52 protein-coding genes, 1 tRNA gene and 4 pseudogenes (2 of these 57 only partly in view) are annotated in these 56,123 nt (G+C 67.5%); 16 read left to right on the top strand and 41 right to left on the bottom strand.

Annotated features, from left to right (window positions below; translation table 11 throughout):
- The 13 genes and pseudogenes from ACFQE0_RS11040 to ACFQE0_RS10980 all read right to left on the bottom strand — a co-directional run.
- Nucleotides 1–286 carry the start of an ABC transporter substrate-binding protein gene (locus tag ACFQE0_RS11040; protein ID WP_378975422.1) on the bottom strand. 1,139 nt of this gene lie to the left of the window's left edge, so the window shows 286 of its 1,425 coding nt (coding positions 1–286); it begins with the start codon at nucleotides 284–286; its stop codon lies off the left edge, out of view.
- Between the two features lie 164 nt (nucleotides 287–450).
- Nucleotides 451–1,221: a Crp/Fnr family transcriptional regulator gene (locus ACFQE0_RS11035; RefSeq protein WP_378969496.1), complete on the bottom strand. Its 771-nt coding sequence runs from the start codon at nucleotides 1,219–1,221 to the stop codon at nucleotides 451–453.
- A gap of 251 nt (nucleotides 1,222–1,472) precedes the next feature.
- Entirely contained in the window at nucleotides 1,473–2,438 is a 966-nt protein-coding gene (locus ACFQE0_RS11030; protein WP_378969494.1) for a HEAT repeat domain-containing protein, read from the bottom strand.
- Nucleotides 2,439–2,446: 8 nt separating this feature from the next.
- The gene (locus ACFQE0_RS11025; RefSeq protein WP_378969491.1) at nucleotides 2,447–2,680 is read right to left on the bottom strand and encodes a 4Fe-4S dicluster domain-containing protein; all 234 of its coding nucleotides are present in this window, start codon (nucleotides 2,678–2,680) and stop codon (nucleotides 2,447–2,449) included.
- Nucleotides 2,681–2,706: 26 nt separating this feature from the next.
- Nucleotides 2,707–4,457: pseudogene (locus ACFQE0_RS11020) on the bottom strand (fumarate reductase/succinate dehydrogenase flavoprotein subunit).
- A gap of 65 nt (nucleotides 4,458–4,522) precedes the next feature.
- Complete coding sequence (locus tag ACFQE0_RS11015; RefSeq protein ID WP_378969489.1) at nucleotides 4,523–4,885, bottom strand: DUF971 domain-containing protein; 363 nt, start codon at nucleotides 4,883–4,885, stop codon at nucleotides 4,523–4,525.
- Nucleotides 4,886–4,991: 106 nt separating this feature from the next.
- A complete protein-coding gene (locus tag ACFQE0_RS11010) occupies nucleotides 4,992–5,663 on the bottom strand; it encodes a class I SAM-dependent methyltransferase (RefSeq protein WP_378969487.1) in 672 nt (223 codons plus the stop codon).
- On the bottom strand, nucleotides 5,660–6,196 hold the full coding sequence (locus ACFQE0_RS11005; RefSeq protein ID WP_378969484.1) for a glycosyltransferase: 537 nt from the start codon (nucleotides 6,194–6,196) through the stop codon (nucleotides 5,660–5,662). The genes ACFQE0_RS11010 and ACFQE0_RS11005 overlap by 4 nt, the downstream gene beginning before the upstream one ends.
- Nucleotides 6,197–6,258: 62 nt before the next feature.
- Nucleotides 6,259–6,723: pseudogene (locus ACFQE0_RS11000) on the bottom strand (glycosyltransferase); the annotation flags it as partial.
- Nucleotides 6,720–7,646 carry a glycosyltransferase family 2 protein gene (locus tag ACFQE0_RS10995; protein WP_378969482.1) on the bottom strand — a complete coding sequence of 309 codons (927 nt, stop codon included), beginning with the start codon at nucleotides 7,644–7,646 and terminating at the stop codon, nucleotides 6,720–6,722. The pseudogene ACFQE0_RS11000 and the gene ACFQE0_RS10995, both read right to left, overlap by 4 nt.
- Before the next feature lie 39 nt (nucleotides 7,647–7,685).
- The gene (locus ACFQE0_RS10990; protein WP_378975420.1) at nucleotides 7,686–8,795 is read right to left on the bottom strand and encodes a glycosyltransferase; all 1,110 of its coding nucleotides are present in this window, start codon (nucleotides 8,793–8,795) and stop codon (nucleotides 7,686–7,688) included.
- Nucleotides 8,796–8,817: 22 nt separating this feature from the next.
- On the bottom strand, nucleotides 8,818–9,681 hold the full coding sequence (locus tag ACFQE0_RS10985; protein WP_378969480.1) for a glycosyltransferase family 2 protein: 864 nt from the start codon (nucleotides 9,679–9,681) through the stop codon (nucleotides 8,818–8,820).
- Complete coding sequence (locus ACFQE0_RS10980) at nucleotides 9,671–11,722, bottom strand: HAD-IIB family hydrolase (RefSeq protein WP_378969477.1); 2,052 nt, start codon at nucleotides 11,720–11,722, stop codon at nucleotides 9,671–9,673. The genes ACFQE0_RS10985 and ACFQE0_RS10980 overlap by 11 nt, the downstream gene beginning before the upstream one ends.
- A 60-nt stretch (nucleotides 11,723–11,782) precedes the next feature.
- Here ACFQE0_RS10980 and ACFQE0_RS10975 point away from each other — a divergent pair, with 60 nt between their 5' ends.
- Together ACFQE0_RS10975 and ACFQE0_RS10970 are read left to right on the top strand one after the other, a co-directional pair.
- The gene (locus tag ACFQE0_RS10975; RefSeq protein WP_378969475.1) at nucleotides 11,783–12,823 is read left to right on the top strand and encodes a glycosyltransferase family 4 protein; all 1,041 of its coding nucleotides are present in this window, start codon (nucleotides 11,783–11,785) and stop codon (nucleotides 12,821–12,823) included.
- Nucleotides 12,823–14,073: a glycosyltransferase family 4 protein gene (locus ACFQE0_RS10970; protein ID WP_378969473.1), complete on the top strand. Its 1,251-nt coding sequence runs from the start codon at nucleotides 12,823–12,825 to the stop codon at nucleotides 14,071–14,073. The genes ACFQE0_RS10975 and ACFQE0_RS10970 overlap by 1 nt, the downstream gene beginning before the upstream one ends.
- Here the strand turns inward: ACFQE0_RS10970 and ACFQE0_RS10965 are convergent.
- Nucleotides 14,001–14,984, bottom strand: coding sequence for a glycosyltransferase family protein (locus ACFQE0_RS10965; protein WP_378969471.1), 984 nt, complete (start codon nucleotides 14,982–14,984; stop codon nucleotides 14,001–14,003). The genes ACFQE0_RS10970 and ACFQE0_RS10965 overlap by 73 nt on opposite strands.
- A gap of 91 nt (nucleotides 14,985–15,075) precedes the next feature.
- Between ACFQE0_RS10965 and ACFQE0_RS10960 the strand changes: the two genes are divergently transcribed.
- Together ACFQE0_RS10960 and ACFQE0_RS10955 are read left to right on the top strand one after the other, a co-directional pair.
- Nucleotides 15,076–15,711 (top strand): hypothetical protein, encoded by a 636-nt coding sequence (locus ACFQE0_RS10960; protein WP_378969469.1) that lies wholly within the window; start codon nucleotides 15,076–15,078, stop codon nucleotides 15,709–15,711.
- 6 nt (nucleotides 15,712–15,717) lie between these two features.
- Entirely contained in the window at nucleotides 15,718–16,392 is a 675-nt protein-coding gene (locus ACFQE0_RS10955; RefSeq protein ID WP_378969466.1) for a hypothetical protein, read from the top strand.
- Here ACFQE0_RS10955 and ACFQE0_RS10950 read toward each other — a convergent pair.
- The 4 genes from ACFQE0_RS10950 to ACFQE0_RS10935 are packed head-to-tail and all read right to left on the bottom strand — an operon-like array spanning nucleotide 16,338 to nucleotide 21,858.
- Complete coding sequence (locus ACFQE0_RS10950) at nucleotides 16,338–18,188, bottom strand: ABC transporter ATP-binding protein (protein WP_378969464.1); 1,851 nt, start codon at nucleotides 18,186–18,188, stop codon at nucleotides 16,338–16,340. The two genes, ACFQE0_RS10955 and ACFQE0_RS10950, sit on opposite strands and share 55 nt — an antisense overlap.
- Before the next feature lie 11 nt (nucleotides 18,189–18,199).
- Nucleotides 18,200–19,126: an ABC transporter permease gene (locus tag ACFQE0_RS10945; RefSeq protein ID WP_378969462.1), complete on the bottom strand. Its 927-nt coding sequence runs from the start codon at nucleotides 19,124–19,126 to the stop codon at nucleotides 18,200–18,202.
- Nucleotides 19,092–20,051 carry an ABC transporter permease gene (locus tag ACFQE0_RS10940; RefSeq protein ID WP_378969459.1) on the bottom strand — a complete coding sequence of 320 codons (960 nt, stop codon included), beginning with the start codon at nucleotides 20,049–20,051 and terminating at the stop codon, nucleotides 19,092–19,094. Before ACFQE0_RS10940 ends, ACFQE0_RS10945 begins: the two co-directional genes overlap by 35 nt.
- Before the next feature lie 16 nt (nucleotides 20,052–20,067).
- Nucleotides 20,068–21,858, bottom strand: coding sequence for a peptide ABC transporter substrate-binding protein (locus ACFQE0_RS10935; RefSeq protein WP_378969457.1), 1,791 nt, complete (start codon nucleotides 21,856–21,858; stop codon nucleotides 20,068–20,070).
- Nucleotides 21,859–21,996: 138 nt separating this feature from the next.
- Here ACFQE0_RS10935 and ACFQE0_RS10930 point away from each other — a divergent pair, with 138 nt between their 5' ends.
- The 4 genes from ACFQE0_RS10930 (at nucleotide 21,997) to ACFQE0_RS10915 (ending at nucleotide 26,951) form a co-directional block, all read left to right on the top strand.
- A complete protein-coding gene (locus ACFQE0_RS10930) occupies nucleotides 21,997–23,415 on the top strand; it encodes a M20 family metallopeptidase (protein WP_378969455.1) in 1,419 nt (472 codons plus the stop codon).
- Between the two features lie 273 nt (nucleotides 23,416–23,688).
- The gene (locus ACFQE0_RS10925) at nucleotides 23,689–24,819 is read left to right on the top strand and encodes an RICIN domain-containing protein (RefSeq protein WP_378969453.1); all 1,131 of its coding nucleotides are present in this window, start codon (nucleotides 23,689–23,691) and stop codon (nucleotides 24,817–24,819) included.
- Nucleotides 24,780–26,636: a galactose oxidase-like domain-containing protein gene (locus ACFQE0_RS10920; RefSeq protein WP_378975418.1), complete on the top strand. Its 1,857-nt coding sequence runs from the start codon at nucleotides 24,780–24,782 to the stop codon at nucleotides 26,634–26,636. The genes ACFQE0_RS10925 and ACFQE0_RS10920 overlap by 40 nt, the downstream gene beginning before the upstream one ends.
- Before the next feature lie 57 nt (nucleotides 26,637–26,693).
- On the top strand, nucleotides 26,694–26,951 hold the full coding sequence (locus tag ACFQE0_RS10915; RefSeq protein WP_378969451.1) for a hypothetical protein: 258 nt from the start codon (nucleotides 26,694–26,696) through the stop codon (nucleotides 26,949–26,951).
- 14 nt (nucleotides 26,952–26,965) lie between these two features.
- On the opposite strand, the gene ACFQE0_RS10910 is transcribed toward ACFQE0_RS10915, so the two are convergent.
- Genes ACFQE0_RS10910 through ACFQE0_RS10885 form a run of 6 tightly spaced genes read right to left on the bottom strand, consistent with a single transcriptional unit; the run spans nucleotide 26,966 to nucleotide 29,909 of the window.
- Nucleotides 26,966–27,532, bottom strand: a complete 567-nt coding sequence (locus ACFQE0_RS10910; RefSeq protein WP_378969449.1) for a hypothetical protein — start codon at nucleotides 27,530–27,532, stop codon at nucleotides 26,966–26,968.
- Complete coding sequence (locus ACFQE0_RS10905) at nucleotides 27,529–27,852, bottom strand: hypothetical protein (protein ID WP_378969447.1); 324 nt, start codon at nucleotides 27,850–27,852, stop codon at nucleotides 27,529–27,531. The genes ACFQE0_RS10910 and ACFQE0_RS10905 overlap by 4 nt, the downstream gene beginning before the upstream one ends.
- Before the next feature lie 22 nt (nucleotides 27,853–27,874).
- Nucleotides 27,875–28,453: a PulJ/GspJ family protein gene (locus ACFQE0_RS10900; RefSeq protein ID WP_378969445.1), complete on the bottom strand. Its 579-nt coding sequence runs from the start codon at nucleotides 28,451–28,453 to the stop codon at nucleotides 27,875–27,877.
- Entirely contained in the window at nucleotides 28,446–28,835 is a 390-nt protein-coding gene (locus ACFQE0_RS10895; RefSeq protein ID WP_378969442.1) for a type II secretion system protein, read from the bottom strand. The genes ACFQE0_RS10900 and ACFQE0_RS10895 overlap by 8 nt, the downstream gene beginning before the upstream one ends.
- Nucleotides 28,836–28,851: 16 nt before the next feature.
- A complete protein-coding gene (locus ACFQE0_RS10890) occupies nucleotides 28,852–29,313 on the bottom strand; it encodes a Tfp pilus assembly protein FimT/FimU (RefSeq protein ID WP_378969440.1) in 462 nt (153 codons plus the stop codon).
- A complete protein-coding gene (locus ACFQE0_RS10885; RefSeq protein ID WP_378969438.1) occupies nucleotides 29,310–29,909 on the bottom strand; it encodes an SCO family protein in 600 nt (199 codons plus the stop codon). The genes ACFQE0_RS10890 and ACFQE0_RS10885 overlap by 4 nt, the downstream gene beginning before the upstream one ends.
- A 475-nt stretch (nucleotides 29,910–30,384) precedes the next feature.
- Here ACFQE0_RS10885 and ACFQE0_RS10880 point away from each other — a divergent pair, with 475 nt between their 5' ends.
- On the top strand, nucleotides 30,385–31,500 hold the full coding sequence (locus tag ACFQE0_RS10880) for an HD-GYP domain-containing protein (protein WP_378969436.1): 1,116 nt from the start codon (nucleotides 30,385–30,387) through the stop codon (nucleotides 31,498–31,500).
- A gap of 66 nt (nucleotides 31,501–31,566) precedes the next feature.
- Here ACFQE0_RS10880 and ACFQE0_RS10875 read toward each other — a convergent pair whose 3' ends face one another.
- The 9 genes and pseudogenes from ACFQE0_RS10875 to ACFQE0_RS10835 form a co-directional block, all read right to left on the bottom strand.
- Complete coding sequence (locus tag ACFQE0_RS10875) at nucleotides 31,567–32,895, bottom strand: amidase (protein ID WP_378969434.1); 1,329 nt, start codon at nucleotides 32,893–32,895, stop codon at nucleotides 31,567–31,569.
- A 63-nt stretch (nucleotides 32,896–32,958) separates the two neighbouring features.
- Entirely contained in the window at nucleotides 32,959–33,843 is an 885-nt protein-coding gene (locus ACFQE0_RS10870) for a DUF1028 domain-containing protein (protein ID WP_378969432.1), read from the bottom strand.
- Between the two features lie 3 nt (nucleotides 33,844–33,846).
- Complete coding sequence (locus tag ACFQE0_RS10865) at nucleotides 33,847–34,578, bottom strand: ABC transporter ATP-binding protein (RefSeq protein ID WP_378969430.1); 732 nt, start codon at nucleotides 34,576–34,578, stop codon at nucleotides 33,847–33,849.
- Nucleotides 34,571–36,370, bottom strand: a complete 1,800-nt coding sequence (locus ACFQE0_RS10860) for a branched-chain amino acid ABC transporter ATP-binding protein/permease (protein WP_378975416.1) — start codon at nucleotides 36,368–36,370, stop codon at nucleotides 34,571–34,573. Before ACFQE0_RS10860 ends, ACFQE0_RS10865 begins: the two co-directional genes overlap by 8 nt.
- A gap of 1 nt (nucleotide 36,371) precedes the next feature.
- Entirely contained in the window at nucleotides 36,372–37,205 is an 834-nt protein-coding gene (locus ACFQE0_RS10855) for a branched-chain amino acid ABC transporter permease (protein WP_378969428.1), read from the bottom strand.
- Nucleotides 37,206–37,211: 6 nt separating this feature from the next.
- A complete protein-coding gene (locus tag ACFQE0_RS10850) occupies nucleotides 37,212–38,366 on the bottom strand; it encodes a substrate-binding protein (protein WP_378969426.1) in 1,155 nt (384 codons plus the stop codon).
- Between the two features lie 39 nt (nucleotides 38,367–38,405).
- Nucleotides 38,406–39,250: pseudogene (locus ACFQE0_RS10845) on the bottom strand (nitrilase family protein).
- 171 nt (nucleotides 39,251–39,421) lie between these two features.
- The gene (locus ACFQE0_RS10840; RefSeq protein ID WP_378969424.1) at nucleotides 39,422–40,048 is read right to left on the bottom strand and encodes an ANTAR domain-containing response regulator; all 627 of its coding nucleotides are present in this window, start codon (nucleotides 40,046–40,048) and stop codon (nucleotides 39,422–39,424) included.
- Nucleotides 40,045–41,199 (bottom strand): transporter substrate-binding domain-containing protein, encoded by a 1,155-nt coding sequence (locus ACFQE0_RS10835; RefSeq protein WP_378969421.1) that lies wholly within the window; start codon nucleotides 41,197–41,199, stop codon nucleotides 40,045–40,047. Before ACFQE0_RS10835 ends, ACFQE0_RS10840 begins: the two co-directional genes overlap by 4 nt.
- 179 nt (nucleotides 41,200–41,378) lie before the next feature.
- Here ACFQE0_RS10835 and ACFQE0_RS10830 point away from each other — a divergent pair, with 179 nt between their 5' ends.
- Nucleotides 41,379–42,518, top strand: a complete 1,140-nt coding sequence (locus ACFQE0_RS10830) for an alpha/beta hydrolase fold domain-containing protein (protein WP_465264072.1) — start codon at nucleotides 41,379–41,381, stop codon at nucleotides 42,516–42,518.
- Here the strand turns inward: ACFQE0_RS10830 and ACFQE0_RS10825 are convergent.
- From ACFQE0_RS10825 to ACFQE0_RS10815, 3 genes and pseudogenes are all read right to left on the bottom strand, one after another.
- A pseudogene (locus ACFQE0_RS10825) lies at nucleotides 42,488–43,477 on the bottom strand (inorganic phosphate transporter). The gene ACFQE0_RS10830 and the pseudogene ACFQE0_RS10825 overlap by 31 nt on opposite strands.
- A 9-nt stretch (nucleotides 43,478–43,486) precedes the next feature.
- A complete protein-coding gene (locus ACFQE0_RS10820; RefSeq protein WP_378969419.1) occupies nucleotides 43,487–44,128 on the bottom strand; it encodes a DUF47 domain-containing protein in 642 nt (213 codons plus the stop codon).
- Nucleotides 44,129–44,251: 123 nt separating this feature from the next.
- A complete protein-coding gene (locus ACFQE0_RS10815; protein ID WP_378969416.1) occupies nucleotides 44,252–44,920 on the bottom strand; it encodes a sigma-70 family RNA polymerase sigma factor in 669 nt (222 codons plus the stop codon).
- 384 nt (nucleotides 44,921–45,304) lie between these two features.
- Here ACFQE0_RS10815 and ACFQE0_RS10810 point away from each other — a divergent pair, with 384 nt between their 5' ends.
- The 3 genes from ACFQE0_RS10810 to ACFQE0_RS10800 all read left to right on the top strand — a co-directional run bounded on the left by ACFQE0_RS10810 (nucleotide 45,305) and on the right by ACFQE0_RS10800 (nucleotide 48,541).
- Nucleotides 45,305–46,984, top strand: coding sequence for a LysM peptidoglycan-binding domain-containing protein (locus tag ACFQE0_RS10810; RefSeq protein ID WP_378969414.1), 1,680 nt, complete (start codon nucleotides 45,305–45,307; stop codon nucleotides 46,982–46,984).
- A gap of 410 nt (nucleotides 46,985–47,394) precedes the next feature.
- Entirely contained in the window at nucleotides 47,395–47,871 is a 477-nt protein-coding gene (locus ACFQE0_RS10805; protein WP_378969412.1) for a hypothetical protein, read from the top strand.
- A 376-nt stretch (nucleotides 47,872–48,247) separates the two neighbouring features.
- Complete coding sequence (locus ACFQE0_RS10800; RefSeq protein WP_378975414.1) at nucleotides 48,248–48,541, top strand: RidA family protein; 294 nt, start codon at nucleotides 48,248–48,250, stop codon at nucleotides 48,539–48,541.
- Nucleotides 48,542–48,649: 108 nt separating this feature from the next.
- Here the strand turns inward: ACFQE0_RS10800 and ACFQE0_RS10795 are convergent, their stop codons facing one another.
- The 3 genes from ACFQE0_RS10795 to ACFQE0_RS10785 all read right to left on the bottom strand — a co-directional run bounded on the left by ACFQE0_RS10795 (nucleotide 48,650) and on the right by ACFQE0_RS10785 (nucleotide 51,508).
- Nucleotides 48,650–49,012: a hypothetical protein gene (locus ACFQE0_RS10795; protein ID WP_378969409.1), complete on the bottom strand. Its 363-nt coding sequence runs from the start codon at nucleotides 49,010–49,012 to the stop codon at nucleotides 48,650–48,652.
- 334 nt (nucleotides 49,013–49,346) lie between these two features.
- Nucleotides 49,347–50,654: a DUF5666 domain-containing protein gene (locus tag ACFQE0_RS10790; RefSeq protein ID WP_378969407.1), complete on the bottom strand. Its 1,308-nt coding sequence runs from the start codon at nucleotides 50,652–50,654 to the stop codon at nucleotides 49,347–49,349.
- Complete coding sequence (locus ACFQE0_RS10785; protein ID WP_378969405.1) at nucleotides 50,651–51,508, bottom strand: DUF6502 family protein; 858 nt, start codon at nucleotides 51,506–51,508, stop codon at nucleotides 50,651–50,653. Before ACFQE0_RS10785 ends, ACFQE0_RS10790 begins: the two co-directional genes overlap by 4 nt.
- Before the next feature lie 559 nt (nucleotides 51,509–52,067).
- Between ACFQE0_RS10785 and ACFQE0_RS10780 the strand changes: the two genes are divergently transcribed.
- The 3 genes from ACFQE0_RS10780 (at nucleotide 52,068) to ACFQE0_RS10770 (ending at nucleotide 54,404) form a co-directional block, all read left to right on the top strand.
- On the top strand, nucleotides 52,068–52,193 hold the full coding sequence (locus ACFQE0_RS10780; protein ID WP_378969402.1) for a hypothetical protein: 126 nt from the start codon (nucleotides 52,068–52,070) through the stop codon (nucleotides 52,191–52,193).
- A gap of 113 nt (nucleotides 52,194–52,306) precedes the next feature.
- The gene (locus ACFQE0_RS10775; RefSeq protein ID WP_378969400.1) at nucleotides 52,307–53,041 is read left to right on the top strand and encodes an outer membrane protein; all 735 of its coding nucleotides are present in this window, start codon (nucleotides 52,307–52,309) and stop codon (nucleotides 53,039–53,041) included.
- A gap of 253 nt (nucleotides 53,042–53,294) precedes the next feature.
- The gene (locus ACFQE0_RS10770; RefSeq protein ID WP_378969397.1) at nucleotides 53,295–54,404 is read left to right on the top strand and encodes a hypothetical protein; all 1,110 of its coding nucleotides are present in this window, start codon (nucleotides 53,295–53,297) and stop codon (nucleotides 54,402–54,404) included.
- A gap of 134 nt (nucleotides 54,405–54,538) precedes the next feature.
- Here ACFQE0_RS10770 and ACFQE0_RS10765 read toward each other — a convergent pair.
- A tRNA-Met gene (locus ACFQE0_RS10765) sits at nucleotides 54,539–54,615 on the bottom strand.
- 93 nt (nucleotides 54,616–54,708) lie between these two features.
- Nucleotides 54,709–56,123, bottom strand: partial view of an OPT family oligopeptide transporter gene (locus ACFQE0_RS10760; RefSeq protein ID WP_378969395.1) — the 3' portion only. It continues 556 nt past the right edge of the window; 1,415 of the gene's 1,971 nt are visible here — the last part of the coding sequence; its start codon lies off the right edge, out of view — the gene reads right to left on this strand; its stop codon occupies nucleotides 54,709–54,711.

The following is a 56,123-nucleotide window of genomic DNA, read 5'->3' as shown; positions in this document are numbered from 1 at the left end:
GCTTGCCCGCCATCATGCCGTTCGTGACCGGCGGACCCGAGGTGAAGTTCTGCCAATCAAGCTGGATGGTCTTATCGGCGTATTTGCCGGTCTTCGGCAGATATTTTTCCAAGAGCTTCAGTTGCCGGATCACGACGCCGACGGTGGCGGTGTTGGTCGTTGTATCCTGCGTGCCGATGCCGACCGTGATGGTCTCGGCACGGGCCGGTGCGGTCGATCCGGCACTGGCCAGCGCGATCAGCGCGAGAGCGGATACTGACCCGAGTCCGGGAAACCGTCTTGCCATCGCCCGCTCCATCGTTTCGATCCGATGCCGCACCGGCATCGAGGGCATGATCGGACTCACTCACACGCTCATTCAATTGAAGACGGGCGGCGCGCGTCGATTAGTTGCGTAAATTGGCCGGGCAGCCCTGGATGTGCTCCCGAATTGGGCGATCAGCTTTCCGATTAGGCGCATTCCTCGCCACCGCGCATCTGAGCGAGGATATCCGGGCGTAGAACGACGATCTGCGTTCGCCGGGTGGCGACGACGCCCTGCTCGGACAGGCGCTTCAGGCTGATCGTCACCCATTGCCGGGTGGCGCCGACCATGTGGGCGAGGTCCGCATGGGTGAAGGTCGCCGCAATGACCGTTCCGTCCTCTTCCGGCACGCCGTAGAGGTCGCTGAGGTGCAGAAGCAGGTGAGCCAGCCGCTCGGTGATGGAGCGGGTGCCGAGCATCTGGGCGAGCGTCGAGTAGCAGCGCCCCTTGAAGGTCAGCCCCTCGATCACGCCGATCGCCAGCGTGGGGATCTGCGTTACGAGTTGCCGAAGCGCCTTACCCGGTAGGTGCAGGACGCTCGAATTGCTCGCGGCCATGCCAGACCATTTGTGCAAGCCCGTGCCGAAGACGTCCGGCCCGCCCACGAAATTCCCGGGATACCAATAGGCCAGGGTGATCTCCCGGCCGGAGGGTGCCGCGTAGAAGACCCGGATGCGCCCGCTCTCCACGAGCCAGATGCCGTCGTTCGGCGTCTCCTGCGTGAACAGGGTCGCCCCGCGATAGAGCACCCTCCTCCGCCCCTTTTCCATGACGAGGGCGATCTCGCGTTCGGTCAGCCCCTCGAGCAGGGGACGCTGACCGCCATTCGATTGCGGTGCCGCCTCGGGGAGCAGCAGGGCGTTGGCCTGTGCGGGCAACCTCGACGGGGATGGGCGAATCGGCGCCATGGTCTGCATAGCCGGCTCCTGCACATCATATGCGGCAGCGCAGCAAACCTTGTACCAGCTCTAAATTCAAGGGCATCCCGCCTATCGGGACGCGTCGGGGAATCTTTGGAAAGACTTTCGCTGCAACGGTTTAACGGGAGACGATCGAACTCTCCCGCCATTAAGCGCAAAGCGAAGCAATCCAGGGTACCAGGACACCTTTCGGCGTTCCGCTGCCCTGAATTGCTTCGCTTGCACCCGTCATGACGGAGGAGAGAGGGTCAGGGCCTCCCCTGACACCGTCCGATCGCCCAGTTGATCAGCTTGCGGACATCGGGGTCAGGGTCGTTCGCCGAGGCCTCCAGGGCGGCGAGGCCCCGGGGATCGGCGATCTCGCCCAGCGCTGCGGCGGCCTCCTTGCGGAGGTTGCTGACATCGGATTCGAGCGCCCGGCCCAGGACATCGACGGCGGCGCTGGCCTTGATCCGGCCGAGCGCATTCGCGGCCTTGGTTTGAACCTGCCAGACGGGATCCTGCATCGTTGCAATGAGCGGAGCCGTCGCCTCGGGCAGGCGGATCTTCGCGCAGGAGACGGCCGTCTCCTCGCGCACCTGCCAATTCTCATCGGAGAGCCCTGCGATCAGCGTCGAGATGCCAGGCCCGCCGGGCCGCAGGAAAACCAGTGCGGCCATGGTCGCGCGACGGACGCTCGGATCGGCATCCCCTGCCGTGGCGATCAGGGCGGGCAGCGCCTCCTCGGCCTTCAGATAACCAATGACGCCGAGTCCCTCGCGGCGGACCTCCGGATTCGGGCTCTGCAACGCCTTCAGCGCGGCGGACAAAGCGTCCGGTAGGACCAGTTCGCGCAGGGCCCGCAGAGCGGAAGCCTGCACGAAGGGGTCGGCATGCTCGGCCCGTTCAATCAGAAGCGGGCCGCAGGCGGGCTCCTTCTTCTCGGCCAACGTGTCGGCGGCGGTGCGGCGGACGGCCTCGTCGGCATCCTCCAGGGAGCGCACCAACCCCTCGACCACATCGGCGCCGTCATGCTCATCGAGCGCCTTAGCGGCGGCGGCGCGGACCGTGGCATCCGCGTCGGCCAGCCCTTTCAGGAGCAGAACCTTTGCCTCGGGGCCGACTGCCTCGGCCAGTTCCATCATGGCGACGCGGCGGACGCCGGCATCGGGGCTGGCGCAACGCTCGGCCAGATCGTCCAGATCGTCGTCGAAGGTGTCGAATACGGGGCTCATGGTCGGCCTCAGCGCAGCAGATACGGGATGTTGACCTTGACCGCGTTCGTCGGGCAGTCGACCTCGCAGGGCATGCAGTACCAGCATTCGTCGTACTTCATGTACGCCTTCTGCCGCTTCTCATCGATCGCGAGGATATCGAGGGGGCAAACATCGACACAAACGCGACATCCTTTCTCCGCGATGCATTTTTCCTCATCGATGACGACTGCTGCGCTGCTGGCATGTGTGATGATCGGCATGGATCGATCTCCGAACTAGTAAAGAATTACTCGGCAGCGGCCGGCGTCTTGATGCGGAGCTGGTGGTAGGCGCTCATCTCCTCGGCGGCGACGGGCACGATGTACGGATCGACCTCGCGCTTGGCGTGGGCCATCCGGCCCTGCTCGTCCTTGAACAGGACGGTGTGGCAGGCCCATTCCGCGTCGTTCGTCTCCGGGTGATCGACGCGTAGGTGGTAGAAGCCCCACCGGCTCTCGGTGCGGTAGAGCGAGGCCGCCGCCGCCATGTCGGCGCAGTCGAGAATCGTCTGCATCTCCAGGGCGCGGTGCAGCTCATGCGGATCGCGAGCGCAGAGGAGGGAGAGATCCTCGCGGATCTCTGCGAAGCGCCGCTGGCCGAGCCCATCTTGGCCGTGACCTTCGGGGGCTCGAGATAGTCGTTGACGAGGCGCCGGGTCTTGAATTCCATCTCATGGGGGGTGAGCCCGTCCGACCGGCGGGTCGGGGCAAGGACACGGGCCTGCTCGGTGGCGAGGTCGGCGTCATCGTACCCAGCGAGGCTGGTGGCGGCGCAATAGGCCGCCGCATCGGCCCCGGCGATGCCGCCATTCACGAAGGCGCCGAGCATGTAGTTGTGCGGCACGCTCGCCATGTCGCCGACCGCGTACAGGCCGGGCACGGTGGTGCGGGCGAACTCGTCCACGAACACGCCCGAGGCCGAGTGGCCGGAGCAGAAGCCGATCTCCGAGATATGCATCTCCACCGGCCGCTTGCGGTAATTGGTGCCCCGGCGCTCGTGGAAGCGCCCGCGGGAGGGCCGCTCGTTCGAGTGCAGGATGGTCTCGATCTCGGAGATGGTCTCCTCGCGCAGGTGGTCCATCTTGAGGAAGACCGGGCCGTTGCCGCCCTGCAACTCGCGCCAGAACTCCAGCATCATTTGGCCTGACCAGTAATCGCACTCGATGAACCGCTCGCCGCGATTGTTGGCGGTGTATCCGCCAAATGGGCCGGTGACATAGGCGCAGGATGGGCCGTTATAGTCCTTGATGAGCGGGTTGATCTGGTAGCATTCGAGGTTCGCGAGCTGCGCCCCCGCGTGGTAGGCCATGGCATAGCCATCACCGCAATTGGCCGCGTTCTCGTAGGTGCCGAACAGGTATCCCGAGGCGGGCAGGCCCAACCGCCCCGCAGCGCCACAGGCGAGGATCACCGCCTTGGCCTTCACCACGAGAAACTCGCTGGTGCGGGTGTTGACGCCGACCGCCCCGGCGATGCGCCCATCCGCGCCCTTGAGCAGGCGGGTCGCCATGTAGCGGTTGGTGACGCCGACCTGCAGGCGGCGCAGTTGCCGGTAGAGAACCTTCTTGACGTTATGGCCTTCGGGCATCGGCAGCACGTAGGTCCCCATGTGGTGGACCTTGCGCATGTTGTATTCGCCCGAACCGTCCTTTTCGAACTTCACCCCGAGCTTGTCGAGGTACTGGATCATCGGGAAGGAGCCCTGGGCATAGGCCATCACCGCCTTCTGATTGACGATGCCGTCATTGGCGACGGTGATCTCCTTCACGTATTGCTCTGGGGTGGCGTAGCCCGGCACGACGGCGTTGTTCAGCCCGTCCATCCCCATGCTGATCGCGCCGGACCGTTTGACGTTGGCCTTCTCCATCAGGACGACGCGCAGCGTCGGATCGGCCTCCTTGGCCTTGATCGCGGCCATCGGACCGCCCGTGCCGCCGCCGATCACCAGGATGTCGGTCTCGATGATCTCGGTCTTCGTCGCGGATTCGAAGGCGCTCATGGCACGGGGTCTCGCATCGATGGAGGGGCTGCGCTCGCGCGTCGGCGGAGCGGGCGGAATAGAGTTCAGGCGGCTTGGAGCGCGGCGGGCGGGGCCTCGGCCGCGAGGGCGCGCAGGTAGGACCAGGGGAAGATCCCGCGGGCATGGCCGTCGCTGAAGCCGATATGGACGGCGTAGCCGCCCATCGGCTCGATCTTCGTCACGACGATGTCGCCGAAGGAGGTCGGGAAGCGGTTCTCGACCCGATCGCGGGTACACCACGCGCAGCGGCAGCGCAGTCTCAGTCGCTCGGCGGGTAGCGTCGCGGCGAGTCCGTCGCGCCATTCAAGGCGCAGGGCGAGCCCGCCGCGCGACAGGGTGGCGGCCTCAGGGATCGCCTCCGGATCGAACGGAGGCGGGTTCGGAAGCCCGGTCGCGTGGTCTGCCATACGCTCCTCCTCTGATGACAGCGTCAGAGAAGCCGAGGAGCGCCCGGTCAGACAGCAATTAGTTGCTCAAAATCACAGTGAGAGTGAACTCACGGTGAGAGCAAAATCATTCCGAGGGCTTCAGGAACTTGCACTTCCCCCTCAGCGACCACGGCGGGGGCAGCCCCATCTCAGCGCAGAAGCCATCGACCGCCCGCGTCACCCCCGGAAAGCGACCGCCGAGCCGGTCGTAATCGTCGGCGATGAAGAGCCCGCCCGGCCGCAGGACCGGCCACCACGCCCGTAGATCCGCCGCGACCGAGGCTTCCTCGTGCCCCGCATCGAGATGGATGACGTCGGCGCTCACGCCGCGAAGGCGCAGCAATTCGGCGGCGTTCACCGAATCGAGCGGCAACGGCAGGACGCGGCCGGTCATGCCCTCGCGCACCACGTTGGCGAGGAAGGTGCGGTAGAGGCTCGGGAAACCGTGTTCGGTGGCAAGCTCCGCGAACAGGGATTCATCCGCCCAGTGATCGACGGCACCGAGCCACGTATCGACCGCGATCACGGTGCCGGGGATATCCCGCTCGGCCATCGTGCGCGCGAGATGAAGTGTGCTCGCCCCCTTCCACGTGCCGATCTCCACGACGATGGCCGGGCGGAACTCGTCCACCGCTTCGTCGAGATAGGGATGCACGCTGCGCCAGCCCTGAAGGTCGAGGGCGCGCAGGTCCGTCGGCGGATCCGCGAAGGGGTCGCGTCCGTGCCACAGGGCGGCGATGAGGTCCTGTCGGGTCATGTCTCACGGGGGTTGGAGGATCGCGCGTAAAGCGCTTCGCAGCGGTCGAGCCACAGGTCGTGGGTGAACAGGCGCAGCACGCGCGCCCGGGGAACAGGGCGCGGGATGGCGAGGGCTGCGCCGATGGCCGCGGCGAGCGCGGTCTCGTCCCCGCAGGGCACGAGGCAACCCGCCTCGCCGACGATTTCGGCAGCCGCGCCCCGGTCGAACCCCGCGACCGGCAGGCCGCAGGCCATCGCCTCGATGGCGGCGAGTCCGAAGGGTTCGTCCCAGCGTGGGGTGAACAGGAAGACGGAGGCGCGGGCGATCTCGGCGGCCAGCGCCGGACCGTCGAGATGGCCGCCATAGCGGATCGAACCGCCGAGCCCGGGGCGATATGCGCGTCCCAGTAATCCGGCTCCTCGATGGGGCCGAACAGGGTCAGCGGCAGACCGGTCGAGCGCGCCGCGGCGATGGCGTGATGCGCGCCCTTCACCGCCGCGATACGCGCGGACCAGACGGCGCTTCCATCGCCGCGCTCGCGGAAGGGCCAAGCAGAGGGATCGATGCCGTTATGAAGCAATTCGGCCTGCGCCGGAGCGCCGTCCGGCCACCAGGCGTGCAACAGGGAGCGCGAGGTCGCCGTGATGCGGTGGCCCGGCACCGCACTCGCCTGCACGAACCAGCACAGGGCATCGTAGGGCGGCACGTGCAACGAGGTGACCGTCGGAACGGCAGCGAGGCGTGCTGCATCCAGCGGAAGGCGGCTGAGGCTGTTGTTGTGCAGGATGTCGAAGCGGCCTGCCCCGATCCGGTCCAGGGCGGCGGCATAGCCGTCATCGAGATGGGCCCTCAGCGCCGTGTCGCCCCGGTGCTCCAGGCCCGGAAAGCGACCCTCCTGATGGACAGGGATCACAGGATCCAGGGTGAAACGCGGGTCGCTGTCGCCCGAGGCGAACAGCACGATCTCGTGCCCCCGGCGGGTCAGCCCGTCGGCGAGGTTCCAGGTATAGGCTTCGAGGCCGCCCGCGAAGGGCGCCGCGATGGGGTGTCGGCAGTGGGCGAGGAGCGCGATCCTCATGCCGTCAGCGGCACGGGCCCGGCGGCCTCGCGCGCTTCGATGGCCCGGATGACCGAGGCCGAGTTGGTATAGGGCTGGTGGCCCTGCTGGCCGGTGAGCGCCAGATCGGCCTCGTCCGGGCGCCGCAGGATGCGGATCGGCTGGTCGGGCGTGTCGTCGATCAAGCCCATCACGCGGAACGCGTAGAGCCAGTGGCCCATGGTGCGGTAGCCCCATTTGGCCTCGAACAATTCGGCGTTGCGCACCACACTGTCGAGATGGTGGACCGGAGGCATGTGGTGCGGATGGTACTGGTGATAGGCGCGGGCGCCCTTCATCCAGGCGATGGGAATGCCGCGCTGATCGAGGAGCTTGCCGAAATCAGTGTCCTCGCCGCCGTAGCCTACGTAACGCTCATCGAAGCCGCCCGTCGCCTCGAAGGTGCTACGCCTGATCGCGAAGTTCAGCGACCAGAAGCAGCGGTAATCCTGGCAGATCTCGATACCGGAAGCCGGGGGGCCACGACGGTCCGAGTGCCGCTCGGCGACCGCGTCGAGGCTTGTGTCGTCCCAGGCCCCCAGGGTGGCGCGCTCGGGCAGGTGCAGCACCTCGCCCATGAGCAGGCCATCGAGTTCGCCGAGCGCCCGCGCGTAATCGGCCACCAGATCGGCACCGGGGATGCAATCGACGTCGAGGAAGACGATGTCGTCGCCGCTCGCCGCTGCGACGCCGCGGTTGCGGGCCGCCGCCAGGGGCAGATCGCGACCCGCCACCAGAATCTGCCGGATGGGGAAGCGCGTCTCCGGCAGGTCGTAGAGTTCGTCCTGCATCACCGCGACGATGAACTCGGCGGGGGGCTGGGTCTGGCGCTCCAGCCCTAGCACCACGTTGCGAAGATGCGCCGGGCGGCCCTTCGCGAGGGTGACGACGGAAACGGTGCGCATGGGCGGCTCGGACTCCGGTGGGGTTTTGTGGGTGCGGGATCAGGCTGCGGCGGGGTGGGACCAGAGTTCGTCGGTCAGACCCTCGAGCCAAGCCGCGGCACGGCTCGCCGCATCCGGGGCGTAGAGGCCGCGCAGGGCGGCGCCGTCGAGGGCGCGGGCCCGGGCGAGGAGATCACGCCAGCCACCGAGATCGCCCGGCCAGGTGGGGGCCTGGACGGCGGCACCGAGGCGGACCAGAGCCTCGGCCTTGCGCGTCTGCTCGGCGAAGTAGCGCCATTCCGGCATGACGATGAGGCGACCACCGACGCGTGCCACCTCATGCACGGTGTTGTCGCCCGCCGAGGCGATGACGATGTCGGCGGCGGCGAGGTAGTCGGTCACGGACGGCACCCAGCCGAGTTCGCGCAGGTTGGCGAAGTCGGTCTCGTGCCCCTCGCGATGGGTCGGCCCGAGGGTGAGCCAGAGGGCGTCGGGCGCGGCACGGGCCGCGACGGTGAGCGGCGCGTAGGGTGTGCCGCTGCCGCCGCCGCCGGTCACCGCGACGATGATCTCGCGCTCGGGATCGAGGCCGAGCCGCGCCCGTGCCTCGGCACGCTCCGGCACGCCATCGACGCTGGTGCACAGACCGCCGCTGTAGAACGTCTTGGCACGAAGCCGTGCTGGGTAATCGTCCTGTTCCAGCCGCTCGTCGAAGGGAGCGAGCATGCCGACGCAGGCTTCGTACGAGCCGACATGGCCGATATCGGAGCGATCGCCGTGCATGCGGATCTGCACGGCGGGCACGCTGGCGATGCGCGCCAGCAGCGCGATCTCCGCCGAGACATCGACCACGAAGAGGCCGACTTCGCGCTCATCGAGATGATCGAGGATGCACCGCATGGTGCGGCGCATCGCGTCGAGCCCCAGCGGAACGCAGTGCATCACCTGCGGCGTGGGCTCGGCGTAGAGGCGCGGCGTCGGGACGGCGGCGCCGATCATGTTCGGCAGGGTCACGATCTCCACGTCGCGGCTGAAACCGTCGAACAGGCTGGGATCGGCGGTGAGCACCGAGACCGGCCGGTCGCGCGCGAATTCGCTCGCCACCGCCATGGTGCGGTTGGCATGTCCTCGGCCCTGGTGATGGACGAAGAACGCGATGGGCTTCTTGATGGTGGACGGCATCGGTCTCAGGTCAGGAGAAGAGGGCATCCGGCCGGAACGCGGCAGCGATCTCGGCCTCGCTCGGGGACCGGATCAGGCGGATCTCGGGGGCGCGCTCGTCCCAGTCGATAAGGCCCGCTGAGCGGAACTGGCCGAGCCAGTAGGTCATGCACCAGCGCCCGTGCCGCGCGCGGAATCGCGCCGCGTTCGCCAGGATCGGCGCGAAGTGCTGGAGCGGGGGCACGTGAACCGGGTGGTGCTGGTGATAGGCGCGGGCCCCGGCGACCCAGTAGGTCGGCAACCCTGTCGCCGCGAGCCGCGCGGCGAAGTCGGTCTCCTCACCGCCATAGCCGGTATAGGTCTCGTCCATGCCGCCGACCGCTCGCCAGTCGGCTGCGGAGAGAGCGAAGGAGAGGCCCCAGAGTTGCCCGGCATCGGGCTCGCGCCGCAAACCGCTGTCCGGTGGGGTCGGTCGGGCCGGATGGGCTTCGGACAGCCGATCGAGAGCGGCGAGGTCGACTGGGCCTTGAGGCAAGTAGCGGACCTCGCCCAGGAACAGCCCACGCGCCGCCGCGGCGGCCTGCGCATAGGCCGCGATGAGCGTCGGCGAGGGGATGCAGTCGACATCGAGGAACACGAGCAAGTCGGCGCTCGCCGCACTCGCAGCCCGGTTTCGCGCCGCCGCCAACGGCATCGCCTCACCCGGCACGAGGATGTGGCGGACGGGACAACCGGCATCGGGCAGGTCCGGGGCGGGCTCGGGCTGCATCCAGGCGATGACAAGTTCGCGTGGGCGTACCGTTTGGGCCGCGAGACCACGCATCAGGTTGCGCAGACGGTCGGCGCGGCCCCGGACCAGGGTGAGGACGCTGGGGCCTCTGCCCTCAGCCGACATGGGCGAGCATCCGGCGGAAGTAGGAAACGCCCTCGATCACGCCCCGCGCATGAGTCCTGCGGGCGACGTAGGAGTGTTTCAGGGTCGCGTTGCTGGCGAGGTCGTCGGAATAGTTCGCGACGATGATCGCCTGGACGCGGGCGCGCAGCATCTCGATGTCGTTGCCGGAATCACCCGCAACGAACACCGCGCGCTCGGGCAATGCATAGAGGGCGCGGACGTGGTCGACCGCCGTGCCCTTCGAGGCTCCGGCGGGCAGGACATCGAGGTAACGGCCGTGGCTGTGGATCACCCGGGCGGGGATCCTCGCCTCCTCGAGCCGAGCGCGAACACGTCGCGCCACCGCCGCATCGCCGAAGAAGCTCAGCTTCAACGTCCGCTGTTCCAGCGGCCCCTGCCGAACGAGCCCCGTGAGCCCGTCGAGGGCATCCTGAACCGCTTGCCGGTCCCAGTCGGCCGCGATGACGCGGCGCCACGCGGCATCGGCCGTGTAGGTCACGCCGTTGGCATCCAGGTGGAAGATCTCCGAGCCCACGGAGGTGATCATCACCTGCGGCCTCGGGCTGTCCTGCTGTTCCAGCACCGCCATGGCGCTGTGGAAGGAGCGGCCCGTGGCGACGCCGAAGGCGAGTCCCGCCTGTCGGCTGCGCCAGCGGCGGAAGATCCCCAAGGCCGCCGCGCAGCCGATCAGCGTGTTGTCGATATCGCAGACGAGGAGTTGGCGTGGCGCGGGCGTCGGCGGCTGCTGTGCCAGCAGGGCGCGGAGAAGCACGTGGTAGCGCGCGGCGTGCCGGTCCCAATCATAGGCGGCCGCCGCCCGCGCCCCGCCCGCGACGCAGCGCGCGTACAGGGCCGGATCGCCGAGGATGCGCAGGCAGGCCGTGGCGATGGCATCCGGATCGCGCGGATCGACCAGAAGACCGTTGCCGCAGGTCTCCACGATGTCGTTGGGCCCACCGCTGTCGGTGGCGACCAGCGGCAATCCGGCGGCGGAAGCTTCCAGCAGCGTCAGGCCGAAGGGCTCGTTGAGCGCGGGGTTGACGAACAAGCCGCCCCTGGCCCGCGCATAGGCATAGATGGCGGGTACATCATCGGGACTATGCGTCTTCGGATAGGCGACACGGCCGTAGAGGTCGTAGCGATCGATCTGGACCAGCAGGTCGCGCATGGTCGCCGCCATGTCGCCGTCGAGGGTGTCGATATCCTGGCGGGTGCCCGCGATGATGACGAGGTTCGCCGCCTCCTGAAGGGCCGGGCTCTCCCCGTAGGCTCGCACCAGCGCGGCGAGGTTCTTGCGCGCGACGGGCCTCGCCAGCGCCAGGAGCGCGGGCTTGCCGGGATCGTGCAGGAAACGGTCGATCGCCGCATCGATGCGCGGATGGGGCATGGCGGCGGCGAAGCGGGCGAGGTCGCTGCCCGGCGGCAGGATGCGTACGCGGCCCGGATCGTAGGCGCCGTATCCGGCATATTGTACCTCGGCCTCGTCGCGCGACGAGGCGATCACCAGCTGGGCACGGGCGAAGGCCGCCTCTTCGGTGGCGATCCGCCGGCCGAGATCGGGACCGGGGGTAGGTTCGCCCAGCATCGCGGCCTTCACGCGTCCGAGGGAATGGGCGGTGAACACGAACGGAATGCCGAGCCTGTCCTCCACCAGGGCCGCCACCGTGGCGGCATCCGCGTAATGGGCGTGGATCAGGTCAGGCGCCCGCTCCTGTGCGGCGATCCACGCAATGAGGCCGTCAGCGAAACCCGCGACCTCCTCGTGCATCTCTTCCTTGGTGCGGTAGCCAGGAGACGCGCTCGCGAGCCGCACGAGCGTCACCTTGTCGGAGATCGCTTCTTCGGGCACGGCGTAAGCGCTGCCGAGCGGGCCGGAGAATAGCCGGGTCGCCACCACGATCCGCGTGACGTCGCGATCCTGCGCCGAAGCGGAGACGAGATCGAGCAGATACCGGATATGCCCCCCGGTATCGGCCGTAAGCCCGTAGACGACTCCGTCGCCGCGCAGGCAGCCCTGCAGGGCGATATGCAACACAAACATCAGGCGGCCGCGTAAATTTCCGGACGCAACCGATGACTTAACCTATGTAAAGAGGTCGCCGTGATGCGCATTGCCCAAATCGCGCCGAACATATTTCCTGTCCCTCCCAACCATCACGGCGGCACAGAGCGGGTTGTGCACGATCTAAGCACGGCGCTGTGTAACTTGGGTGTGCAAGTAACTTTGTTTGCCCCGTCGGACAGTGCGACAGAACTGCCACGCGTGGGAAATTATCCGAGCCTGAGCGCGTTGGAGCGGGCGCACGGGCGCGTGGCGCCGGGCGTGCCCGCGGCGCTCGATGCGCTTCAGCTGGAAGCCCTGCGCATGCGGCTGGGGGAATTCGACATCATCCATTGCCACGGCGAATTCGCGCATGCGGCGCTGCTCGGCGAGCGCCGCCGTCACAGCCTAACGACGGTGCATTGGCGGGTGGACGAACTCGACCGGGCCTTGTTCTTCGCGGGCTTCTCGGACCTGCCTGTGGCCGCCATCTCGGCGGCGCAGGAGGCCGGGATCCCGGCTTCGAACCGGATGGGCGTGGTGCATCACGGCATCGACCGGGACCGCTACGCCGTCACCATCGAGCCCGGGCCCCACGTCGCCTTCATCGGCCGCATGACCGACCAGAAGCGTCCGGACGTGGCCATCCGCGTAGCACGGGCCGCCGGCCTTCCGATCCGCCTCGGTGGGACGATCGATGTCGGCAACCCGGATTACTTCGACCGCGCGGTGCGCCCGCTGCTCGAGCCGGAGGCGGTCTATGAGGGGCCGGTGGACGATGCCGCGAAAGCCGCGTTGCTGGGGAGCGCGCGGGCGCTGCTGTTCCCCATCGACTGGCCCGAACCGTTCGGCCTCGTGATGATCGAGGCCATGGCCTGCGGCACGCCGGTCATCGCCTGGAAGAGGGGCTCGGTCCCCGAGATCGTCGAGGATGGCGTCACCGGTTTCATTGTGTCGAACGAAACCGAGGCGGTCGATGCGCTCGGCCGGATCGGGCAGCTCGACCGCGCCAGGATCCGGCGCCGGTTCGAGGAGCGGTTCACCTCGGAGCGGATGGCCCGCGATTACCTCGCCCTTTACCAACGCCTGCTCGCCGCCTGATGCGCACCGCCCTGCTGACCTGGGACTACCCGCCCGCGCCGAGCGGCCTCTCGACCGCCGCCCGCGAGATCGCCGAAAGCCTCGCGGAGGCGGGGGCTGACGTCACGGTCTTCACGCTGGACCGGACGGGGCGCGCACGGAGCGGCGGGGTGAGCCTCGTCGGCCTGGCCTTGCCGCCGGACGGCGCGTTGGCGCGCCTGCGTCTCTGGGGCTCGGCAGGGCACCTCGCCGCGCCGCTGGCCTTTCGGCGCGCCGTTCTGGATGCCCATGCCGAGGCGCCCTTCGCGGTCGTCGAGGCGACGAACTGGTACGCCCCGGCCGCCCTGCTCGCGGGACGTCCGGGCCTGCCCCTCGTCACGCGCAGTTCGACCCCGGCCTCTCTCTCGCGTGATCCGGCCGGGACGCTCCGCAACCGGCTCGACGGGTGGACGGCCGACTGGCTCGAACGGCGGCAGGTGCGGGGCAGCGCGGGCCTCATCGCCAACACTGCCGGACATGGCGCCGTGATCGCGCGGACCTACGGTTTGACGGGGCGCCAACCCTCGGCGGTGATCGGCCTCAGTCTCCCACCGGAGATCTTGGAGGCCGCCCGTGACGCCACGTATCCGGCCCACGCCGAGCCTCTACGCCTGCTCTTCGTCGGCCGGGCCGAGGCCCGCAAAGGGTTCGATGCACTCATTGGCGCGATCGCCCTCCTCGGTGCCGAACAGGCGCGGGGCGAGGTGCCCCCCTTCCGCCTCGACCTCGTCGGGGTGTCGCCGGGCGATCTCCCAGCCAACCTGTCCGAGGCCGCAAAACGGCGCCTCCACGCCCGGGGCCGCATCGACGCGGCTGCTCTGGCAGAAGCCTATGCCGAGGCCCACGCGGTGGTCGCGCCCTCCCGCTACGAAAGCTTCGGGCTGGTCTATCAGGAGGCCATGGCCTACGGGCGGCCCGTAATCGCCTGCGCAGAGGATGCGAGCGCGCGCGCCTTCGTCGGCCTTCCGGGAGCAGGCCCCCTCGCCGAGGTATCGACCGGAGCGGCGCTGGCGGATGCGTTGCGCCCGCTGCTCAAGGATCCCGCGCGTCGCCTCGCCTACCGAAGCCGTGCGCTCGCGGCGGCGGGCCGCTTCGACCGGGCGAGCCTCGGGCGGGAGACCTTGTCGCTCTACCGCCAGGCGATCGAAGCCTCGGCCTCTCACCCGGCGAAAGGGCGGAGCAAAGCCGCCTCTTCTTCGAGCCGACCACGACCGGGATCGAGCGCTTCGTAGCGGCGCGAGCGCGCCCGGACGTGGGCGGAACTGAGGGTGTGGGTGATGGCCCCATGCAGGGCGATGAAGCTGCGGGGCCATCCGCCATCCAGGATGGGCCGCTCATGGACCAGCCCGGCATAGCGCACTGTCCTGCGGTTCAGCCGGTACTGCACATCCGGGAACATATCGGAGAGCACGCCATCGACCCGGTTCGCACGCGCGAGTCCGACCGACACCACATCACCGGTCTCGGCCAACGCGGCGAGGGCCGGAAGCAACCGCCCGGCGGCAAGCGGAAGGGTCTCGTCGGCATCGAGCTGGAGCATCCACTCATGCCGGGCGAGATCCTGCAACGCGTTTCGCTGAGCGGCGAAATCCCCGTCGAGGGGCCGGGACGCCACGCGCACGGACCCAGCCGGGACGCCATTCAGCGGAACGGCTCGCGGTTCGCTCGTCGGCCCGTCGAGGAGGATCGCGACATCGTCTGTCCAGCCCGCCCATTCCGGCAGCGAGGCCAGCACGGCATCCCGTTCCGCCGCGCGGCAGATCAGGCCCAGCGAAACGGGACGCCTGTCGGCCTCGTCCAGGACGAAGAGGCCCGCTTGCGCGGCTCGCGGATCATGGGGATGCCGGAGTGCCGCTGCGCCCGTCTCACCGAGGGGGCGTATCCCGAGGGCGAGGCGCGTCGCGGCGATCCTCAGGGTGTAAAGGTCGAGACCATAGGGAGCCTCCGCATCGGACTCGAAGACGGGTGCCGCGAGGCGCGCATCGAGCTGTGCGCGGCATGCGGCCGGGTCCGCATCGTCGGCGATCAGGACCCCGCATGAGCCGCAGGCCCACGGAAAGGCGCGGGTCCGGCCATTGGAATAGGTCAGGCTGCGCTCGGTGGGCACAAGCATGTCCGCTGCGCAGATGAAGCAACGGCGCATTTTTATCGTCCCGCCCGATCAGGTTCGCGTGTGCTCTGGTCGTTCCGGGCCCCGGCCTTACTTCGGCTGCTCGACGCGCTCGCGGACCTGAATGCCATCCGACACCGATTCCTCTTGCCCCAGCGGGCCTGATCTGGTCACCAGCGCATCGCTCGCCATCGTCGGCAACGCCCCCGGCATCGGTGATGTAGGGCCCGCGATCGATGCGGCGGCCTGCGTCGTGCGCTTCAACAACGCGCCGGGCTTCGGCGCCGGAACGGGCCGACGCGTCACGCATCTCGCTCTCGTCAATCGCGGCGGGCAGATGCGGGAATGGCTGGAGGACCGGCATTTTCTGATGCGACCGGTGATCCGCGCGGCGGGCGCCTTCATCCTGCCCTTCCCGATGCTTCCGGCCGAGCACAACGTGCCGGAGCCGATCTGCTGGACGCGCGAGATCCTGGCGCGCCTGCGCCCGTTGGGCCGCCCGATCCACATCCTGCCGGAGGCGTTGCACGATCAGGCGCGCGGCCTCCTCGCGGAGGGGACGTCGCACGAACCCAATCCCAGCACCGGCTTCCTCGTGACCCTCGCGTTGCTTCAGGGGCGGGGAGCCCAGGGACCAGCGGCGGAGGTTTACGGGTTCGGGTTCGAGGGCTGGCCCGGCCATCCCTGGAAAGCCGAGCGCGCGTGGTTCTCGGCCGCCGAGGCAGCGGGACGCCTCCACCTGCACCCCCTTCAAGGTTGAGCCATCATGTCCACGCTGGTCACGGTCCTGAAGGGCGGCGGGCGCTACGACGCCACATGGGTCGAACGCCTCGCACTGGGTGTCCGACGCCACGCACCAGCCTTCGAGCGGATCCTCTGCCTCACGGACCTGCCGCTCGCGGTGGCCGGGGTGGAACGGGCCCCTCTCCGGCACGACTGGCCCGCATGGTGGGCCAAAATGGAGGCGTTCCGCCCTGGTTTGACGGACGGACCGACGCTGCTCTGCGACCTCGACACAGTCCTGACCGGGCCAGCCAATGCTCTGGCCGAGCCCGGCCTCGCTGCAATGGAGGATTACTTTCACGCGGGGCGGCTATCGAGCGCCCTGCTCCGCTGGCACGGGGATGAACTCGCCCCGCTCTACGAGGAGTTCGCGGCCGAACCCGAGCGGTGGATGTCACCGGGATCCTGCGGCCCCGTACCCAACGCGGTCCACGGCGATCAGGTCGTCATCGACCATTGGTTCCGCCGGAATGGGCGGTCTCCGGCCTTCATCCAACGGGTCCATCCGGGCCTGCTCGACTTCTACGATCCACGGCGCGACGCCCACGGCCCGGTGGTGATCTTCATCGGCCCGTCGAAGCCCGACACGGCGACGGGCTCCGTTCACGCCGCCTGGACGGGCGCCACGGCGTCCGCCCATTCCTCGCCCCACTCCTGAACGCTGTGGCCGGGTGAGACCTCCCGGTAGAGCCGTGCCGGAGGTTCGTAGTCGGGCGAACGGATCGGACTGCGGATCTCGTCGTCCGGAAGGGCGTGCCGCGCCCGGCGGCGGGCCGGATCGGGGATCGGCACGGCGGCCAGGAGCTTCTTCGTGTAGGGATGCTGCGGGTTGCCGAACACGGCAGCGCGCGGGCCGATCTCCACGATTTCGCCGAGATACATCACGGCGACCCGGTGGCTCACCCGCTCTACCACCGCCATGTCGTGCGAGATGAATAGGTAGGCCAGCCCCATCTCGGCCTGAAGGTCGAGCATCAGGTTCACCACCTGTGCCTTCACCGAAACGTCTAGCGCCGAGACCGCCTCGTCGGCGACGATCAGCCGGGGCCTCAAAGCGAGGGCGCGGGCGATGCAGATGCGCTGGCGCTGGCCGCCTGAGAATTCGTGAGGGAAGCGCCCGGCCATGTCGGGCGACAGCCCCACGCGGGACAGCAGAGTATCCGCCCGCTGCCGGGCTTCCTGCCGCGAGGCGAGACGGTTGATGAGGAGCGGCTCGGCGATCGCCGCGCCAACGCTCATGCGTGGATCGAGGCTGGCGAACGGGTCCTGAAAGATCATCTGCATCCGCTGGCGGCGGCTGCGAAGCGTCGCGGCGTCGAGGCCGGTGATGTCCTCGCCATCGAGCAAGACGGAGCCGGACAGGGGCTCGACGAGCCGCAGAATGGAACGGCCGGTGGTGGATTTCCCACAACCGGATTCTCCCACCAACGCCAGGGTCTCACCCGCCGCGAGGCTGAACGAGACCCGTTCTGCCGCATGGACCCGGCCGGTCACCCGGCTGAACAGGCCGGAGCGGATGTCGAACCGGGTGGTCAGGTCACGCACCTCCAGCACCGGGCGCTCGATCGCCTGCACCGTGTCGGGGGCCTCGGGCGTGGGCTCCGCCGCGCCGGTCGCCCGGTCGATGACGGGGAAGCGCATGGGCCGGGACCGTCCCGCCATGGCACCGAGCCGGGGCACGGAGGCGAGCAGCGCGCGGGTGTAGGGCTCGGCGGGATCGGAGAAGATCCGCGCCGTCGGCCCGGTCTCCACCGCCTTGCCGCGATACATCACCACCGTGCGGTCGGCGATCTCGGCCACCACGCCCATGTCGTGGGTGATGAACAGGACCGACATGCCCTCGTCGTCCTGCAGGCTCTTGATGAGGTCGAGGATCTGCGCCTGAATCGTCACGTCGAGCGCCGTGGTCGGCTCGTCGGCGATGAGGAGCTTCGGGCGGCAGGCCAGCGCCATCGCGATCATCACCCGCTGACGCATGCCGCCGGAGAAGCGGTGCGGGTATTCGTGCAGGCGCGAGCGGGCCGCCGGGATCCGGACCTTGTCGAGAAGGCGCAGAGCCTCAGCCTCGGCGGCAGAGCGCGACAGGCCCCTGTGCCGGATCAGCGCCTCCGAGATCTGGAATCCGATCGTCAGGACCGGATTCAGGGAGGTCATCGGCTCCTGGAAGATCATGGCGATGGAATCGCCGCGCACCCGTCGCATCTCGGCCTCTGAGGCCGTGAGCAGATCCTGTCCCTGAAAGCGCACGCTGCCGCCGATACGGCTCGCGTCGCGCGGCAGGAGGCGCAGGACCGACAGGGCGCTGACGCTCTTGCCCGAGCCGGATTCGCCCACCAACGCCACGGTCTCCCGGGGGCCGATGTCGAAGGAGACGCCGTGCACCACCTCGCGCCACCGCCCATCCGAGCGGAAGGACACGGTGAGGTCGGCGACCGAGAGGATCGGATCCGTCACGGGGCCGCCTCCTAGAGCACCCGGCGCGGGTCGAGCGCATCGCGCAACCCATCGCCGATGAAGTTGATCGACAGCACGGTGAGGAAGATCGCCCCGCCGGGGAACAGCGCCCAATGCGGGGCGACGTCCAAGTGGTCCTTGGCGTCGAACAGCAGCCGCCCCCAGGTGGGGATGTCCGGCGGAAAGCCGAGCCCGAGAAAGGAGAGGGTCGATTCCGCGATGATCGCAGAGGACACCTCGATGGAGGCTGCCACAATCACCGGCCCGAGCGCGTTCGGCAGGATGTGGCGCCGCACGAGGTGCCCGTTGGTGGCGCCCTGCGAGCGGGCCGCCTCCACGAACTCCTTCTCGCGGAGCGTCAGGAATTGCGCCCGCACCAGCCGCGCGACGGGCATCCAGCGCAAACCGCCGATCACCGCGACGATCATCAGGAACACGCCTCCCTGCGATCCGAAGACCGCCTTCAGGCTGTCGCGGAACAGGTAGATCACGAGGAGCAGCAGCGGCAGTTGCGGTAGCGAGAGGAACAGGTCGGTCAGCCACATCAAGGCCGGATCGAGGAAGCGCCGGGACATGCCCGCGAGCGCACCCACCACGACGCCGATCACGCTCGCCACCGCCATGGCGGCGAAGCCCACCGCGAGGGAGATGCGCCCGCCATAGATCATCCGGGCCAGCAGGTCCTGGCCGAGATCGTCCGTGCCGAACGGATGATCCCAGGACGGGCCCTGAAGCTGTGCCGCGAAATCGATGTCATCGATCGCCACCGGCCACAGCAGGCCGCCGAGCAGCACGCCGCCCACCAGCACGGCGAGCACGCCGACGCTCGCGAGCGCCAGCCGGTGCCGCCGGAACCGCCGCCACGTCTCACGGCCGGGCGAGGCCGGAGCGCGGGTGATCGCCTCAGCGGAGGGCGATGCGAGGGTCGAGCCAGCCATAGAGCAGGTCCGCGACAAGGTTGAACAGGATGACGAGGCCCGCGAACACGAAGGTCACGGCCATCACCACCGGCGTGTCGTTGGCGAGCATCGCGTCGATCAGCAGGGAGCCGATGCCGGGGATGCGGAAGATCTGTTCGGTGACGATGGCGCCGCCGAACACCGCCGGGATCTGGAGGGCGACGAGCGTGACCACGGGGATCAACGCATTGCGCGCGATGTGGCGGCGGGTCACCGTACCCTCGGTCAGGCCCTTGGCACGGGCCGTGGTCACGTAGTCGAGCCGGGCGACGTCGAGGGCTGAGGCGCGGACGTAGCGCGTGTACGAGGCGGCCTGGAAGAAGCCGAGCACCGCCACCGGCATGATCGCCTGCCGGATGTTCGCCCAGGCCCAGGCGAACCCGCTGCCGGGCAGGTCGGCCTGATAGACGAAGGGCAGCCAGCCGAGCTTGATCGAGAACAACAGGATGAACAGCAGGCCGGTGAAGAAGGTCGGGAGGGAGAACCCGATGAAGGCCAGCGTGTTGGCGACCTGATCGGCCAGCGAATAGGGCCGCCGCGCCGCGTAGAGACCCACCGGAATCGCGACCAGCAGGGCCAGAACCTGAGACGAGCCGACAACGAACAGCGTCGTCGGCAGCCGTTGTAGGATCAACTGGTCGACGTTCACGCGGCTCGCGAAGGAGAAGCCCCAGTCGCCCTGGAGCATCGCCATGAGCCAGCGCAGGTAGCGCGTCATGATCGGATCATCGAGGCCGAACTTCACGCGCAGGGCTGCCCGCACCTCGGGCGGCACGTTGGGGTTCGCCGCGAGTTCGCCGAACGGGTCGCCGGGTGCGAGCGCCAGGACGACGAACAGGATCAGGCTGATGCCGAGCAGGCTCGGGATCGCGATCAGCAGCCTGCGCAGGATGTAGGCGCCCATGGCGCGCCGCCCCCGCTCAGGTCGTCCGGCTCCATTCGGGCAGGAAGGACAGGTCGTTGTCCCAGCCGCTGCGCGGGGCCGACAGGCTCGCGCCCACCGCCGAGACCTCGGCCCGGTGGATCAGCGGCAGGACGTTCTCCGAGACGGCGAGATCGTTGCACTTGATCAGGAGCGCGGCGCGCTTCACCGGGTCCAGTTCGCTCTGAGCGGCGTTGTAGGCTTCGTCATAGGCGGCGTTGCGCCATCGCACGACGTTGCGGCCCTGCCACTTGTTGGCCTTGGTCGCCACCTCCCAGGATGCATACATGAGCAGCCAGATCGCCGGGTCCGCCTGCGTCATGCTGTAGGCGTACATCTCCATATCGGCGTAGAAATGGGTGCAGGTATCGGGATTGGCGGGATCCGACGAGAAGAAGACCGAGCCGGTGACCGACTTCAACTCCATCTCGATGCCGGCCTTGGCGGCGGCTTGCTTGATGATCGCCTGTGTCTTCTGGCGCGGTGCGTTGATCGAGGTCTGGAAGACCAGCTTCAGCCGCTTGCCGTCCTTGGCCCGGATGCCGTCCGAGCCCTTCTTCCAACCCGCCTCGTCGAGGAGTGCGTTGGCGCGTGCCGGATCGAAGGCGAAGCGCGTATCCTTCGAGACGAACCGCTCCGGGCCGTTGACCGTGTTGGCGGTCGCCTTGCCCGTGCGGCCATAGATGTATTGCTCGATCGACTTGCGATCGATGAGCAGGTTCATCGCCTGGCACACCTTCGGGTCCGAGAAGGCCGGGTGCTTGGTGGTGATGGACGACCGCTCGCCATCGACCTCGACATTCGGGTCAGTGGCGTTGAGCAGCAGGAATTCCAGCTTGCCGCCGTAAACGACGTCCACCCGTCCCTTGCCGCCGGCTTCCAGGCGCTTCAGCACCTCGTCCTCGATGAGCATGTTCCAGGCGTAATCGTATTCGCCGGTCTGGAGCACGGCGCGGGCGGCCGAGACCGCATCGCCCCCGCCCTTCATCTCGATCGTATCGAAATAGGGCCGGTTGGGCAGGTGGTAGTTCGGGTTGCGCTCGCCGCGGACGATGTCGCCGGGCCGGAACTCCACGAACCGGTAGGGCCCGGTGCCGACGGGGGCGAGGTTCTGCGGCGCCTCGCGGGACTTGGCACCACTGTAGGGGCCGAAGAGATGCTTCGGCAGCACCATGCCGACGATGCCGACGAAGGCATCGCACCAATAGGGCGTGGGCTTGTCGAACAGGACGCGCACGCTGAGGTCGTCGATCTTCTCGACCTTGCAGTCCTTGTAGGATCCGCTCGTCACCGCCGCCGTGGCGGGATCGCGGGCATAGTCCCAGGTGAAGACGAGATCGTCGGCGGTGAGCGGCTTGCCGTCGTGCCACGTCACGCCCGGCTTGACCTTCCAGACCACCGAGCGTCCGTCCGGCGCGATCCCGCCATTCTCCTTCGAAGGGATTTCGGCGGCGAGCACCGGCACGAGGTTGCCCTCCGGATCCCAGGCGGCGAGCGGCTCGTAGAAGATCCGCGAGGCGTCCTGGTCCTTGGTGCCGATGGCGAAATGCGGGTTGATGAGCGTCGGCGCCTGCCACCAGAGTAGCTTCAGGGCCCCACCCCCGCCCGCCTTGGCCGGCTTGTAGCCAGAGCGGATGTCGCTCGCCATGGCCACGCCGCTCCCGGCGAGCATGAGCCCCGCCATCGGTGCGCTGAGGCCCACGGCCACCATCCGGCGCACGAAGGCGCGCCGCGAGAGGTCACCGGACCGAACCCGTCCGATGAGGTGGTGCAGATCCCGCTCGTCCATGAAGATCAGCCTGTTCCCAGATCACGGCGCCGTGCGCACAGCATCATCCCGGCCATGCTCTTGGCAAGGGTTGCGCCAGTGACGCTTCCACTCAAGCATGTATTTTCCCCCCGTCGACTTGGCGCCAGTGAGGATCGAATGGACAACCGCAACGCCGTGTGGCGGCATGTCGACGCGCAGGCGGACCGGCTGATCGCCCTGTCCGACCGCGTCTGGGGTACGCCCGAGGTCTGCTACACCGAAGCGCGCTCCTGCGCCGAGCACGCCGCCGAACTGCGGCACCAGGGCTTCCGGATCACCGAGCAGGTTGCAGGAATCCCCACCGCCCTCATGGGCGAGGCGGGTGAAGGCGGCCCGGTCATCGCCTTCCTGGGCGAGTACGATGCGCTGCCCGGCCTCTCGCAGGAGGCGGGCGTGGCCGAGCACCGCCCCGTCGAGGCGGGAGGACATGGGCATGGCTGCGGCCACAACCTCCTCGGATCGGCGGCGCTCCTCGCCGCCACGGCGGTGAAGGACTGGCTTGCCGAGACCGGCACACCGGGCCGCGTGCGCTATTACGGTTGCCCCGCCGAAGAAGGCGGCGCCGCCAAGGCCTTCATGGTGCGGGCGGGCGCCTTCTCCGATGCCGACATCGCCATTTCCTGGCATCCGGCGAGCTTCTGGGAGGTCGCGCCTCCCGTCGCGCTCGCCAACACCCGTGCCGACTTCACCTTCACCGGGCGCACCGCCCATGCGGCGGCGGCGCCGCATCTCGGCCGCTCGGCGCTCGATGCCGTCGAGCTGATGAGCGTCGGCGTGAACTACATGCGCGAGCACATCCCGTCCGACGCGCGGGTGCATTACGCCTATCTCGATGCGGGCGGCATCGCCCCGAACGTCGTCCAGGCAGGGGCCAGGGTGCGCTACTCCATCCGTGCGGGCGACCTGCCCGGCATGCTCGCGCTGGTGGAGCGCGTGCGGAAGATCGCCGAGGGCGCCGCTCTGATGACCGAGACCAGCGTCGAGATGCGGATCGTCAGCGCGGTCTCGAACATCCTCGGGAATACGCCCCTGGAACAGGCGCTCCACGGAGTGATGGAGGAGCTGGGCCCACCGCATTTCGACGAGGCCGACCGCGACTTCGCCCGCGCGATCCGGGGAACGCTCGGCGATGGCGATATCGACGCCGTGTTCCGCGCCGTTGGTCTGCCGCGCACCGAGGCGCCGCTCGCCGATTTCATCGTGCCCCTCGATGCCCCGCGCAAGCCCGCGGTCGGCTCGACCGATGTCGGCGACGTGAGCTGGGTGGTGCCTACGGTGCAGGCGCATGCGCCGACCGTGGCCATCGGCACGCCGTTCCACACGTGGCAGGTGGTGGCCCAGGGCAAGAGCCCGGCGGCCCACAAGGCGATGGTGCAAGTTGCCAAGGCGATGGCCGCCACCGGCACCCTGGCCCTGACCGATCCGGACCTCCGAGAGGCTGCAAGGCAGGATCTCATCCGTCGCGGAGGGGCGGACGGCTACGTCTCGCCGCTTCCCCCGGAGGTCGAACCGCCCCTGCGCATGTCGATCGCCTGAGCGCGGGCGTCATTTGATCCTTCAAGGCGATGTCCTTGCGGCGTCGCCTCAACCGGAAGTCGTAAGTTGCGCCTTATTGACCCTCCGCCCGTCCTAGACAGGGCATTACTTGGCCAAGCCAAGCAAGACATCACCCATAAAACATCACGATTTTCGTGATGAATAAGGGGTAAATCACTGGATATCGACTGTAAACTATAGCTTTTTAAGGCGAATTTAGAGATTTCGTGGCGATTTTCGCGGCCGATAAAGCTCCACGAGCACTGCTGCGACATGACCCTCCGCCATTCTTCCCGAAGCCCCTCGGCCCTCGTCCCGCTCGTCGCACTCGTTGCCGGATGGATCGTGACGACACCGGCCTTCGCCGACGTCGATTTCACGAACAAAACGGGGTCGGGACCGATCAAGGCTTCGCATTCCGGTCTCTGCCTCACGGTGCCGAACGGCAGCACGGCGAACGGAACGCAGCTCGATCAGGAGCCCTGTGACGGCAGTCCCGCACAGACCTGGCAGGTGAAGGCGTTCAACAATGGCTTCAACCTCGTCAATCAAGCGAGCGGCCAGTGCATCGACTCGCAGATGTCGAACACGGCCGGCGGAGCGGTCATCCAGTGGACCTGCAACAGCAGCGCCCAGCAGACGTGGTCCGCCAAGGCGCAGGGGGCCGGCTACGGCCTCATCACGGCCTATTCCGGACAATGCCTCGACATCTTCGGCGGCGGCACCGCCAGCGGCACGAAGGCGATCCAGTGGGGCTGCTCGGGTGCCGCCAACCAGACCTTCGTTCCCGTGGCGTCCTCGTCGGGCTCGAACGTGAGCGGCGTCGATTTCCCGAACCGGACAGGCTCGGGCCCGATCAAGGCCTCGCATTCCGGCCTCTGCCTGACCGTGCCGAACGGCAGCACCGCGAATGGAACGCAGCTCGATCAGGAGACCTGTAACGGCAGCCCCGCGCAGACTTGGCAGGTGAAGGCGTTCAACACCGGCTTCAACCTCGTCAACCAAGCGAATGGTCTGTGCATCGACTCGCAGATGTCGAACACCGCCGGTGGATCGGTCCTTCAATGGGCCTGCAACAGCAGCACTCAGCAGACGTGGTCCGCCAAGGCGCAGGGAGCCGGCTACGCGCTCGTCACTGCCTATTCCGGCCTGTGCCTCGATGTATTCGGCGGGAGCACGGCCAGCGGGGCGAAGCTGATCCAATGGGGCTGCCACGGCGGCGCCAACCAGACCTTCATCGGCGGCACGGCTACGGCGGGATCGGGCACCGGCTCCGGCTCCGGCACCGGCGGCACCAGCGGTGGCGCGACGAGCGGGGAGAAACCGGGTCGGGATCGGGAAGCGGATCGACGGCGGGCGGCAGCCTGCCTCCCGGCGATGTACCCCCCGCTTCCACGGGCCTGATCGTCGCCCGCCACTCTGCGATGTGCGTCGAAAACCCGAGCGCCCAGATGGCGGCGGGCGTCGGCATCGACCAGTGGCCCTGCGAGCCGAACGCCACCCACATGGACTGGTCCTTCGTGCCCGCCGGGTCCGGATACCAGATCCGCAACGCCAAATCCGGCCTCTGCCTCACTGTGACCGGCGGCGCCACGAATAACGGAGCCGCCACCTCGCAGCAGACCTGCGGCGCGGGCACCGGCGGCCTCTGGACCTTCCGCAAGACCAACGGCTTCTACGAGGTCGTTGCCGTCCATTCGGGCCGCTGTCTCAACGTCAACAATGGCTCGCGCGACCCCAATGCAGCTGTGATCCAGTACGATTGCACGCTCCAGGACAATGCGGTCTTCTCGCTCGTCCCGCCCGCCCCGCCCTCGGCCTGGACGCCGCTCACGACGATCGGCATCGTTCCCGTTTCGGCGACCGTGATGCCCTCGGGCAAGGTGATGATGTGGGCCGCCGAGTCGAAGACCTCCTTCGGGTCCGGCAACGGCACGTGGATCACCACCTTCGATCCGGCCTCGGGTGCGTCCAACGACACCTATGTCGCCAACACCAACCACGACATGTTCTGCCCCGGCACCAACCTGCTTCCGGACGGACGGCTGATGATCACCGGCGGCATCACCGCGGGCGGAACCTCGATCTACAATCCCGATACGAACCAGTGGACCTCAGGTCCGACCCTCAAGATCCCGCGCGGCTACAATTCTAACGTCACGCTCTCGACCGGCGAGACCATGACCTATGGCGGTTCGTGGTCGGGTAATATCGGCGGCAAGAACGCCGAGGTCTGGTCCGCCTCGTCGGGCGCATGGCGCGTCCTGTCGAACGTCTCTGGCGATGCCGGAGCCGAGCCGAACGTCGATATGTACCGGGCCGACAACCACTTCTGGATGTTCGGGGTCTCGAACGGCTACGTGTTCCATGCCGGTCCAAGCCACGAGATGCACTGGATCGGTACCGGCGGTAACGGCTCCTTCGTAAGCGCGGGCAACCGGGCCGACGACACGTTCTCGATCAACGGCACCGCGACGATGTTCGACGTGAACCGGATCTTCAAGGCCGGTGGCGCGTCGCAATACCAGAACCAGCCCGCCAACGGAGCGACCTACACGATCGACATCAGCGGCGGCCCCGGCGCGACTCCGAAGGTCGCGTCTGCCCCGTCGCTCGCCTTCGCCCGGGCCTTCCACAACAGCGTGGTGCTGCCGAACGGCGACGTCATCCTCGTCGGCGGCCAGAACGTGCCGATCCCGTTCACGGATTCCACCCCCGTCTACTACCCGGAACTGTGGTCGCCTTCGAAGAACACGGTGGTGCGGCTCGCTCCGATCAGCGTGCCGCGGACCTATCACAGCGTCGCGCTTCTGCTCACGGACGGGCGGGTGCTGTCGGCGGGTGGCGGCCTCTGCAACTGCGCGGCGGACCATCCGAACCTGCAGATCCTGACCCCGCCTTACCTCTATGATGCGAACGGGCAGCTCGCGAGCCGTCCGGCCATCACCTCGGCCCCCACGACCGCCTCCCTTGGGAGCACGATCACCGCCAGCACCGACCGCGCGATCCAGAGCTTCTCGCTCGTGCGGGTAGGCAGCACCACGCACACCGTGGACAATGATCAGCGCCGGGTGCCGCTCACGATCTCCGGCTCGAGCGGAACGAAGTACAACCTCGCGCTGCCCTCCGATCCTGGCATCGTGACCCCCGGCAACTGGATGCTCTTTGCCCTCGACGGGAACGGCGTGCCGAGCGTCGCGAAGATCGTGCGGATTCGCTAGGAATCGCGGGCCGGAGGACGCCTCTCCGGCCCGTGCCAGCCAAAGAGGACGGATACCATGCAAACGAGACTCGTTGCCGTCGCGCTCACCCTGTTCCTCGGACTTCCGGGGAGCATGGCGGCCCAGGCTCAAGGCACGCAGACCGCCAGTCCGGGAAGCACCGGACAGACCGACGTGACGGGCGCCTGCACGATCACGTCGCGGGGCAACCAGCAGAAGACCTGCATGAACCGCGTGCCGCAAGCGTCCTGCGCCGCCAACGCGCGGGAGCAGCGCACGACGTTCGACTGGAAGGCCGGGACGGACTGCCCCTGACGGTTCGCGGCAGGCTATCCGCCGAGCGCCATCCTCAACCGTTCGCAGGCGGGATGCGCCGTTCCCACGAGCGGCACCGAGGCCATGGTCTTCCACGCGAGGAGGCCGAAGCCGGTGCTGCGCCCATCGACCGACAGGACCGCATCGCGACCCGACCGGCTTCCGGTCGCTGTCTGAGCCACGACCAGAACCTCGTAGAACTGCCGCAGGGACGGCCTCGTATAGGCCCGCAGGCCGTCGGACTTCGTGCCGCCCCCGGCCGACAACAGGGGATTCAGCGCAGGATCGAGGCCGCCGCTCGCGTTCCACACCGTCACCGCAGGGCGCAGGGCCGCCGCGAGGCGCGGCGTCATCGACGGGAGCCGGTCGAGTTCGTCGATCGAGCCGAAAGGCGCGTTGCGCGGCCCGTAGGAGAGGCCGCGCGCCCGGTATTGCGGTGCCTCCGCGCCCCCGCCCGGCTCCGGCGTGTCGTCTGGATCGCGATCATCGACGATCTCGGCCGCGATGATCGGGGCATCGGAATCGGACAGGCCCAGGGCACGGAAGGCCTCTTCGAGAAGCGGTCGCGGCGAGGTGTTCAAGTCGATGAGCCCCCCTGATCCTGAACGGAGAGGGAGAGCGTGACGCCGCCGGGCAGCGGGCACGTGACCACGCGGCCATTCTCGGGAAGCGCCAGGCCGGGCAAGCGCCGGGCCCGCTCGTTGATCAGCGACATCGCCACGAACCGTGTGGCGCCATCCACCAGTCCCTGAAGCCGCAACTGGTCGAGGCGCGCCGTCGCGATCTTTGTTTGCGTCTGCAGTTGCTGCGTCGCCAGGGCGGCGGCGGCGGCGATGACCACGAGGATGGCGACCACCGACGGCAGGACGAAGCCAGCCTCAGGGGAGGAATCGCGCGTCACGACCCCGCTCCAAGCGGGAGGATCAGGGCGGGCCATCGCCTCGGATCGGAGGCCGGGAACACGACCGTGACCTCGACGAGGGCCGGAAGCTTGTCCTTTCGCTGCCAGGTCTCGACCCAGCGCGGCTGCCAATCAGCCTGCCCGCCCTGACCCGGAGCCCGAAATAGCGCAGGCGCAGCCCCGCCACGCCGTCGAGGAGCACATCGGGCGGAGCCACTTCCGCGCCGTTCGACGCGCGGGTGTTCTCGATCAGGACGAGCCCGCTCCCATCCGGCGTCACCACCGTCGACAGGCCGAACTGCAATTCGGTATCGCGCTCCGCCTCGCGGTTCGCGCCGACGATGGCCATCAACTGGCCGTCCTGGCCGAGGAACGGGATGCGGCTCCCGTCTTGGCGACGGCGGACGACGCTGGCCAGAGTCCTGCGCAGATGCCCCCGCACGAGTTGCACCTCTTCCTGCGCGGCGAGCCGCTTGGCATTGCGGGTGATGAGGCCCGTCGCCTGGAGGGACTGGATCAGGAGCAGCGCGATCAGGGCTGTCACGGCGAGCGAGACGATCATCTCGACCAGCGTGAAACCCGCTTCGTCGGACTCAGCCACCGAGCCCCTCCGCCAGCAGGGTGCCGTAGAGCAGTCGCCCGTCCGGGCCTCCCTCGTGCAGCCGCACGCGCCAGAGCGGCGGCAGGTTCTGCCAGCCGAGCAGGGGGCCGATATCGGCGGCTTCGAGCGTCCAGACCGTTCCGTTGGAGAAGCGTCCCTGCTCGATGCCCGGCCGCAGCGTCCCCGCCGCGACCCGCAATTGCACGATGCCCTCCGCCTCGTCGATCAGGGTATCGACCGTCATGACGCGCTGGCCGCGCACGGCGATCTCGCCACTGATCCTCAGCACGAAGATCGCCGCCAGGGCGACGATGGCGAAGGCGACGAGCACTTCGACCAGGGTGAAGCCGTCCTCCCCTCCCCTGAACCGGGCGCCTTGCACCCACGCACGGGGCCGCTCACGGCATCGCCTCCGCCTGCCTAACGAACCCCGTCGCCCGGCTGACGGTGAGGATGCGGGTGCCGCCGCGCCCCGACAAAGTGATCCGTGCGCCCGTGCAGCCGCCATCCGGCAGGAACCGAAGCTCGCCGGGTTGCACACGTCTCGCCGGGCCGACCTCGAACTGAACGGACCAGCCCGCCATCGCCAGGGCGGGCGCGCCGGGCCGGGAACTGACGAAGCGGTTCGTCTCTCCGTCGAAGACGAGCCGGGTGACGTGGCCCGTACGCTGCGCCTCCGTTCGCAGCAGCGCGATCTCGCTCGCGACCCGCTCCGCCGTGCTGGTCAGCCGTTGCGAGGGCACGATGTTGCGGATCGACGGAATGCCGAGCCCCGCGGCGAGCGCCACGATCGCCAGGACGACCAGCATCTCGATTAGCGAGAAGCCCGCCGCCCGGTCATGATCTGGGCCGGGACTCATCGCGACGGCGCGGTTGCCCGCTGCAACGCGGCGAGCCGGGCCGCCATTGCGTCGGGTCCGTCCTCCGCCATCATCCGATCCACGATCAGGCCATCGCCATTGACGAGCATGATCGCGGCGGTGTGGCTGTAGGCGTAGCCACCGGAGGGCAGGTCCGTGCGCCGCGCGACCGCGCCGAAGCTCGCCACCGCCTCCTCGACGGCCTTCCGCGCGCCTGTGAGAGCGACGATGCGCGGATCGAAGTTCGACATGTATTGGGCGAGGACGGAGGGCGTATCCCGTTCGGGATCGACCGAGACGAAGTAGACCCTGACGCTTGCCTTGGGCAGGCGTGCCAGCGCCGTGGACAGGTTCGACAACGTGGTCGGGCAGACGTCGGGACACTGCGTGAAGCCGAAGAAGACCCCGTAAGGATGGCCAGCGAGGTCATCGGAATCGACCGTCGCGCCGTCCGGCGCGGCGAGTTGGAAATGGCCGGCGAAGAGGCTCGGGGCAGGAACCGCCTGCGGCAGCGGAAGCGGTCCCTGCTCGCCCGCGAAAGAGGGCGCGGACATCAGGAGACCGAGCGTGGCGGCGGCGATCCTGAGCGACGGCATGGTCTGGCCCTACGGAGGCGGCGATGCAGGATCTCCGCTCGGCGGAGCCGTCATCCCGTTTCGGGAAACTGACCCGCTAGCCTAGTCGCCAAGCGTTAACGATGCCCTGACATCGGCCATACCTGCCGAAACCAGTGCTCGAACCCCGCCGGGTCTTTTGCCCGACATCAGGCCCTGCCCGGCACGCATCATCGGCGACGGGGGCGAACATCTCGACACGGAAGTCGCCCGCTTCTTCAACACGATGCGCGCGGCTTAAGACGATCGAGATGATTTAAGCAAAATAGTCGGCACACCGATTCGGTCGCGAGCGAGAGGATCAGGCCCGCAACCGTATTCGACCACATCTGCGAGAGGATTGGGCGCAACGACGTCCTGAGGCCGCCTCACCCACGGCTTCACCGCCCGACCCCTCTCGAAAAGCAAGGCACGGCAGAAACCGATGCCATCTATTTGAAAGTCGGAAACTGGTTAAATGGACGTCCTGATCGTAGACGACAGCTCAACGATGCTGATGTATCTACAAAGATTACTCGTCAACGAGTACGCGGCGGATGTCGTCACGAACCGCGATCCGGTCCAGGCTCTCCTCGAGGCACGCACGCACGCCTTCGATCTCGTGCTGGTCGATCAGAACATGCCGCAGATGGATGGCGTGGCGTTCATTCGGGCGCTCCGAGCCATCCCGCATTACGCGCAGGTTCCGATCGCGATGATCACGGGCGAGGCCGAGGTGTCGCTGCGCCTCGCCGCGCTCGAAGCGGGCGCCACCGATTTCCTCGACAAGTTCGCCGACAGGATCGAGCTCACCGTCCGTCTGCGCAACTTGATCATGCTGGCGCGGGCGGTGCGGCGCCTGGACGACGAGGCGTCGAGCATCGCGGGCGAACTCGAACGCGCCATGCGGCAGCTCCGGGAGCGCGAGGCAGAGGTGATCTTCCGGCTCGCTCTGGCCGTCGAGTATCGCGACAACGACACGGGCGATCACACGTGGCGCGTGGCGCGCTACAGCCAGATCATGGCGGAGACGCTCGGCCTCGATCCCGATTATTCCTGGCGGCTCTATCTCGCCGCGCCGTTGCACGATGTCGGCAAAGTGGCGGTGCCCGATGGCATCCTGCTGAAGAAGGGGCGGCTCGATGAAGCGGAGTTCGCCGTCATCAAGAACCATCCCGTGGTCGGCAAGCGGATCCTCGATGGAAGCGGTTCCGACCTGATCCAGCTGGCGGCGGAGATCGCCGAAGCTCATCACGAACGGTGGGACGGCACTGGTTATCCGCACGGATTATGCGGGGCGGAGATCCCGCTTTCGGCGCGGATCGTCGCCGTCGCGGACGTGTTCGACGCCCTGACCACCGCGCGTCCTTACAAGGACGCGATGAGCTTCGAGGAGGCCCGGCGCTGCATCGAGGGCGAGCGCGGCCGCCATTTCGACCCCGATTGCGTCGATGCCTTCATCTCGGCCTGGGACCGGGTTCAGTCGGTGCGAGCGGCCAGGGGCGGCGAAATCCTGGCCGGTCTCGTGCGGGGCACCGAGCCATGGGCACGGATCCCGGAAATGCGCCGGGAGATCGCGTTCGCGACCGAGTGAGGACCTCGGACGCAAACGTCCCTGTTCGAGCGCCGGATGGGCCCACGCTACCGGGCCTGTGCAGCCCTAGGCGGCGTGCGGCGGGGTCTGGCGCCACCACGCGTAGGCTTGCTCGTAAAGGTGGGCGAACCGCAGAAGCATCCCTTCGGCGAAGGGTCGGGCAGCGATCTGAAGGCTGATCGGCAGGCCCCGGCGGTCGAAGCCGCAGGGCATTGCGATGGCGGGCAGTCCCGTCAGGTTGAAGGGATACGTGAGCCGCCAGGACGCCGCGAGGACGCTCTCCTGTTGGCCTCCGATGACGACGGTCGATTCGTCCGTGCGCCACGCCGTGAGCGGCGAGGCCGGCGTGACGATGACATCCGCGCCGTTCAGAATGTCGGCCATCTCGGCCATGATCAGCGCCCGCGCCTGCTCGGCGCGCACATAGTCGGGCCCGGTGACGAACCGGCCCATCTCCACGAGATCCCGGACGTCCGCAGCGAAGCCCGCCACATGGCCCTGGGCGAGGCTACGGTCGTGGTAGGCGGTCGAGGACGCCAGTTCGATCGCGAAAATGGCGCCGAGCCCGTAGCGCAGGGAGGGCATTTGGACGTCGCGAACCTCACAGCCTTGGCCTTCGAAGAAGCGGATCGCCTCCTCGACGGAGGCGGCGACGTCCTCGTCTATCGCCTCGAAGAAGTGGTTGCGGATCACCGCCACACGCAATCCGCGGATCGGCTCCCCGAGACCGGCCGCATAGTCCGGGACGGGCGCCGACGCAGCGGCCGGATCGGCCGGATCGGATCCCGCCAAGCACTGAAGCATGAGCGCCGCATCGGCCACGGTCAGGGTCAGCGGTCCGGCATGGTCGAGTGACCAGGAATGCGGGACGATGCCGGATCGGCCGATCCGCCCATAGGTCGGCTTGAGACCCACAACGCCGCACAGGGCGGCCGGAATGCGGATCGAGCCTCCCGTGTCCGAGCCGAGGGCCGCCGGGCAGAGACGGGCCGCCACCGCCGCGCCCGAGCCGCCGCTCGATCCGCCGGGCACCCGCGCGAGATCCCAGGGGTTGCGCGTCGGCGGCGTGACCATGCCCCAGGCGAATTCGTGCATGCGCAACTTGCCGAGGATCACCGCGCCGGCCGCCCGCAGCTTGGCCACGCAGTGGCTGTCCTCCTGCGGGAAGGCCAGGGCCTCGACCGCCGTGCCCGCCCGGGTCGGCAGATCGGCGGTCGTGTAATTGTCCTTGATGCCGATCGGGATCCCATGGAGCGGCCCCCGGGGCCCCGTGCGCGCGATCTCCTCATCCGCCGCCCGCGCGGCGTCGAGGGCCGTGGACGACAGGCACACGAAGCTCTGCAGATCGCCGTCGTGGCGTTCGATCCGATCGAGGTAGGTTTGGACGAGCTCCACGCTGGAAAGCTCTCGCGCCGCGATCCGCCGCGAGAGCCGGTGATCGGCAAGGACCAGACCGCGTCAGTCATGGGGCACCCGGCGATAGGGGAGGCTCGGATCGAAGATGATCGGCGGATGGATCTCCGTGAGGTCGAGTTCGCGGAGCTTTCGGATCTCGGCCAGCACCGGGGCGAACTGGTCCTGCGGAGAGGTGGTCCGGGCCTCGCCCGACGGATCTGAAACCGCGCCGGGCCTCTCGCCAGGCGGCTTCAGGAGCATGGCGGACACCTCGTCCGGCAAGGCGCCTGCCGGGCCGTGCTTGCGCGGCATCCCCGCCACGAACGGGACGAGCTGGCGGCGGGCGATGGTGAGGATCCGGCGCAGCTCGGCAATGGGCGCGGTGTGCTCATCGACCCTGAGGTCGAGGCTCGGATAATCCTCCCGGTCCACGATCTTCAGGGCTGCGGATTGCTTGCCCCGACGGTCGCCGCCTGCCCCGTCACCCGCCTCCAACACGCGCATCAGCCGCTCGTCCAGATCGAGAGCGGCAGATCCCTCGAAGGCCTCCGCCATGGCGTCGATCACGGCCGGGCTTGCCAGCATGTTGCCCTGGACGGCGTAGCCCGGACCCCTGCGGTGCCCGGCCTCTTCCGTGCAGCCGGATCCCGTCCAGGCGGCCGCCGCGCCGTTGGCATCCACCAGCCCGACCTGACGAAGATCCGCCCGATCGTCGGCGGCGAGGACCGCGGACAAGGCCGCCTCCGCGCGCTCGCCCCGCCCGATCCTGTCGAGGACATGCAGGGCGAGGTAGGGATTTACCCAGGACTGGGTGCTGACCGCGCCGACCCCCGCTCGCAGATACGGACACATCGCGCCCACGGCCGGGACGGCGCTCGCCACGGCCACACCGAGTTGTCCGGTGCGCGGGCAGCGGGCGGCGATGGAGAAGGTGTTCAGTTCCATCATGGCTCACACCGCGAGATGACCGATGACGCGCGCCTGCGCGTCCGGCGCCTTGGTGGAGCCGCTTTCCACGATCTCGCCGAGCTTCAGCACGGCGTAGCGGTCTGCGAGGCCCAGGGCGAAGGCGACGTGCTGCTCCACCACCAGCATGGACAGGCCCGCCTCCCGCTCGGCCAGGAGCACCTTTCGCAGGCGCTCTACCATCGAGGGCTGCACCCCTTCGGAGATCTCATCGATCAGGAGGAGGCGGGGCCGCAGCATCAGGGCACGGCCGAGGATCAGCATCTTCTGCTCGCCCCCGGACAGCGTCCCCGCCCGCTGGGCGAGGCGGTCTTTCAAGAAGGGAAAATGACCGAACAGCCGCTCTAGGGCCTGCGGCAGATGCCGGTCCGAGGGGAGCGCGAGGCGCAGGTTGTCCCGGATCGACAGATCCTGAAACAGGGGCTGCTCCTGCGGCGCGTAGCCGACACCGAGCGCCACGAGCTTGGCGGGCGAGAGGCCGGAGAGGGCCTGCCCGCCGATGGTGATACCGCCCCCGCGTAAGCCGACCATGCCGAGAATGGTCTTGAGCAGGGTCGTCTTGCCCATGCCGTTCTTGCCCAGCAGGGCGACGATCTCCCCCTGCCCCACCGTGAGGGACACGTCCTTCACGATCGACACCGCGCCGTATCCGCTCGACACGTCCGTCAGTGCCAGCGCCGTATCCGCCACCTCGCTCCGCCGTGCTGTCTCAGCCATGGGCCCCTCCCGAATAGATGGTCCGGACCAGTTCGGAGCCGACCACCTCGTCCACCGTGCCGTCGAGGACGAGGCGGCCCTGATGCAGCACCACGATGCGCGAGGAGATCTCGCGCACGAAGTCGAGATCGTGTTCCACCAGTACGGCCGCGATGCGCCCATCGGCGGTGAGCGCCTTGAGCACGCTGCCGATCGTCGTGCGCTCGCCCTTGGTCAGGCCGGCGGTCGGCTCATCGAGCAGGATGAGCCGTGGCTCCAGGGCGACCACCATGGCGAGTTCCAGCGCCTGCTTCTGGCCGTGCGAGAGGAGACGCGTCGGCTCGGTGAGCAGGCGGTCGAGGCCGGTCATCCGCAGGACATCGAGGGCGGCCTGAGGCAGCCCGAGCGTCGGCGCTTCGCCCAACGGGTTGAGGCCGTCCTGCGAGGCCCTCGCGAGGCGCAGGCAATCGGCCACCGAGAGGCTCTCGAAGACACTCGCGACCTGGAACTTGCGCCCGACCCCAAGGCCGACGATCCGGTTCGGGGTAAGACCGGTAGTGGACGTGCCGCCGATGGCAATGGTGCCGCGATAGGGCTCGGTCCCGTCGCTGAGGCAGCGCATCAGCGTCGTCTTGCCTGCGCCATTGGGCCCGACGAGGCTCACGAGTTCCCCTGCCCGGATCGTTAGGTCGATCCCCTCCAGCACGGTGAGGCTGCCGTAGCTCTTGGCGAGACCCTCGACCTTGAGGATCGGCGCATCCGTGACAGCCGTCTTCGCCGTCGCCGTCCTCGTCTCCAAGGCAGGGGCCACCTGTCCCGAACGGCCGAAGGGCAGAACCCGCCATAGGCGGCCAACGAGATCGGCAAGCCCGCCGGGCAGCAGGATGATGATCGCCACGAAGGCGGTGCCGAGAAGGAGCTGCCAGAGGAACGGAAGATCGCCGGAGAGGTTCGCCGCGAGGTAATCGATGGCGATCGTTCCGAGGACCGGGCCGAGGAGGGTGCCCCGGCCGCCGAGTGCCACCCAGATCACCAGTTCGGTGCCGAACAGGAACCCGGCATTTTCCGGCGCGACGACTCCCGAGGCATTGGCGAACAGGAAGCCCGCGAAACCGGCGACGGCGGCGAGCGCGGCGGTGAGCCGGATCTGGAGGCGGCGCGGATTGAGGCCGAGATAGGCGCAGCGCGCCTCGTTGTCCCGAAGCGCCACCAGGGCGCGGCCCGCATCCGACCGCACGAGGATCCACGCCGCCAGGGTCACGAAGATCAACACCAGGGCCGCGAGACGGAAATAGCCTTCGATCTCGAAGGGCATCACGTCGAAGCCGACGAGTCCGCTGCTGGAGCCGGTCCATTCGCCGCCGGAATAGATCAGCTGGACGACCACGATGGGTACGACCAACGAAATCACGGAGGCGTAGAGCGGCGTCGAACGGTGGTAGAACGACAGCCAGCCGACCACGATCCCGAGCAGAGCGGGCGCCAGGACGGCCGTGCCGATGGCGAGCGCGATCCCGCCGGGCGTCGCGCCGTAGGCGCCGAGGATCATGGCGGCGGCATAGGCCCCGACGCCGAAGAACGCCGCTTGGCCGAAGGTGAGGATGCCGGCAAATCCCCAGAGCAGATCGACGGTGACGGCGAGCACCGCGTAGATCATCGAACGGGTCAGCACGTTGACCGCGAACGTGTCGAGAAAGGTCGGCGCGACCCACAGGGCCAGGGCCGCGAGCGTCGCAGCCACGAAGGGGGCCGCCCGCGAGAGCCGCGGGCGGGAATGCGGAGTGGCCGAGGCGCGCGCCGCAGCGGGACTCATGTCAAGCACGGGAGAATCCTTTCGGGCTGACGCGCAGCACGAGGGCTGCGAGCACCGCGATGGCGATGCTGCCGAGGATCGGGCTCACGAAGGTGCTGATCAGGACCTGCGCGCCCCCGAAGACGAGGCACGCGACCGCGAGCGCCAGGAACGAGGCATCCGCCACCATCACCAGCATGAAGGCGCCGATCAGCCAGGAGACGCCCATGTTCGGATCGACGCTGGTGAGGGGCGTGAGGAGCACCCCCGCGAGCGCCGCCAGCCCCGCGCCGATCATGAACACCACGAGGCGCACCCGCCCCGTGTTCACGCCGAGGCTTCGGGCAAGCGTCTCGTTCATGATTACCGCCCGGGCCGAGAGCCCGAGCCGCGTCCGCTCGATGGTGAGGGCGAACAGCGTCCCGATCACCAGGGCGATGCCGAGCGCCACCAGCCGGTAGGCCGAGTATTCGACACCCAGCACCGCCACCGTTCCCGCATAGAGGTTCGGGGTGAGCTGCACGTCACGCCCGAACCCCAGGGTGATGAGCTGCCCGACGACGATCCCGAGCCCCCAGGTGGCGAGGATCGCATCGAGCGGCCGCCGGTACAGGGGCCGGATGATGAAGTGCTCCGCGAGCCCGCCGAGCGCCGCCCCGACCACGAAGGCCAGGGGCAGCGCGGCCCAGGGGTTCAGCCCGAGCTTCGCCGTCGCGACGGCGCAGTACGCGCCGACCGTCAGCCACGCCCCATGGGCGAAGTTGATGATCTTCAGCACGCCGAAGATCGCCAGAAGGCCGATCGACACCACGAACAGGATCGCGGCGGTGGTGAGGATGTCGAGGGCGAGCAGCATCGGGGCTTACTGCAGCTTCGGGCACTGATCGCCCGGATCGACGTCCTCGAACGTGCCCGCGACCTTCACCGTGCCATCCGCCTGGATCTGGCCGAGATACATGGTCAGCGGCGCGTGGTGCTGCTTGCTCATGCGGATCGTGCCCCGGGGGCCGGTCACGCTCACGGTGGGCAGGGCCTCGAGGACCTTCGCCGTCTCGGTGCCCCCCGCCTTCTCGACGGCAGCCTTGTAGAGGTAGATCGCCTCGTATTCCGGCACCGAGAGATCGTTCGGCGTGCGCAGTTCTGCACCGAACTTCTTCTTCATGGCATCGAGAAAGGTCTTGTTCTCAGGGCTGTCGATGCCGGTGACATAGGAGGCCGAGAGGTAGACGCCTTCCGCATCGGCGCCCATGCTCTTGGCGGTGCCCTCATCCAGGGCGAGGTTCGCGAAGGGCAGGGTCACGCCCGCGCCGCGCAACTGCTTGGTCAGCGTCACGTTCGGGGCGCCGCCCGCCGTCGAGGTGATCAGCGCGTCGGGCTTGGCCTCCTTGAGCTTGGAGATGATCGCGGTCCAATCGCTGCCGTCCATCGGCAGGTAATCCTCGCCGACGACCTTGCCGCCCGCCTTCTCGATGTAAGTCTTGGCGAAGCCGAGCATGCCGCGCCCGAAGGCATAGTCGCTGCCGATCAGGAAGTAGGTCTTGGCGCCCTTCTGCTTGAAGGCGTCCACCACGGGCGGAACCTGCTGTTCCGGCACCCAGGCATTCACGAACATGTTCTTGTTGCAGGAATGCCCCTCGTAGAATGAGGTGTAGATGTAGGGCACGCGTCCCTTGGTGACGGCGGGCAGACCGGCGTTGCGGGCCGCGCTCGTCTCCATCGAGATCAGGACATCAACCTTCTTCTGGTAGATCAGCCCGTCGAAAGCCTTCTGCGCGCCCGCAGCACCGGAGGCGTCATCGGCCACCTCCAGAACGAGCTTGCGGCCGAGCACGCCGCCCTTCGCATTGATCTCCTCGACGGCGAGTTCGGCCGATTGCACTACCGAAGGTGCGACCACGCTGTTGGCCCCGGACAGGCCGATCGGCACGCCGATGACGATGGGCTTGCCCTCGGCAGCCTGCGCCCCGGCGGCCGCCAGAACGAGGGCGGCGGAAGCGATGAGAGAACGTGTCACCATGAACGGACTCCTTGGAAAAAGACGAGGATCGGTGGAGGCTTAGCCGTAGATGTCGGTGCGGCGGTCCCGCAGGAGGGAGTTGAAGCTGTTGAGGTCCTTCCGGCCGGCCTCATCGAGATCGACCAGGGCCGAGACGGTCTCGGTGCGGTCCCGGCTCGCCGGTCCGGCGAGGGGCCAGCCTTTGGGCCCGATGATCAGGCTCTGCCCCTCGAAGGGCTGGCCGCGCTCGACGCCGACCCGGTCGGCACAGGCGATGTAGATCCCGTTCGAGTGGGCGGCGGCCCGATGCAGGGTGTTGGCCATGGCGGCCTCCCCTCGGGCTGATCGGGCATCGGCACCCAGTTGGTGGGAATGCAGACGATCTCCGCGCCACCGAGCGCCAATTGCCGGAAGGTCTCGGGGAACCAGCCGTCGTAGCAGATCGCCACCCCGACCTTGCCAAGCGTCGTGTCGAAGACCGGGAAGCCGAGATCGCCTCTGGCGAAGAACACGTTCTCCTGATCCCAGAGATGGGCCTTCCGGTAGGTGCCGATATAGCCCTCCGGCCCGACGATCACGGCGGCGTTGTAGAGGGTGTCACCGGCCTTCTCGGCGATGCCCGCCACGATGTGCACGCCGAGTTCGGCCGCGAGCGCCGCCCAGGCGCGGGTGGTCGGCCCCTCCGGCACGGGCTCGGCGAGGGAGGCCGCTTCCTCGCGCGACTCGAAGACGTAGCCGGTGCTGGCGAGTTCTGGCAGGACGATGAGCCGGCTGCCCTCGGCGGCGGCGGCACGGACGAGATCAGAGGCACGCGCCCTATTGGCTTCGACCGCGCCGATCTCCGGCGCGAACTGGATGCATGAGACCCGTATTGATGGGCGAGCGGGATCGTTCGCTTGGATCATGATTGCTCCAAAACGCAAAAAGCCCCTGGGCGCGGGTGTTATCCGCGGTCCAGAGGCTCCAAAGCCGTGCTGTAATGCAGCAATCCTGCTGCGGGGCAACCTTGCCCGATCCCGTTACGATAGCTGTACTCTTGCCGAGAGCAAGCCGCTAATTGCGGCAAGCTGCACGGATCAGGTCTTTTCCGCCAACGCGATGCGCAGGCCGAGGCCACTCATCGCCTCGTGGGCGGAGACCACGCTCTCCGCCACACTCGCCATCGGCACCCGCGAAGCGGTCGCCTTGTCCCGGAGCATCTTGTAGGCGGCGTCCTCGTCGATCCGGTTCAGCTCCACCAGGAGGCGCACCGCCTTCTCGACGGTGCGGCGCCCCTTCATGGTCTCTTCCAGCCGGTTGATCTTGCTGGTGAGCCGCCCCTCGTAGCCCCACCGGTATCGGGCCAGGGCGAATTGGGTGAGCACGCCCCTCGCATGAAGCGGCTTGTTCAGCACACCGTGGGCGTTGACGTCGGCGATGGCTTTCAACGACGTCGGGCTCTCGTAGGCGACGATGGCGATGACGGCGGGCTCCGCCTCCTCGATCGAGGGGAGGAGATGCATCACCTGCGCATCGTCGAGTTGGATAAACAGCGTGTCGATGTCGGGCGGCAGCGCGGCGGGCGGGGGCCAGACGAGGGAGACCTCGCAGCCGAGGCGGCGCAGTTGCTCCAGCAGGGCGGCGCCCTCCTCGTCGCGGGGGTGGATGACGAGGGCGCGGGCGCGCCTGAGGTCGTCCAGGATCTTGCGGGCAGGGGCGCTCACGCGGCGATCCCCTCGTCCAGCCAATTCGTTTCGAAGCGCGACCACGCGAGATAGGGATCGGGCCGGACGGGGCGGCGCGCCCGCCAGACGACGTCGAATTGGCCGTCCGTGCGGGCGACCCCGATTCCGGGCGTCAGCCAGATGTGGCGGGTCTCGCCGTCGAAGGCCAGCTCGCCCTCCGGTGAGGCGAGCCGCTGCTTCAGGGCCGCCGCGCCCAGACGCCCGGCATCGAGGGTCCCTGCCTCCGCCAGCGCGCGAGCGAAGAGATGCACCTGTGCGTAGGCCGTTTCCGACCACATGCTCGTCGGCCGGTCCGCCCCGAACCGGGCCTTGAACGCGGAGACGAAGCGCCCGTTCTCATCACCCGGCAGCGCCGCGAAGTAGGAGGCCGCGAGGACATGGCCGCTGCACAATTCGGGGCCGATCGCCCGGATCTGGCCCTCCGCCAGGGTCAGGCTGGCGATGGGGCAGCGAGCCCGATCGAGCCCGGACTCGGCATAGGCGCGGTAGAGCCGCTCGGCCCCGCGTCCGACCACCGTCGAGAACACGGCGTCCGGGGCGGCTTCGCGGATGGCGGCGATCATCGCCCCATGGGCCGCGTCGTCCGCATCGAGGGGAGCGTAGAGTTCACCGACGATGGTCCCACCCTTCGCCTCGATCAGGTCCCGCATCACGCGGTTCGATTCGCGCGGGTAGATGTAGTCGGACCCGATCAGGAAGATCCGGGGACCATGCTCCTGCAGCAGGTAATCGGCCAGGGCGAAGACGTTCTGGTTGAGCGTCGCGCCCGTGTAGATGATGTTCTCGGAATACTCGAAACCCTCGTAGATCGATGGGTACCAGAGAAGGCCGTTGTGCCGCTCGACGGTGGAGAGAACCGACTTCCGGCTGGCCGAGAGGGAGCACCCGAACACCACCTCGGCCCCGTCCTCGGCCAACATCCGCCGGGCGAAGGACCGGTAGGCATCGGTGTCGCCGGCGGGATCGTAGCAGATCGGTTCGATCGGCCGTCCGAGCACGCCGCCGGCGGTGTTGATCTCCTCGATGGCGAGGGCGGTGCCGAGGAAGTGCTCGGTCTCCGTGATGCCGCTGACCCCGCTGCGGGAGAACAGGACACCGACGCGCCAGGTCGGCTCGTCTTTACTGGGCATGGCATCCTCACCGGTCCGGCCGCCTCCCCGTTGGGTCAGGCGCTCGGATGTTTCGTTCCATCCACGGAAGCGCGATGCAGAGCCATCGTCTTACAGAGGGCCTCCGCAATGAAGGCCGCCGTCGTGACTTCATGAGCGACCCTGCCAAGTACCCTCGCTCGGGACGCTGGGAAGCAGGGATGACCATGACGCGAGCTCTGATCGGCGCGGCACTGACGGCTAGCCTTTTCATCACTCCGGCTGCGGCGCAACAGGCCGCCCCGCTCGAAGTACCCGCCAAAAGCGTGCCGGTGCCGAGCGATGTCAGCCCGCAGATGCAAAAGATCATCGGCATGCCGCTCCGCACCAACTGGGATATCCATCCCAAGGACGGTGCGGCCTGGAAACCCGTCGCGGAGGCCGGTGCGGAGGCGCTGAAGAAGCTCGTGCCCGGCATGATGGAGCGGCTGCACGTCAAGGTGGAGCGCACGACCATCGATGGGGTGCGCGCCTTTATCGTGACGCCCGAGCAGATGCGGCCCGAGAACCGCGACCGCGTTCTCGTCCATGTGCACGGCGGCTGCTATGTGCTCAACCCCGGTGAAGCCGGGCTGCCGGAAGCGATCTTCATGTCCGGCTTCGGCGGCTACAAGGTCATCTCGGTCGATTACCGCATGCCACCTGAGGCAGTCTATCCGGCGGCCCACGACGACGCCATGACGGTGTGGAAAGCCGTCACCAAGACGACGGACCCGAAGAAAACCGCGATTTTCGGCACCTCGGCCGGCGGAGCGCTGACCCTGGCGATGGTGATGCGGGCGAAGCAGGAAGGACTGCCCCTGCCCGCTGCGATCGCGCCGGGAACGCCGATGTCCGATACGACCAAGGTCGGCGACAGCTTCGTGACGAACGCCATGCTCGACAACGTGCTCGTGTCCCCGGACGGCTTTTGCGACGATGGGGCCAAGGTCTACGCCGCCGGACACGACCTCAAGGCCCGATGCTGTCGCCGGTCTACGGGGACTTCAGGAACTTCCCCCCACCATCCTGACGACGGGCACCCGCGACCTGCTGCTCTCGAACACCGTGCGGGTCCATCGTCGGCTCCGCGACGCCGGTGTCGAGGCCTATCTCCAGGTTGGCGAAGGTCAGTCGCACGCCCAATACATCCGCGACGACACCGCCCCCGAGACCAAGGCCGTCTTCGAGGAAATCGCCGGTTTCTTCGACAAGCATCTGGCGCGATAGGGCGTCTTGAGAGGCCCCCGAGGGACCAAGACCCGGAGCCGGATCGGATCAGCGATCCGGCTCAAGGAAGCAGGAAGCCGGACACCCAGTAGACCAGGGCCGCCACCAGAGCCGCCGCCGGCATCGTGATGACCCACGCGACGACGATGCCCTGCGCCACGTTCCAGCGCACGGCGGAAACCCGCCGCGCCGCGCCCACGCCGACGATGGCGCCCGTGATCGTATGCGTGGTCGAGACCGGGATGCCGAACGCGGTGGCCGCGAAGAGCGTGATCGCGCCACCAGTCTCGGCGCAGAAGCCCTGCATGGGTGTCAGCCGCGTGATCTTCGATCCCATTGTATGGACGATCCGCCAGCCGCCGAGGAGCGTCCCCAGCGCCATGGCGGATTGGCAGGAAAGCACCACCCAGAGCGGCACGTGGAAGGCGCCGTTCTCCTGCCCATGGGCATAGAGCAGTACGGCAATAATCCCCATGGTCTTCTGCGCATCGTTGCCGCCATGACCCAGGGAATAGAGCGAGGCGGAGACGAATTGCAGCTTGCGGAAGACGCCGTCGGCGGCGGCCGGCGTAGAGCGCACGAACAGCCAGGACACGATCAGCACGAGGACGAGGGCCAAGAGGAAGCCGAGGGCGGGCGAGAGGACGATGGCGGCGGTCGTGGTGATGACACCCGGCCAGACCACCGCCCCGAGACCGGCCTTCGCGATGCCGGCGCCGAGCAGGCCGCCGATCAGCGCGTGCGAGCTGGAGGACGGGATGCCGAGGTACCACGTCAGCAGGTTCCAGCTCGATGGCGCCGCCGAGCGCCCCCAGGATCACCCGGTCGTTCACCACCGCGACGTCGACGATGCCGGAGCCGACCGTGCCCGCCACGTGCAGGCCGAAGACCAGAAAGGCGACGAAGTTGAAGAAGGCCGCCCAGAAGACGGCGTAGCGGGGGAGAGCACCCGCGTGGAGACGATGGTCGCGATGGAATTCGCCGCGTCGTGCAGTCCGTTCAGGAAGTCGAAGAACAGCGCGACGGCGATGAGGCAGATCAGGAGCGTCACGGCGGCGGCTCAGACGTGCTCGACGACGATACTGCTGATCTGGTTCGCGACGTCCTCGAACCGATCCATGACCTTTTCCAGGTGATCGTACAGTTCGGACCCCACGAGGAAGGCCATCGGATCCTGGCGGGAGGCCTGGAAGAGAGCCTTCAGTCCCGCTTCGTGAAGGTCGTCTGCGCGGCCTTCCAGTTTGATAACCCGTTCTGTCAGGGCGTTGAGGTCCGTGGCGTTCTCGTTGAGTGAGCGCAGCTTCGGCAATGCCTCGGCGACGACCGAAGCAGCCTCTTGGATGATGATGCCCATCTCACGCATCTGAGGCTCGAACCGGGTGACCTCGAAGAGGCGGACCGCCTTGGCCATCTTGAGCATCTGATCGATCGCGTCATCGAGGGAGCCCACGAGTTCCTGGATGTCGCCGCGATCGAACGGCGTGATGAAGGTGCGTCGGACTGCTTGGAGTGCCTCCTGCGTGATGGTGTCCGCCTTATCTTCATGGGCGGCGATGGCTGCGCAGGCCTGCGCCAGGTCCTGTGTTCCGTCGAGCAGGGTCCGAAGTGCCGCTGCTCCATCGACCAGCGTCGCGGCGTGCCGCTCGAACAGGTCGAAGAACCTGTCTTCCTTCGGCATCAGCGCACGGAACCAACCCAGCATGCCGTCGCCTCACCGATGCGAAGGTAATCACGGAATCTTAGCCGGAATAATAATCCTGCCCCGGTACAGTTCCGGGGGAAGCGCGCTGTCGATGGATGGAGTGCCCGGCACGGCAACTACGGCTCAGGCCTCCCCGAGCACGGCGGCGAGCCGATCCCGAGCGCGGCTCACACGGCTCTTCACCGTGCCGGGCGGGCAGCCGATCCTCTCGGCGGCGGCCTCGTAGGTCAATTCCTCGACGGCGACGAGGAGCAGCGCCTCGCGTTGGGCTGGGTCCAACCGGTCGAGCGCCTCCCGCACGTCATGCACATCAAGCCGATGTTCCTGGTCGGCGAGGGTGGACAAACCGGCAGCATGCATGCCTTCCGGGTCCGGCACCTCCCGGCGGTATTTCATCCGTCCATTGAGATGTCCGTTGCGTAAGATGGTGAAGAGCCACGCCTTCATCCCCGTACCGGGCCGGTAGCTGGTACGATGTTCCCAGGCCTTGAGCAGGGTGAACTGTACGAGGTCCTCGCTCTCGGTGGCGTTGCGTGTCAGCGACTGCGCGTAACGGCGCAGGTTCGGCACAACCGCGACGAGATCGGCGGCAAATTGCTGGTCCGAGTGTGTTTTCGGCCCATCCAGCACTTCGGACAGGCGGCGAAGCGCCTTCGCCAGCGGCGAGGCATCATCAATGAACGCAATTTCTGGGTAGTAATCACGTAGATCTTGCCCGATCTCGGCACCCATTACCGAGAGCACGGCCCCGTGAACGGCGGGCGAACGAAATTGTTCGGCGATATGCGACACGGGCTAGGCTCACCATCGTCTTGAGATTAGCGCCGAAGATCACCTTTGACCGTGCGGTGCCGGTTGGCAGCAATGTCTGCTCACTCTTCGCCGCTTCAATGGTATGGCCGTACCAGGATCATAAAATAAATTTTGGAACCAGCTTGTGCGCAACCGGTTCTTGCGTCGCTGTCGTCCGGTCTGACCGGCCGCAGCCGGACCGAGAGCCGCTCGCGCCTGTCGCGCGATTTGCCCTCGGGCATCGATTGTTACGCGACCGATGGGCGCCGCTTCGCCTGACCCAAGGTCGGCACTTCCCGGTCACTTGTTTTGGTGGGTGATCGGAGATTCGACGCGGGCCGTCAGCGGTCGGCCCGATCCACGGCTCCGAGGGATCGACTTGGCATGACGACCATCTTGCGCCGCATCCTCGCTGCCGCGCTCATCGCAGTGCTCGCCGGGGCGGCAATTATCGTCACGGCACTCCTCGGTCGGCGGCCCGGAAAGCGCATCGACCAGGACACGGAGGTCCTGATCCCCGTCGCCAAACCGCAGTTCGTCGCCAGGAAATCGGGCCGCGGACGGGGCCTCGCCGTCGGGCTGGTGTGCCTGCTTCTTCTGACCGGATTGGCAGGCATCGTCTATGAAAGCCGCGACGCAATCCTTGGCATCGACCACCGGTCACCGAACGGCGACGGCAGGCCGCTCGCCGCCCTGTCCTCTCCAGACGCCGGCACAGCCGATACGCCCGCTCCGGCGCGCGGGATACCGGGAGCGTCCGACCGGGCGCCCATGCGAGGTCCGACTGCTGGACTGCCCTTTTCGCGGCCTGCGGCATCACCCGCGCCGGACTTCGACGTGGTCCGCATCGAGCCGAACGGCGATGCTGTCATCGCCGGACGGGCCGCGCCGAACGCCATCGTCGAGTTGCTCGTCGACGGGAAGCCGATGGGGAGCGCGCGAGCCAATGCCGATGGCCGGTTCACCTTCATGCCCCCGGCGCTCCCCGCGGGGAACAGCGAGATCGGCTTGCGCGCCACGGACGAAGCGGGCGAGACACTGCGCTCGACGGCGCGCATGGCGGTGGTGATCGCGCCGGGCCGGAACGCCAAGCCTCTCGTGGCCATCACCGCTCCCAACAAGCCGACGATGGTCCTGTCCCAGCCCGATGTTCGGACCACTGAACCTGCCCGCGAGCCCGTCGGGGAGGCCAGCCGTGGCGATGCCATGGTCGCTGAGAACCGTCACGCGCTTGATCCGGGGGCGAACTTACGTGGTTCTGAAACGAGCAATTCAGTCTTAGGCCCCTCGCAGGAACCGGGCCGACAGGATCGTGGGGATCGAACCGATCCTGCAAACCCCACGCGCGAACCAAGCCGAGTGGATGCCCTCGGCAGCGCGACGGCGGCTCCTCCTGCGGTGGTCAGCATCGATGCCCAGGACGGAGGGAAGCTGATCGTGACGGCCCGGGGAGCCCCTGGAGCTGCGGTCAGGCTCTACCTGAACGACACGCTGATCGCCCCCGCCACCGTGGGTCGCGATGGCACGGTGACGTTCACGGTCGGGCGAGGCGTCAAGCCGGGGGATTACAGGGTTCGTCTCGACGCGGTCGACCCCGCGACAGGCAAGGTCCGCGACCGGGCGGAGGTGCCGTTCAAGGCGCCCGATCCAGGCCACGACGGGGGCGTGGAGTATTCCGCCCAGTTTCAGGGCCCGTCCGGTCACGCCGAGGACACCCAGGCAGCCGAGCAGAAGGCTTCGAGTCACGCATCAGCGTCGGAAAAGAGCCGGGCGGACCAGACGCGGCCCCTGACGACCGGCAGCCTCGCCGCCAACGTGCCGCCGGGCACGTCAGCGGGTTCGTCGGACGTCCATATCGCGGGGATCGAGACGGCACGCATCGAGCGAGGCGACAGCCTGTGGCGCATCAGCCGCCGCACCTACGGCGAGGGCGAGCGCTACACCCTGATCTACGACGCCAATAAGGAGCAGATCCGGGATCCCGACCTCATCTATCCCGGACAGGTCTTCGTCTTACCGCAGGGGCACGACGGCGACATCGTAGGTGATGTGCAACCGCGTTGAGGCCAACGTGCGCCGTGACATTTTCCGGTTCGGGAGTTCGCATCGGGTTGGGTTAATGGCAGCGGAAAGACCGCTCCGCCCTTCCCGCCTGGCGGATGCGGACAGCACCGTCCGTTGGGCCGATGCCAAGTGAATGTTCAGTTTAGATGAGATTTTGTATTTAATCCCTCTACAGTGGCAACTTGCCGCTGGTGAGCAATATAAGCCTTTTCAGACGAACGAAAGCTTCGGATTACCGTTCTATGGCCGCCGACATAGAAAGGATAAATCTTTTGCGCCTGAAGATGTTTTGTAGCGCGGCAGCGATCGCCGCCTGTGCATTCGCCGCGAGTGCGGCCTCTGCGCAGGAAGGCGGACCCTGCACGGACGATATCGCCAAGCTGAAGAGAGAGCTCGGTACGCAGGTTGGGATGGGCGCGCCCGTCTCCCAGCCCGATGCGGGGCAGCAGAAAGGGCCTAACCCGGGTTCCGCCGGAAAGACCGCCGAAACGACCGGGACAAGTTCGCCCTCCGCCGCCGATGCCGACGGCGGCAAGCGAGGCAACGGCACGACCCGTGAGGGCGGCGGCTCGCCAGGAACGGTCGGCGGCGTGGCCGGGCCCGTAGCCGCCGCAACCGGTAATGCTCAGGCCGATGCCGTTGCAAGCGGACAGGTGGCGACCTCGCCCGCAGACGTCCGGGCGCAGTCCGAGAACAAGCCGACCGCCGCCGCGAAGGCGGCACAGGGCGAGGCTCCGTCAGGCTCCGCCACCCTCTCCACCGAGGACAAGATCTCGCAGGCCAAGGGCGCGCTGCAGCGGGCGACGGACCTCAACGCCAAGGGCGATCAGTCCTGCCGGGACGCGGTCCAAGAGGCCCAGAAGCTGATGCCGCAGCCGTCGCGCTGATCGCGTCAGTCACCCGTCCCCGGACCCGGGGGCGGGATCGGCCAAACCGGCCGGAGGCGTCTCGATATCCCTGGATCACGGATCCGCGGACCACCTTCTCCTCAACCGGCCTCCGACGATGAGTGGCCCTAGGCTTCGGAAACAAGACCATGAAGACGTTCATGAAAATCGTGTCGTACACGGTGGCCGCCGCCGCTCTCTGCACGCTCGTCGTCGTGGCGGTCCAGTCCGCTGGCCTGCTCACCGGTTCATAGGCAGGGGGCGAAGCTTGGCACCCGCGTTCCGACTGTGACGAAGCGCGGGAAGAAAGATCTCGAGCTTTTCAGCACGGGTGGAGAACAATGCCCGGATGAGCAAGATCGTCGAAGCCTAGGGGCTGGTCGATCTCTGCGGCCAGGCCTCCGGCGGGACGGACATCGCCGACATCACGGGACAGACCCGCGAGGTGCTGTCACGGATCGATCGGCTCCTCGGCGAAGCCGACTCTTCCCGCGCCCACATCCTGACGGCGACGATTTATCTCCGCGACATGGCGGAGTTCGACGCGATGAACGCCGCCTGGCAGGCCTGGATGCCGGAGGGCAGCGCTCCCGCCCGGACCACCGTGGAGGCCAAGCTCGCCACGCCGAGTTTGCTCGTCGAGATCACGGTGACGGCGCTCAGGGCATAAAGGCCTTGGCGCACCCCAGCACTCGTGGCAAGGACCGCGGACAGCCAGCGTCTTCGCTTTCGAAACCAAAAATGAAGGTCCAGCCGTCGCTTGAAAAAGGACCTTGGCTCAGCTGCGAAAGTCAATCAAAAGCGCGGAATTGCTAGCGCTGTACTGGCTCGATCCCGTTGCCCCGTAAGCTGCGTTCTTCGATTGAGACGCTTGCAATTGCTGCATGAAGGCAGAGAGCAAGTCGCTGCTGCTCGTGCTCGACGTCGAGGAGCTGCCGTCGGAAGAGGTGCCGTCAGGCGATCCACCGGGCGGCGGACCAGGAGGCGGGCCGTCGATATCGGACATTCCGCTCGCCGAACCCGAAGCCTCGGTGCTTCTGCCGCCGCTGGCGAAGAGGTTCTTGAGTTCGTTGGCCTGATCGCTCGTGAGGGCTCCACTGTCGACCTGATCCGAGATCAGGCTGTCGATGCGGTCCTTCATGGAGCCGGGATCGAGGCGGGAACTGGCCGAGGCTGTCGAGTCCGGGCCTGCACTCGACGAAAGACTCGTGTCGATCGCATCGAGCGCACTCGTCAGGGCCGTCGCATCCGTGCTGCTGAGGGCGCCGGACGAGAGTTCGCCCTTGATCGTCGATGACATCCGCTCACGCCCGCCTCCGTGAGGAGGCGGAGGACGCTGCACGGAGATCTGAGAAGTCGATGACGTGGACACGCTGCTCATCGGTTGCCTCGTCTTAGGAGAACCAGAGCGACTCGCACGCGCTCCGTGGGCAATTTGCCCACGGAATTTTTAAGATCGCGTTACGCACGCGGCATCACCGCGGTCTTGGACCGCCTGGGCCACCCGCACCGCCTGGACCGCCCGGTCCCGCGGGGCCTCCGAGGCCGCCCCCGCCAAAGCCCGGAGGACTGCCAGGAGCACCCATCCGCGATCCGCTTCCGAAGCCCCCCTGGCCCCCGTACTCGCCCGGATCGCGGAAGACCCCGCCCGAGCCATTCTCCGGCGTGGGAACAGGCTCGATCGAGAGCGACCGCAGATCGGTGCCGGGCGCGTCGCCTGGTCGGCGCCCGGATGGGGTCGGCGATCGGTCGGGCAGACCTCGGAGATCGAGCTGATCGCGCTCGCGCTCGAAGCGGGGTGAGTCGGACGTCGCGGGCATCGTGCGCTCAACAACCTGCAAGCGCTCCACCGCAATGCGGCCGTTCTCTGAGATGCTGGCCGTCATGACGGCGCGGACGCTTCCCGTGCGCGGGATCGCTGGTGACGGACGCCCCGTGACCGCGAAGCCCGAGCCGAGGCTGAGACCCGCCCCCGCGCGACCGACATACGCCTCGATCGAGACCTGCTGCAGGCCCTGCGGAAACGGGGATCCGGTGAGGGCAGCCTTCGTCACCCGGAGGGCGCCGCCGACAGCCTCGCCGACGACGACGGCGCGCTGGCCGGGGGCGAGGCCGTTGACGCCCTCCAGGCGAAGGCCGCCGATGCGTAGCGTCCCCGCCGCATCCCGGATGACCGGACCCGCGACCCTGTCCGGGCCGGAGGTGCGGGGCTCGATCAAGCTCGCATGGATCACACCATCGGTCGTGCGCAGACCGCTGACCGCGACACGGGTGCCGATGGCCCAGGACGCAGGAAGATCGCCGGTCATCACCCGCTGGCCGAGGACGACGAGACGCCCTGGCGAGGCCGCCTCCACCGGGCCGACCACTTCGCTCGTCACCGCGATGCGGCGCGTCGCGAGGCCGCCCTGGTCAGGCCGGGCGATGACCTGCACGACCTGGCCGATCTTCAAATCCGTCGTTGCGGCGGGCGCGTCATCGATCAGCACAGCCGCGTCCGCCGGATAGGCGATGCGCAGGCCATTGACGATGATCGATCCGAAGCCGCGGATCGTGCCGATGACGCCTGTCCCGCCGAGGCCGCGATCGCCCTCCCCCAAAGGTGGCTCGCCGAGCGGCCCGCCGCGCGGCGGTTCCGTTCGCATCATGCCGGTACCGCCGATCCCCTGATCGACAGGATTCGCCTGAGCGCTGGCGAGGCGGGGCAGCATCGCGCATCCCGAGAGCCACGCCGTACCGGCCAGTAGCCCCAGGATCCGCCGCCGGTCGGGCGCCCGGTTCACGGCTTGCCTCCCTCGGCCTCGGAAGGCTGAGCCGACCCCGATTGTTCGGTGTAGACGTACACGCCGAAGTTCCAGCGGCATGGCCCGCCGGAATCGGTCTGGCAGGCAGCGTGCGCTTCCCGATTGGCCTGCTGCAGGGCCTCCATCGCGAGTTCGCGGGCCCGCGCTTCGAGCCGCGCGGCGAGTTCGGGCGACAACCCGTCGTAATGCGCCGCCCGCTCCAGAAACCGTGGTTTGTCGGCCATCACGTTGGCGGTCGCGGCAGCGATGTGGTCATGCAGGTTTCGGCCGAAGTAATAGGCCTGCGCCTCGGCATTCCCGTCGGCGCGAGGCACGTAGGCCGTTTCAGCGAGCACGATGCGGCCCTCGGAATCGATGAAGGCGAGGCCCCGATCCAGCCACTCGTCAAGGACGGCGCGGGGGCGCAGATCGCGCGTCACGGTCGCCACCAGAGCCTCGAAGGAAGGCGCACCGCCTTCGGCACTCCGTGGAAGGGGTAGCGGTGTCTTGTCCGGCCCCGTGAAAGCTGGATCGGCCAGCCAGCGGGCAATGATCCGGCTGGTCCGCGAGACCGAGGCCGGAACCGTGCTCACCGGAGCCCCGGAACCGCGCAGGCGCCGTACCTCCTTGCGATGGATCCCGGTCAGCAACGACACCCGGCTGTCCGTCTGCTCCTTGCCAGGCAGGGCGAAATCGTACTCGGCGACGTTCACGTACAATTCGCGTAGCAGATCCGCGATCGTCGGAAAGGTGACACCCCGGGCGACCAGCAGGCGCACCAGAGGGCGAAGCAGCCGCGCCAGGGGGCCGTGCAGGCTCGCGCCCTGCGGGGGAGTGTCTGGGGTCTCCGACATTCATCTCCCATGCGCCAGCTCATCGTGGGAAACAATCCCACAAAGTGTGGTGGCACACCCTTTCCTGATCTTTTCTCGATTGACGTGGCATATCCATCCCCATACCAATCCGTGGGCAAATTTCCCACGCAATGGGGCTAAACGTGATGCCTGCGAACGACCGAACTCTGGTGCCGCCAGCCGCACTGCCGCCGATGCGCTTGCAAGGAGCACCGGCCCGTCGCTCCGGGGGGCGGGCCTTCCTGCCTCAGGTGGGCCGCGTCTTCTATGCCCTCACCGCGTTCGCTCTGCCGAGCCTCGGCTTCGCTCTGTCGAACGGCCTTCCCGGGGGCGATGTCGCAAGAAGCAACGCACGTTTTATCGCGCCGCTCGCCCTCGGAGAGACGCCACCCGCCGAGCGCACGGGGAAAGCCCCGCGACAGACGCCACGTTACCGGCTGTCATCGATCCGCATGCCGTGACGACCGCCATGATCACCTATTGGAATGGCGCATGGCCCATGTGCGAGCGCGACACTCCCACGGCGTCTGACCGGCTAGGGTCCGAGCGCCACAGGACCGTGCAATCGCCGATCGCGCTACGCCTGAGCGAACCCAACAAATGGTCAGGCGACATCATCCTCGATCTGGCCCTCTGCCTGATCCTGGCCGCGACGATCATCGCGGTGCTGATGCAGGCCCTTTAGACGACGCACCGATCAAGGGCGGTCGCAGCAAGGCCTCCTTTTCACCCTCCGACATTCGATCAGTCGAAGGGTCTCTCGCGCGACGATGCGCGCCACAACACGAGAAGCTCACGATGACATCCTTCGTCTCGACGTCGCTGCTCACCGCAGCGACCCTCTTCGCGTGCGCCGCGCAGGCGGCGGATCTCCCGCGGGTTGCTCCGCCACCGATGCCGCCGAGCCTGCCGATCTTCACTTGGACGGGCTTCTATGCGGGCGTGAACGCCGGCTACGCCACCGGTACGGGCCGTTCGGGGTTCACCGATCCGACCTACGGCCAAGTCACCGGCGGCGGCCGATCCGGCGGCTTCGCCGGCGGTGGCCAGATCGGCTACAATTATCAGTTCACGCCCGGTTCCGGTTTCGTCGTGGGTATGGAGGCCGATATTCAGGGTCTCGCTGCCGCCAAGGCCGATGCAGCTTATCTGGGCGGTGTGCCCTTTTATAACGTGAGGCCGAGCCTCGATTACTTCGGCACGGTGCGAGGCCGCGTCGGCTATACGTTCGACCGGGTCTTGATCTACGGCACTGGCGGCTTCGCCTTCGGCGGAGGCTCGCGAGCATCCGCAGCGGCGGCCTATCCCTACACGCTGCCAGACACGACGCGGACAGGCTACGCTGTGGGTGGCGGTGTGGAATACGCCTTCACGGAGAAGCTCTCGGCCAAGGTCGAGGCTCTTTACGTCCGGCTCGGCCGCGGTGTCGCGGCGGCAACCTACTTCAACGCGAACACAGCCGCCTACTACGGCACGGGACGCGAAGATGCCGGCTTTGCCGTTGTTAGAGCCGGCGTAAATTACCGCTTCTGAGCGTGGCCGGGCGCGTTAACGCGCGCCCTCCCGAAGCTGGTGAGCAATGCGCGCATCCCCAGCCACGGGATGCCAGCATTACTCGCAGCCCAATGAGCTCGCCCCTCCAGAGACTAATCTCTGACAGTGCCAAATATTGTCACGCGAAAAACGCGCGCTCTTCAATATCTCTCAAACCTCCTCTGCCTGATATCGAAATAGTTTCGATATCAGGCAGCATATTACCTCAAGTTAGCATATTGGCAGTGATTATATGCGCCGAGCCATTGTCATCGTTGGAATGTCACGCGCAGAGACAGGAATCTTTTTTCCAAATCGCATTATCGCAGATGAGGCATCGGTGAAGTCGGATGATTGCCTTTCGTCATCAACCATCACGCCGCCATGTGAATTAACTTTATCCGAAAGCTGCTTACGCGTCGAATGGATTCCCGAAGGACCTCTTCAATCCACTAGTGACATGACTTTCCGGCGCCTCACCGACCTGTTGGCACGCTCGAAGGCCAAGAACTTGATCATCTTCGCCGACGATTTTGGAAGCACACGACATGACATCTGCTTCCCAGACATGATGAGCGATTTGTTCGCTCGTTTTGACTTTACGATGGACGTCGCGCTCGTCGTCAGGCCGCAGGTCGAACAACTCGAAACGGCTTATCTGGAGCGAACCTACGAAATTGCTGAATCGCGGACCTTCCAGAATTTCGTTCGTCGGTATGGCTTTTCCGAGCGCTACGATCATATCGCTTTACTGAGTACGTGGCGGCGCGCCGCAAAAAATCGCATTGTTGTTGCGCCGTACCGAGACTGTGGGTCCCATGACCCAATCATGGACCGTCTTGTTCAGGCTCTCGATCTCAAGGATCAGGCGATCCACTTATTGTCTCCCCGACACGGCTGTCACGAGACGGCCCAGAGCCCAGGCCCCATGGCTGTGGAGGCTTCCCGTCGCCTGCACGCACTTGGGCTCCATCGACGGATCTCCGGACATCCAAGGCGAATCGGACAAATCATCAATGATTTAGCTCGGGCGCGCGAGCTCGATACTCAAAAATTTAGCGGCAACGCACGTGATACATTCGCGACGATCGAAGCCTATCACGGTAAAGCGAATGAATGGCTTGCAGCCACTTATTGGGGAAGCTCATGGGACACAAGCGTTGCTCGTGCACCCCGTAAACGTCCCAATGAGTTGGCGGATCAGTTCGTAGAATCCGATGCTGAAGAGGCAATCGAACGAATCGTTCTTTGGGTGCTGGCGCACACCAAGTTCCAACCCCCTCCCCACTGGTTGAGACAGATTGACTCTCTAGTAGAGCGTGGGATCGAGTCGATTGGCGAACTTTTGGGGCGCCCGATCTGAATCTGCTTCTTCGTAGGGAGCAGACAGACAGCATCGGAACAATGATCTCACGAGGATCACCGTCCCGGAAAAGCGAAAGCCCCGAAATCTGTTTCGGGGCTTGCAGCTGAATCTCGTTCTTCGTTCGATGTGAATGGTAGCGAGGGAGGGATTTGAACCCCCGACACAAGGATTATGATTCCTCTGCTCTAACCAGCTGAGCTACCCCGCCCCACAGCGCCGCCGGCCCCTTGGGGCGGCGTCGACGGGCGGGGTATAGGGAGAGCATGCGCTTTGTGTCAACGGGGCGCGTCGCGGTTCTTGCTCAATTCGTGTGGGGCCGCATCAGCGCCGAGGCGATGGCGCCGAGGCCCAGGGCAAAGACGGCGAGGCCGAGCCACAGGGCGGTGCTGCCCCCCATCGCGCTGGCCAAGGACAGCGAGCCCGTCCGGCCGGTGGCCGCGTCGATCGCCGCGAGACCGACGCCGACGAAACTCTCGCCCACCAGCAGGCCCGAAGCGATCAGGACGCCCCGGCGGCGGGACGGTTCGAGGGCCGAAGGATCGCGCCGCCGCAAGGCACGCTCGCAAAGGAAACCCAGCAATCCGCCGAGCCCGATCGTCATCTCCACCGACAGGGGCAGGTACATGCCGATCCCCACCGTCAGGGCGGGGAAGCTGAAACCCCGGCGCTTCAACCGCACTTCGAGCCAAACCGCCGCGAGGCCGATCAGCCCCCCGAGCAGCAGCATCGGCCAAGGCAAAGTCGCGTGGACGATGCCTTGCGTGATTTGCGTGACGAGCGCCGCCTGGGGCACCGCCAAGGCCTCGCGGGGGTCCATGTCCGGGCGCGGCAGAGCGCCGACGAAGCCGTAGGCGGAATAGAGCAGCGACAGCAGCGGCACGATCACCAGGGAGCCCACCGCCACGCCGAGCAGCAGCACCGCCTGTTGCCGCCAGGGCGTCGCGTCGACGAGTTGGCCGGTCTTGAGATCCTGAAGGTTGTCGTTGGCGATGGACGAGGCGGTGACGACCACCGAGGCGGCCAGCAGCACCGCCGCCATGCCGAAGCGTTGCAGGTCCGGCGAAGCCGTTGTGCCAAGAACCAGGGGCACCGCGATGGCGCCGACCATCGCGGCGAGGATGCCGATGCCGGAGATCGGGCTCGTGGATGAGCCGAGCAATCCCGCGAGATAGCCGCACACGGCCGCCATCGCCGCGCCGAAGACGAGGCAGAACAGCACGCAGGCCGCCGTGACTCCCACCGCCGCCACGCCGCCGAGCCCGGCCTCGACGCTGAAACGCAGGAACAGGCCAGCGAGAGGAACGCTCAGCGCCAGCGCGCCGAGCCCCACCCAGAGGATCGGCAGGTCGCGCTCCTGCCGGGGCAGATCCCGTGCCGGGCGGCCTGCCGCGGAGGCCGCGGCCTTGATGCTCGCGAGGATCGGCCGGGCCAGGGCCGCCACCGTCCAGAAGCCGCCGACCGCGATGATCCCGGCCCCGACGAGGCGCACCTGACCGGACCAGACTGCCTGGGCCGCCTCTCCCGGATTGCTCCCGGCGGACGATCCGAAGGCGGTCAGGAGCGGCACGAGGAAGCCCCAGGCGATGACCACGCCGGTGAGCAGGGCGAGGCAGGCGCCGATGCCGACGAGATAGCCGACCCCGATCAGGGCGAGGGAGAACCCGCTCCCGATGCTGAAGGCCGCTCCACCCACCGAGAAGGCCGTAAGCACGCCGT

Origin of the sequence: Methylobacterium komagatae (genome assembly GCF_042661665.1) — a bacterium.
GTDB lineage: Bacteria > Pseudomonadota > Alphaproteobacteria > Rhizobiales > Beijerinckiaceae > Methylobacterium > Methylobacterium komagatae.
Note: the sequence above shows the minus strand (reverse complement) of the source record. Positions and strands in the feature narration are given on the sequence as shown.

Coding starts and splice junctions, on each gene's coding strand:
- ACFQE0_RS10785 (WP_378969405.1), bottom strand. CDS start 51,508: ATGTCGGAGACCCCAGACACTCCCCCGCAGGGCGCGAGCCTGCACGGC.
- ACFQE0_RS10940 (WP_378969459.1), bottom strand. CDS start 20,051: ATGGGCGCCTACATCCTGCGCAGGCTGCTGATCGCGATCCCGAGCCTG.
- ACFQE0_RS10915 (WP_378969451.1), top strand. CDS start 26,694: ATGCAAACGAGACTCGTTGCCGTCGCGCTCACCCTGTTCCTCGGACTT.
- ACFQE0_RS10885 (WP_378969438.1), bottom strand. CDS start 29,909: ATGCCGTCGCTCAGGATCGCCGCCGCCACGCTCGGTCTCCTGATGTCC.
- ACFQE0_RS10805 (WP_378969412.1), top strand. CDS start 47,395: ATGGGCGCGCCCGTCTCCCAGCCCGATGCGGGGCAGCAGAAAGGGCCT.
- ACFQE0_RS10820 (WP_378969419.1), bottom strand. CDS start 44,128: ATGCTGGGTTGGTTCCGTGCGCTGATGCCGAAGGAAGACAGGTTCTTC.
- ACFQE0_RS10985 (WP_378969480.1), bottom strand. CDS start 9,681: ATGTCGGCTGAGGGCAGAGGCCCCAGCGTCCTCACCCTGGTCCGGGGC.
- ACFQE0_RS10870 (WP_378969432.1), bottom strand. CDS start 33,843: ATGATGGAACTGAACACCTTCTCCATCGCCGCCCGCTGCCCGCGCACC.
- ACFQE0_RS10835 (WP_378969421.1), bottom strand. CDS start 41,199: ATGCCCAGTAAAGACGAGCCGACCTGGCGCGTCGGTGTCCTGTTCTCC.
- ACFQE0_RS10770 (WP_378969397.1), top strand. CDS start 53,295: ATGCGCCGAGCCATTGTCATCGTTGGAATGTCACGCGCAGAGACAGGA.
- ACFQE0_RS10865 (WP_378969430.1), bottom strand. CDS start 34,578: ATGGCTGAGACAGCACGGCGGAGCGAGGTGGCGGATACGGCGCTGGCA.
- ACFQE0_RS10970 (WP_378969473.1), top strand. CDS start 12,823: ATGCGCACCGCCCTGCTGACCTGGGACTACCCGCCCGCGCCGAGCGGC.
- ACFQE0_RS11030 (WP_378969494.1), bottom strand. CDS start 2,438: ATGAGCCCCGTATTCGACACCTTCGACGACGATCTGGACGATCTGGCC.
- ACFQE0_RS10995 (WP_378969482.1), bottom strand. CDS start 7,646: ATGCGCACCGTTTCCGTCGTCACCCTCGCGAAGGGCCGCCCGGCGCAT.
- ACFQE0_RS10860 (WP_378975416.1), bottom strand. CDS start 36,370: ATGAGTCCCGCTGCGGCGCGCGCCTCGGCCACTCCGCATTCCCGCCCG.
- ACFQE0_RS10810 (WP_378969414.1), top strand. CDS start 45,305: ATGACGACCATCTTGCGCCGCATCCTCGCTGCCGCGCTCATCGCAGTG.
- ACFQE0_RS10830 (WP_465264072.1), top strand. CDS start 41,379: ATGACCATGACGCGAGCTCTGATCGGCGCGGCACTGACGGCTAGCCTT.
- ACFQE0_RS11025 (WP_378969491.1), bottom strand. CDS start 2,680: ATGCCGATCATCACACATGCCAGCAGCGCAGCAGTCGTCATCGATGAG.
- ACFQE0_RS10890 (WP_378969440.1), bottom strand. CDS start 29,313: ATGAGTCCCGGCCCAGATCATGACCGGGCGGCGGGCTTCTCGCTAATC.
- ACFQE0_RS10850 (WP_378969426.1), bottom strand. CDS start 38,366: ATGGTGACACGTTCTCTCATCGCTTCCGCCGCCCTCGTTCTGGCGGCC.
- ACFQE0_RS10930 (WP_378969455.1), top strand. CDS start 21,997: ATGGACAACCGCAACGCCGTGTGGCGGCATGTCGACGCGCAGGCGGAC.
- ACFQE0_RS10855 (WP_378969428.1), bottom strand. CDS start 37,205: ATGCTGCTCGCCCTCGACATCCTCACCACCGCCGCGATCCTGTTCGTG.
- ACFQE0_RS10880 (WP_378969436.1), top strand. CDS start 30,385: ATGGACGTCCTGATCGTAGACGACAGCTCAACGATGCTGATGTATCTA.
- ACFQE0_RS10960 (WP_378969469.1), top strand. CDS start 15,076: ATGCCATCCGACACCGATTCCTCTTGCCCCAGCGGGCCTGATCTGGTC.
- ACFQE0_RS11035 (WP_378969496.1), bottom strand. CDS start 1,221: ATGCAGACCATGGCGCCGATTCGCCCATCCCCGTCGAGGTTGCCCGCA.
- ACFQE0_RS11015 (WP_378969489.1), bottom strand. CDS start 4,885: ATGGCAGACCACGCGACCGGGCTTCCGAACCCGCCTCCGTTCGATCCG.
- ACFQE0_RS10925 (WP_378969453.1), top strand. CDS start 23,689: ATGACCCTCCGCCATTCTTCCCGAAGCCCCTCGGCCCTCGTCCCGCTC.
- ACFQE0_RS10945 (WP_378969462.1), bottom strand. CDS start 19,126: ATGGCTGGCTCGACCCTCGCATCGCCCTCCGCTGAGGCGATCACCCGC.
- ACFQE0_RS10935 (WP_378969457.1), bottom strand. CDS start 21,858: ATGGACGAGCGGGATCTGCACCACCTCATCGGACGGGTTCGGTCCGGT.
- ACFQE0_RS10980 (WP_378969477.1), bottom strand. CDS start 11,722: ATGTTTGTGTTGCATATCGCCCTGCAGGGCTGCCTGCGCGGCGACGGA.
- ACFQE0_RS10795 (WP_378969409.1), bottom strand. CDS start 49,012: ATGAAGGACCGCATCGACAGCCTGATCTCGGATCAGGTCGACAGTGGA.
- ACFQE0_RS11010 (WP_378969487.1), bottom strand. CDS start 5,663: ATGACCCGACAGGACCTCATCGCCGCCCTGTGGCACGGACGCGACCCC.
- ACFQE0_RS10965 (WP_378969471.1), bottom strand. CDS start 14,984: ATGCGCCGTTGCTTCATCTGCGCAGCGGACATGCTTGTGCCCACCGAG.
- ACFQE0_RS10955 (WP_378969466.1), top strand. CDS start 15,718: ATGTCCACGCTGGTCACGGTCCTGAAGGGCGGCGGGCGCTACGACGCC.
- ACFQE0_RS10775 (WP_378969400.1), top strand. CDS start 52,307: ATGACATCCTTCGTCTCGACGTCGCTGCTCACCGCAGCGACCCTCTTC.